The 55,437-nt window shown below is 66.1% G+C and carries 55 protein-coding genes (2 of these 55 only partly in view); 16 read left to right on the top strand and 39 right to left on the bottom strand.

Annotated elements, in window-relative coordinates; translation table 11 throughout:
- Window positions 1-269 carry the end of a DNA mismatch repair protein MutS gene (gene mutS / locus AC1DT6_RS16945; protein ID WP_441630071.1) on the top strand. It extends 2,425 nt beyond the left edge of the window, so the window shows 269 of its 2,694 coding nt (coding positions 2,426-2,694); the start codon falls outside the window, past its left edge; its stop codon occupies window positions 267-269.
- Window positions 270-382: 113 nt separating this feature from the next.
- Window positions 383-1,360, top strand: coding sequence for a hypothetical protein (locus tag AC1DT6_RS16950; protein ID WP_441630085.1), 978 nt, complete (start codon window positions 383-385; stop codon window positions 1,358-1,360).
- A gap of 109 nt (window positions 1,361-1,469) precedes the next feature.
- Here the strand turns inward: AC1DT6_RS16950 and AC1DT6_RS16955 are convergent, their stop codons facing one another.
- The gene (locus tag AC1DT6_RS16955; protein ID WP_276289530.1) at window positions 1,470-2,003 is read right to left on the bottom strand and encodes an FKBP-type peptidyl-prolyl cis-trans isomerase; all 534 of its coding nucleotides are present in this window, start codon (window positions 2,001-2,003) and stop codon (window positions 1,470-1,472) included.
- 11 nt (window positions 2,004-2,014) lie between these two features.
- On the opposite strand from AC1DT6_RS16955, the gene AC1DT6_RS16960 reads away from it, so the two are divergent.
- A complete protein-coding gene (locus tag AC1DT6_RS16960; RefSeq protein ID WP_441630069.1) occupies window positions 2,015-3,223 on the top strand; it encodes a ribosomal protein uL16 3-hydroxylase in 1,209 nt (402 codons plus the stop codon).
- 144 nt (window positions 3,224-3,367) lie between these two features.
- On the opposite strand, the gene AC1DT6_RS16965 is transcribed toward AC1DT6_RS16960, so the two are convergent.
- The 9 genes from AC1DT6_RS16965 to AC1DT6_RS17005 form a co-directional block, all read right to left on the bottom strand.
- On the bottom strand, window positions 3,368-3,727 hold the full coding sequence (locus AC1DT6_RS16965) for a hypothetical protein (protein ID WP_441630068.1): 360 nt from the start codon (window positions 3,725-3,727) through the stop codon (window positions 3,368-3,370).
- A gap of 58 nt (window positions 3,728-3,785) precedes the next feature.
- Window positions 3,786-4,574 carry an MBL fold metallo-hydrolase gene (locus AC1DT6_RS16970; RefSeq protein WP_441630067.1) on the bottom strand — a complete coding sequence of 263 codons (789 nt, stop codon included), beginning with the start codon at window positions 4,572-4,574 and terminating at the stop codon, window positions 3,786-3,788.
- 79 nt (window positions 4,575-4,653) lie between these two features.
- The gene (gene bamC / locus AC1DT6_RS16975; RefSeq protein WP_441630065.1) at window positions 4,654-5,871 is read right to left on the bottom strand and encodes an outer membrane protein assembly factor BamC; all 1,218 of its coding nucleotides are present in this window, start codon (window positions 5,869-5,871) and stop codon (window positions 4,654-4,656) included.
- Window positions 5,872-5,917: 46 nt separating this feature from the next.
- Window positions 5,918-6,802 carry a 4-hydroxy-tetrahydrodipicolinate synthase gene (dapA, locus tag AC1DT6_RS16980; protein WP_045238036.1) on the bottom strand — a complete coding sequence of 295 codons (885 nt, stop codon included), beginning with the start codon at window positions 6,800-6,802 and terminating at the stop codon, window positions 5,918-5,920.
- A 150-nt stretch (window positions 6,803-6,952) separates the two neighbouring features.
- Window positions 6,953-7,534 carry a class I SAM-dependent methyltransferase gene (locus AC1DT6_RS16985; protein ID WP_441630063.1) on the bottom strand — a complete coding sequence of 194 codons (582 nt, stop codon included), beginning with the start codon at window positions 7,532-7,534 and terminating at the stop codon, window positions 6,953-6,955.
- A 14-nt stretch (window positions 7,535-7,548) separates the two neighbouring features.
- Window positions 7,549-8,751 carry a tryptophan--tRNA ligase gene (locus AC1DT6_RS16990; RefSeq protein WP_441630062.1) on the bottom strand — a complete coding sequence of 401 codons (1,203 nt, stop codon included), beginning with the start codon at window positions 8,749-8,751 and terminating at the stop codon, window positions 7,549-7,551.
- A gap of 75 nt (window positions 8,752-8,826) precedes the next feature.
- Window positions 8,827-9,492 carry a site-2 protease family protein gene (locus AC1DT6_RS16995; RefSeq protein WP_441630060.1) on the bottom strand — a complete coding sequence of 222 codons (666 nt, stop codon included), beginning with the start codon at window positions 9,490-9,492 and terminating at the stop codon, window positions 8,827-8,829.
- 77 nt (window positions 9,493-9,569) lie between these two features.
- Window positions 9,570-10,193 (bottom strand): L-threonylcarbamoyladenylate synthase, encoded by a 624-nt coding sequence (locus AC1DT6_RS17000; RefSeq protein ID WP_276289521.1) that lies wholly within the window; start codon window positions 10,191-10,193, stop codon window positions 9,570-9,572.
- A gap of 111 nt (window positions 10,194-10,304) precedes the next feature.
- Window positions 10,305-11,150 carry a 3',5'-nucleoside bisphosphate phosphatase gene (locus tag AC1DT6_RS17005; protein ID WP_441630058.1) on the bottom strand — a complete coding sequence of 282 codons (846 nt, stop codon included), beginning with the start codon at window positions 11,148-11,150 and terminating at the stop codon, window positions 10,305-10,307.
- A 214-nt stretch (window positions 11,151-11,364) separates the two neighbouring features.
- Here AC1DT6_RS17005 and AC1DT6_RS17010 point away from each other — a divergent pair, with 214 nt between their 5' ends.
- Window positions 11,365-12,501 carry an NAD(P)/FAD-dependent oxidoreductase gene (locus tag AC1DT6_RS17010; protein ID WP_441630056.1) on the top strand — a complete coding sequence of 379 codons (1,137 nt, stop codon included), beginning with the start codon at window positions 11,365-11,367 and terminating at the stop codon, window positions 12,499-12,501.
- A gap of 26 nt (window positions 12,502-12,527) precedes the next feature.
- Here AC1DT6_RS17010 and AC1DT6_RS17015 read toward each other — a convergent pair whose 3' ends face one another.
- Window positions 12,528-13,421, bottom strand: a complete 894-nt coding sequence (locus AC1DT6_RS17015; protein ID WP_441630054.1) for an alpha/beta fold hydrolase — start codon at window positions 13,419-13,421, stop codon at window positions 12,528-12,530.
- A gap of 155 nt (window positions 13,422-13,576) precedes the next feature.
- Between AC1DT6_RS17015 and AC1DT6_RS17020 the strand changes: the two genes are divergently transcribed.
- On the top strand, window positions 13,577-15,310 hold the full coding sequence (locus AC1DT6_RS17020; RefSeq protein ID WP_441630052.1) for an acetate--CoA ligase: 1,734 nt from the start codon (window positions 13,577-13,579) through the stop codon (window positions 15,308-15,310).
- Between the two features lie 551 nt (window positions 15,311-15,861).
- Window positions 15,862-16,218 (top strand): hypothetical protein, encoded by a 357-nt coding sequence (locus AC1DT6_RS17025; RefSeq protein ID WP_441630050.1) that lies wholly within the window; start codon window positions 15,862-15,864, stop codon window positions 16,216-16,218.
- On the opposite strand, the gene AC1DT6_RS17030 is transcribed toward AC1DT6_RS17025, so the two are convergent.
- The gene (locus AC1DT6_RS17030; RefSeq protein ID WP_441630048.1) at window positions 16,191-17,123 is read right to left on the bottom strand and encodes a ferritin-like domain-containing protein; all 933 of its coding nucleotides are present in this window, start codon (window positions 17,121-17,123) and stop codon (window positions 16,191-16,193) included. The two genes, AC1DT6_RS17025 and AC1DT6_RS17030, sit on opposite strands and share 28 nt — an antisense overlap.
- A gap of 127 nt (window positions 17,124-17,250) precedes the next feature.
- On the opposite strand from AC1DT6_RS17030, the gene AC1DT6_RS17035 reads away from it, so the two are divergent.
- The 3 genes from AC1DT6_RS17035 (at window position 17,251) to AC1DT6_RS17045 (ending at window position 19,382) form a co-directional block, all read left to right on the top strand.
- Window positions 17,251-17,775, top strand: a complete 525-nt coding sequence (locus AC1DT6_RS17035) for a gamma carbonic anhydrase family protein (protein ID WP_006160208.1) — start codon at window positions 17,251-17,253, stop codon at window positions 17,773-17,775.
- Between the two features lie 39 nt (window positions 17,776-17,814).
- Window positions 17,815-18,843 (top strand): Hsp33 family molecular chaperone HslO, encoded by a 1,029-nt coding sequence (hslO, locus tag AC1DT6_RS17040; RefSeq protein WP_441630045.1) that lies wholly within the window; start codon window positions 17,815-17,817, stop codon window positions 18,841-18,843.
- Window positions 18,844-18,950: 107 nt separating this feature from the next.
- Entirely contained in the window at window positions 18,951-19,382 is a 432-nt protein-coding gene (locus AC1DT6_RS17045; protein ID WP_441630043.1) for a hypothetical protein, read from the top strand.
- A gap of 65 nt (window positions 19,383-19,447) precedes the next feature.
- Here AC1DT6_RS17045 and ftsB read toward each other — a convergent pair whose 3' ends face one another.
- From ftsB to edd, 12 genes are all read right to left on the bottom strand, one after another.
- Window positions 19,448-19,786 carry a cell division protein FtsB gene (gene ftsB, locus AC1DT6_RS17050; RefSeq protein WP_035859184.1) on the bottom strand — a complete coding sequence of 113 codons (339 nt, stop codon included), beginning with the start codon at window positions 19,784-19,786 and terminating at the stop codon, window positions 19,448-19,450.
- Between the two features lie 68 nt (window positions 19,787-19,854).
- A complete protein-coding gene (gene eno, locus AC1DT6_RS17055; protein ID WP_441630041.1) occupies window positions 19,855-21,144 on the bottom strand; it encodes a phosphopyruvate hydratase in 1,290 nt (429 codons plus the stop codon).
- 88 nt (window positions 21,145-21,232) lie between these two features.
- Entirely contained in the window at window positions 21,233-21,523 is a 291-nt protein-coding gene (locus AC1DT6_RS17060; RefSeq protein ID WP_150983857.1) for a DUF1330 domain-containing protein, read from the bottom strand.
- A 90-nt stretch (window positions 21,524-21,613) separates the two neighbouring features.
- Window positions 21,614-22,486 (bottom strand): 3-deoxy-8-phosphooctulonate synthase, encoded by an 873-nt coding sequence (gene kdsA, locus AC1DT6_RS17065; RefSeq protein WP_441630039.1) that lies wholly within the window; start codon window positions 22,484-22,486, stop codon window positions 21,614-21,616.
- Window positions 22,487-22,515: 29 nt separating this feature from the next.
- On the bottom strand, window positions 22,516-24,168 hold the full coding sequence (locus tag AC1DT6_RS17070) for a CTP synthase (RefSeq protein WP_045238051.1): 1,653 nt from the start codon (window positions 24,166-24,168) through the stop codon (window positions 22,516-22,518).
- 150 nt (window positions 24,169-24,318) lie between these two features.
- A complete protein-coding gene (locus AC1DT6_RS17075) occupies window positions 24,319-25,140 on the bottom strand; it encodes an alpha/beta fold hydrolase (RefSeq protein ID WP_441630036.1) in 822 nt (273 codons plus the stop codon).
- A gap of 15 nt (window positions 25,141-25,155) precedes the next feature.
- Window positions 25,156-25,977, bottom strand: coding sequence for a proteasome-type protease (locus tag AC1DT6_RS17080; RefSeq protein ID WP_200876673.1), 822 nt, complete (start codon window positions 25,975-25,977; stop codon window positions 25,156-25,158).
- Between the two features lie 130 nt (window positions 25,978-26,107).
- Window positions 26,108-26,932: a transglutaminase family protein gene (locus AC1DT6_RS17085; protein ID WP_441630034.1), complete on the bottom strand. Its 825-nt coding sequence runs from the start codon at window positions 26,930-26,932 to the stop codon at window positions 26,108-26,110.
- A 39-nt stretch (window positions 26,933-26,971) separates the two neighbouring features.
- Entirely contained in the window at window positions 26,972-27,925 is a 954-nt protein-coding gene (locus tag AC1DT6_RS17090; protein ID WP_441630032.1) for an alpha-E domain-containing protein, read from the bottom strand.
- 94 nt (window positions 27,926-28,019) lie between these two features.
- Entirely contained in the window at window positions 28,020-29,492 is a 1,473-nt protein-coding gene (locus AC1DT6_RS17095; protein WP_441630030.1) for a circularly permuted type 2 ATP-grasp protein, read from the bottom strand.
- A 296-nt stretch (window positions 29,493-29,788) separates the two neighbouring features.
- Window positions 29,789-30,298 (bottom strand): gluconokinase, encoded by a 510-nt coding sequence (locus tag AC1DT6_RS17100; protein WP_035859211.1) that lies wholly within the window; start codon window positions 30,296-30,298, stop codon window positions 29,789-29,791.
- 189 nt (window positions 30,299-30,487) lie between these two features.
- On the bottom strand, window positions 30,488-32,374 hold the full coding sequence (gene edd, locus AC1DT6_RS17105; RefSeq protein ID WP_441630028.1) for a phosphogluconate dehydratase: 1,887 nt from the start codon (window positions 32,372-32,374) through the stop codon (window positions 30,488-30,490).
- A 302-nt stretch (window positions 32,375-32,676) separates the two neighbouring features.
- On the opposite strand from edd, the gene AC1DT6_RS17110 reads away from it, so the two are divergent.
- Window positions 32,677-33,615: a MurR/RpiR family transcriptional regulator gene (locus AC1DT6_RS17110; RefSeq protein ID WP_045238058.1), complete on the top strand. Its 939-nt coding sequence runs from the start codon at window positions 32,677-32,679 to the stop codon at window positions 33,613-33,615.
- Here AC1DT6_RS17110 and AC1DT6_RS17115 read toward each other — a convergent pair.
- The 4 genes from AC1DT6_RS17115 to AC1DT6_RS17130 form a co-directional block, all read right to left on the bottom strand.
- Entirely contained in the window at window positions 33,527-35,977 is a 2,451-nt protein-coding gene (locus tag AC1DT6_RS17115) for a DNA internalization-related competence protein ComEC/Rec2 (RefSeq protein WP_441630026.1), read from the bottom strand. The genes AC1DT6_RS17110 and AC1DT6_RS17115 overlap by 89 nt on opposite strands.
- Before the next feature lie 64 nt (window positions 35,978-36,041).
- Window positions 36,042-36,917: a TatD family hydrolase gene (locus tag AC1DT6_RS17120; protein WP_441630024.1), complete on the bottom strand. Its 876-nt coding sequence runs from the start codon at window positions 36,915-36,917 to the stop codon at window positions 36,042-36,044.
- Between the two features lie 27 nt (window positions 36,918-36,944).
- On the bottom strand, window positions 36,945-37,691 hold the full coding sequence (gene lolD / locus AC1DT6_RS17125) for a lipoprotein-releasing ABC transporter ATP-binding protein LolD (RefSeq protein ID WP_441630022.1): 747 nt from the start codon (window positions 37,689-37,691) through the stop codon (window positions 36,945-36,947).
- Window positions 37,684-38,934 (bottom strand): lipoprotein-releasing ABC transporter permease subunit, encoded by a 1,251-nt coding sequence (locus tag AC1DT6_RS17130; RefSeq protein ID WP_045238062.1) that lies wholly within the window; start codon window positions 38,932-38,934, stop codon window positions 37,684-37,686. The genes lolD and AC1DT6_RS17130 overlap by 8 nt, the downstream gene beginning before the upstream one ends.
- Before the next feature lie 149 nt (window positions 38,935-39,083).
- Here AC1DT6_RS17130 and AC1DT6_RS17135 point away from each other — a divergent pair, with 149 nt between their 5' ends.
- Together AC1DT6_RS17135 and recJ are read left to right on the top strand one after the other, a co-directional pair.
- Entirely contained in the window at window positions 39,084-40,205 is a 1,122-nt protein-coding gene (locus AC1DT6_RS17135; protein WP_441630020.1) for a hypothetical protein, read from the top strand.
- A gap of 24 nt (window positions 40,206-40,229) precedes the next feature.
- Window positions 40,230-41,927, top strand: a complete 1,698-nt coding sequence (gene recJ, locus AC1DT6_RS17140; protein WP_441630018.1) for a single-stranded-DNA-specific exonuclease RecJ — start codon at window positions 40,230-40,232, stop codon at window positions 41,925-41,927.
- 21 nt (window positions 41,928-41,948) lie between these two features.
- Here recJ and AC1DT6_RS17145 read toward each other — a convergent pair whose 3' ends face one another.
- Window positions 41,949-42,677, bottom strand: a complete 729-nt coding sequence (locus tag AC1DT6_RS17145; protein WP_441630016.1) for a peptidoglycan DD-metalloendopeptidase family protein — start codon at window positions 42,675-42,677, stop codon at window positions 41,949-41,951.
- A 199-nt stretch (window positions 42,678-42,876) separates the two neighbouring features.
- On the opposite strand from AC1DT6_RS17145, the gene prfB reads away from it, so the two are divergent.
- The 4 genes from prfB (at window position 42,877) to AC1DT6_RS17165 (ending at window position 47,428) form a co-directional block, all read left to right on the top strand.
- A protein-coding gene (gene prfB / locus AC1DT6_RS17150; protein ID WP_276285680.1) for a peptide chain release factor 2 occupies window positions 42,877-43,981 on the top strand; the annotation gives its coding sequence in 2 pieces (ribosomal slippage) (window positions 42,877-42,957 and window positions 42,959-43,981; 1,104 coding nt in all).
- A gap of 84 nt (window positions 43,982-44,065) precedes the next feature.
- Window positions 44,066-44,824: an SDR family oxidoreductase gene (locus tag AC1DT6_RS17155; RefSeq protein ID WP_477102782.1), complete on the top strand. Its 759-nt coding sequence runs from the start codon at window positions 44,066-44,068 to the stop codon at window positions 44,822-44,824.
- Between the two features lie 39 nt (window positions 44,825-44,863).
- A complete protein-coding gene (lysS, locus tag AC1DT6_RS17160) occupies window positions 44,864-46,402 on the top strand; it encodes a lysine--tRNA ligase (protein WP_441630012.1) in 1,539 nt (512 codons plus the stop codon).
- Window positions 46,403-46,669: 267 nt separating this feature from the next.
- On the top strand, window positions 46,670-47,428 hold the full coding sequence (locus tag AC1DT6_RS17165) for a glycine zipper 2TM domain-containing protein (RefSeq protein ID WP_441630010.1): 759 nt from the start codon (window positions 46,670-46,672) through the stop codon (window positions 47,426-47,428).
- A 71-nt stretch (window positions 47,429-47,499) separates the two neighbouring features.
- Here the strand turns inward: AC1DT6_RS17165 and iscX are convergent, their stop codons facing one another.
- The 10 genes from iscX to AC1DT6_RS17215 all read right to left on the bottom strand — a co-directional run.
- Window positions 47,500-47,694, bottom strand: a complete 195-nt coding sequence (gene iscX / locus AC1DT6_RS17170; protein ID WP_428177879.1) for a Fe-S cluster assembly protein IscX — start codon at window positions 47,692-47,694, stop codon at window positions 47,500-47,502.
- Between the two features lie 50 nt (window positions 47,695-47,744).
- Window positions 47,745-48,083 (bottom strand): ISC system 2Fe-2S type ferredoxin, encoded by a 339-nt coding sequence (gene fdx, locus AC1DT6_RS17175; RefSeq protein WP_441630008.1) that lies wholly within the window; start codon window positions 48,081-48,083, stop codon window positions 47,745-47,747.
- A gap of 42 nt (window positions 48,084-48,125) precedes the next feature.
- The gene (hscA, locus tag AC1DT6_RS17180; RefSeq protein WP_441630006.1) at window positions 48,126-49,991 is read right to left on the bottom strand and encodes a Fe-S protein assembly chaperone HscA; all 1,866 of its coding nucleotides are present in this window, start codon (window positions 49,989-49,991) and stop codon (window positions 48,126-48,128) included.
- Window positions 49,992-50,104: 113 nt separating this feature from the next.
- Complete coding sequence (hscB, locus tag AC1DT6_RS17185) at window positions 50,105-50,623, bottom strand: Fe-S protein assembly co-chaperone HscB (protein WP_276288600.1); 519 nt, start codon at window positions 50,621-50,623, stop codon at window positions 50,105-50,107.
- A gap of 121 nt (window positions 50,624-50,744) precedes the next feature.
- A complete protein-coding gene (locus AC1DT6_RS17190) occupies window positions 50,745-50,966 on the bottom strand; it encodes a DUF3565 domain-containing protein (RefSeq protein ID WP_045238071.1) in 222 nt (73 codons plus the stop codon).
- A 34-nt stretch (window positions 50,967-51,000) separates the two neighbouring features.
- Entirely contained in the window at window positions 51,001-51,321 is a 321-nt protein-coding gene (gene iscA, locus AC1DT6_RS17195; protein ID WP_017229301.1) for an iron-sulfur cluster assembly protein IscA, read from the bottom strand.
- A 31-nt stretch (window positions 51,322-51,352) separates the two neighbouring features.
- Window positions 51,353-51,757: a Fe-S cluster assembly scaffold IscU gene (iscU, locus tag AC1DT6_RS17200; protein ID WP_045238072.1), complete on the bottom strand. Its 405-nt coding sequence runs from the start codon at window positions 51,755-51,757 to the stop codon at window positions 51,353-51,355.
- Between the two features lie 49 nt (window positions 51,758-51,806).
- Window positions 51,807-53,030: an IscS subfamily cysteine desulfurase gene (locus AC1DT6_RS17205; protein WP_441630083.1), complete on the bottom strand. Its 1,224-nt coding sequence runs from the start codon at window positions 53,028-53,030 to the stop codon at window positions 51,807-51,809.
- Window positions 53,031-53,092: 62 nt separating this feature from the next.
- Window positions 53,093-53,647 (bottom strand): Fe-S cluster assembly transcriptional regulator IscR, encoded by a 555-nt coding sequence (gene iscR, locus AC1DT6_RS17210; RefSeq protein WP_035859280.1) that lies wholly within the window; start codon window positions 53,645-53,647, stop codon window positions 53,093-53,095.
- 80 nt (window positions 53,648-53,727) lie between these two features.
- Window positions 53,728-55,437, bottom strand: the 3' portion of a protein-coding gene (locus AC1DT6_RS17215; protein WP_441630002.1) for a site-specific recombinase. It continues 381 nt past the right edge of the window; 1,710 of the gene's 2,091 nt are visible here — the last part of the coding sequence; the start codon falls outside the window, past its right edge; its stop codon occupies window positions 53,728-53,730.

The following is a 55,437-nucleotide window of genomic DNA, read 5'->3' on the forward strand; positions in this document are numbered from 1 at the left end:
ATCTGGCGTGGCTGGAGCAGCAATCGGCGGATGCCACGCCCACGCCCCAGCTCGACCTGTTTGCCGCACCACCGTCGCCGCTGGACGACGATGACGACGACTACACGGAGCGGGACAGCGGGCCGCCGGCCAGCGCCATCTCGCCGCAGCAGGCTGCGCTGCTCGACGCGGTCGCCGAGCTGGACCCGGACAGCCTGACCCCGCGTGACGCGCTCGACGCGCTCTATCGCTTGCAGGCGCTCGCCAGGGGCGCAGTAGCCACCGCATGATGCCAATCCGGCTCGTGCGCGAGCGCATGCAACGATCGGGGACATCCGGGCCAACCGCTGCGTATGCGCGGCCGCCTGGCGGCCCGGCGCGGATTGCCACGCTGGGCATATTGATGGCGCTGCAGGCACTGCCTGGCCAGGCGCTGGCTGACCGCGCCCGCGGCCCGGCTGCCGAGATGGTGCGCGTCGCCTTGATTGCCGATCAGCCGCAGTGGCCGGCTGCCGAGACGGGCACCACCCGCCTGCTTGATTTCGTGGCCGCGCGCCGTCTCGATTTCGTCGTCCATCTGGGCGGGATCAAGGGCGACACCGAATCCTGCGGCGATGCCTTGCTCACCGTTCGCCAGCGCTTGCTCGACCAGTCGCCCCTGCCGCTCGTCTACCTGCCCGGCGAAACCGACTGGGCGGAATGCCAACGCGCCGCGAACGGCCGCTTCGATGCCGTGGAGCGGCTGAACCGGCTGCGTGAGCTGTTCTACCCGGCGGATACCACGCTTGGCCAGCGCGTCCTGCCGCTGACGCGGCAATCCGACCAGGCCACCTTCCGCAGCTATCGGGAAAACGTGCGCTGGAGCGCCGGCAATGTGATGCTGGTGGGCCTGAACCTGCCTGGCGACAATAATCACTACCGCTCGGAAGGCGGTCGCAACGGCGAGTTCGAGGATCGCCGCGAGGCCAACCGCCAGTGGCTGGCGCGCGCTTTTTCGCTGGCGCAGCAGCGCAACCTGCCCGGCATCGTGGTGCTGGCGCATGCCGACCCGCAGTTCGGCAACGGCTGGGAACAGCGCGGCAACCCTTCCTTGTTCGATGGCTTCCTGCGCCGCCGCGCGCGCGACGGCTTCCTGGAGTTCAAGCGGCAGTTGCGGGAGCTGGCCGGCCGCTATCGGGGCCAGGTCCTGCTGGTGCACACCGGCGCCGGCGGCTTCGGCATCGACAGGCCGCTCAAGGATGCCGGCGGCAAGACACTGCGTAACGTCTCTCGCGTGGTCCTGCCCAGCGGCGCTCCCGGCCAGTACGCCGAACTGGCGATCACCCCTGGTTCGCCGTCTCTGTTCGAAGTCACGCTCAAGGATGGCCCCGAAGCGGAGTAAAGACGCATCGGGCGCATCGGGTAAATCCAATGCCGCGAGCCCAACAAAAAAGCCGGCAAGGCCGGCTTATTCGTGGGTACTGCCGCGAGGTCTCGCGCGCGCCTCGCACTCAGTGCAGGGTGCGGCTGCTATCGCCTTCGTCGTCCTCATCCTCGTCCACGACTTCGATGCCCGAGGCACCATGCGCGTGGCCGTGCTGCACTTCGTCGGCCGTAGCTTCGCGCACTTCGGCCACCTGCAGCCAGAAACGCAGTGCCATGCCCGCCAGCGGATGGTTGCCGTCCAGCACCACCTTGTCTTCCGCGACGTCGGTCACCGTGTAGATGATCGAGTCCTCGTCATCGCCGTCTTCCGGCACGCCTTCGAACTGCATGCCGATTTCCAGCGGCTCGGGGAAACGGTCGCGCGGCTCGACCTTCACCATGTCGGCGTCGTAGTCGCCGAAGGCTTCCTCGGGCTCGAGCTGCAACTGGGTTTCGAAGCCGGATTCATGGCCTTCCAGCGCTTCCTCGATCTTGGGGAACGTGCCATCATATCCGCCGTGCAAGTAAACCATCGGCTCATCCGACTCCTCGATCAGATTGCCCTGCGCATCCGACAGCTTGTACACCACGGATACCACCGTGTTCTTAGCGATTTTCAATTCTTGACTCCATGAACGATTCCGCATTATACGCGCAGGCCTTGCCCCCCGGCCCCGTCGATCCCGACGCGCCACTCGCCTTGCTGGGAGGCATGACGCCGGCCGCTTTCATGCGCGATATCTGGCAACGCAAACCCCTGCTGATCCGACAAGCGGTACCGGGAATCGAGCCGCCGGTATCGCGCGAGTCGCTTTTCGAACTAGCCGACCGCGACGACGTCGAGTCGCGCCTGATATCGCACTTCCGGAACCGCTGGAAGCTTGAGCAAGGCCCCTTCGCCGCCGATAACCTGCCCTCGCGCAAAGCCCGCCAATGGACCTTGCTCGTGCAGGGCGTTAACCTCCACGATAGTGCAGCCGCGGCTTTGTTGGGACAATTCCGTTTCGCCCCCGATGCGCGCCTGGACGATCTGATGATCAGCTACGCCACCGATGGCGGCGGCGTGGGCCCGCACTTCGACTCCTACGACGTATTCCTGCTGCAAGTATCGGGCCGGCGCCGCTGGCGCATCTCGTCCCAGGCCAAGCTCGACCTCGTCCCGGACCTGCCCCTGAAGATCCTGTCGGACTTCACCCCGGAAGAGGAATGGGTGCTGGAGCCGGGCGATATGCTTTACCTGCCACCCCAGTATGCCCACGACGGCGTCGCCGAGGGCGAGTGCATGACCTACTCGATCGGCTTCCGGGCCCCCGCCTACCGCGAGCTGGCAGGGCACTTCCTGGCATGGCTGTCGGAAACGGTCGAGGACAACGAGGATCTGGGCGGCCGCTATGCCGATCCGGGTGAGGCGGCCACGGCACATCCAGCCCAACTGCCGGCCCAGATGGTGCGTGCCGTGACCGAACGGCTGAGTGCCCTGCGTTGGTCGGGTGGCATGGTCTCGGAGTTTCTGGGCGCGCATCTCTCCGAACCCAAGCCGAGCGTCGAGTTTGCGGAAATACCCGAAATCACATTGAAGAAATACAACAAACTCGCCCTGGCGCACGGCATCGTGCTTGCGCCGGGATCAATTGCCCTGTATGACCGCACCCATTTCTTTATCAATGGGGAAGCCTACGAACCGCCCGGCGCGCTGGCGCGCTGGCTGCGGCAGCTGGCGGACCACCGCTGCCTGAGCGCCGCGGAAGTGGCCGCCTGCGCGGATTTGCCGGACCTGATGGAGACTTTTCATCACTGGACGCTGGAAGGATGGCTGCAATTTGCACCATCTGCCCTGTAATAATCCGTAACAAGCAAAAACAGCAAAAGAGAGCGCTACACAAGCCGGGAAAACGCGGATATAATCGTCGGCTGGCTAGTACTGTGTACCACTGCATTTGTCGGCACCCGGGAGAGCCTCTATTTTGCAGTTCAAGAGCGATAATTACCGGTAATTATTCATCGCCTGTTTTTCTGTTATTAAAGTTAAAGGACGAACAATGAAGAAGTCTCTCCTGATCGCATCGCTGCTCGCCGCCGTTGCTCTCGCCGCTTGTGGCAAGAAGGAAGAAGCCGCTGCTCCGGCACCGGCTGCCGAAGCATCGGCTGCCGCTGCTGACGCAACGGCTGCTGCTTCCAGCGCAGCAACCTCGGCTGCTGCAGCCACCGGCGCAGCCGCTGAAGCCTCCGGCGCAGCCGCTGAAGCCTCCGGCGCAGCCGCTGACGCTTCGGCCGCAGCTGCCAAGCAGTAATCGGTCTCCACCGATAAAAAAGCCGACCTTCGGGTCGGCTTTTTTTCGTCCATATTTCGTCCAGGGGCGTCGCCATCACAACGACGGACCGGCCATCCGCGCCACCCCGCCTCAGGCCCTGACCGGTTGCCAATCAAGGCCTTCATGCTGGTCCGCCACCAGGATTTCGCCGGCGGATGTGCCCAGCACCGCTGCCAGCGCCTGGGTGGCCAGCTCCCCTGTATTGTTTTGCTGGCTCAGGTGCGCCGCGACCACGCGCTGCAGCCCCGGGTGTGCCACGCTTGCCAGGATGTTGGCAGCGACTTCGTTTGCCAGATGCCCGAAATCGCCACCGATGCGGCGCTTGAGCGAATACGGGTAGGCCGAATTCCGCAACATTTCGCGATCGTGGTTGCACTCCAGCACCAGCGCATGCACGCCCGCCAGCCGGGCGGTGACATAGGGCGTCTCCATGCCCGCATCGGTCAGCACGCCAAGCCGGGCATCGCCATCGCTCAGCACGAACTGCAGCGGCTCGCGCGCATCGTGCGGTACCGTGTACGGAAGGATGTGGATGCCGCCGACGACCAGCGGATGGTCGGCGCAGCAGACGCGTACATCGGCCTTGTCCGCCCCGCGCATATGCGAGGTGGCCAGCCAGGTGCCGTGACTCGTGTGCACCGGCACGTCGTGGCGCGCAGCGAAGGAATACGCCGAGCCGACATGATCGCCATGCTCGTGGGTGACCAGCACGGCATCGAGCTGGTCCGGCGCGACGCCGAGCCGCTCCAGCCGCCGCGCGGTTTCGCGGATGCCAAAGCCGCAATCGAGCAACACCCGGGTCGTGGTGGTGCCCTCTTGCGATTCGATCAACAGGGAATTGCCCTCGCTGCCGCTGCCGAGGAAGGCGAAGCGCATCATGCGCCAGCCTCCCCGGACAACTTGCGGGGCCACCCCGCGGCCGGGCGCCGCGGGTAGTCTTGCGCGACCTGCACTCCGGTCAGCGCAGTTGCTCGTCGAGCAGCGTAAGAATGCGCTTGCCGACTTCGGTACCTTCCGGCTGGCCCGCATCGTTCTGTACCGTCACGGTCGTGCCGGTGCCGTCGCCCTTCAGCGCCACGCGGTACTTCTTGGCCTTCTTGCTGTCCTCGGTGCCGGTCTTGGTGAACAGCTTGGAGAAGAAGCCGCGGTTGTCCACGGTATCGCGCGTGTCGACATAGCGCACATAGTAGAGGCCCTGGGCGCGGTCACGGTCTTCCACCGTGAAATTGACGCGGTCCAGCGCCAGCCCGACCGAGCGCCAGGCGCGGTCGAACGGTTCGGCCAGCTGCAGCGCCTGGGTGCCGTTCACCTGGGTCAGGTTGGCGTTGGCGCTGGATGCCTTGGCGGTACCGGCGGCGGCGGCTGGGGCCGCAGCAGCGGCAGGCGCCGGGGCGGCACCGCTCTTGGCCATGCGATCAGCCTGCTCTTTTTGCACGCCCAGACGCTGCGCGAAGCGCGAGAGGAATTCAGCTTCAAGCTCAGGATCGGACGGACGCGCCGTCCAGATCGTGTTCGACTTGTCGATGCCGGTCAGCTGTTCCTGCGCGCCGCGGTGGCTGATGAAGACCTCCATATTGCCGTTCTGCGCGCGCTCCAGGCGGGTGCGGAACTTGTCGCGCTCGGAAGTCGAGTACAGCCCATCGAAAACCTTGCCGATGGTATTGCGGATGAAATCCTGCGGGATCTTCGCGCGGTTCTCGGCCCAGTCGGTTTCCATGATGCCGGTCTCCGGCGAGTCCTGCACCAGCAGGAAACCGCTCTCCTGCCAGAATTCACGCAGGGACTGCCACAGCTTGTCGGCCGGCATGCCATTGCTGATCACCAGCCAGCGCTGGTTGCCGTCGCGCTCCATGCGGATGCCTTGCGTCGACGGCAGCACGTTTTCGGTACCTGACTGCTGCTGCGCCACCTTGTTCGACTGGTTATACGTCGAGAGCGTCGAGGTGCCGTTCTGGTCCGGCACCGAATAGCGGCGATCGCCTTCGATCTTGGTCAGATCCGGGGGCACGTCCAGCGTGGAAGTGCGCTTGGCGGCGGACTTGTAGTCGATCTTGTCGGGCGCCATGGCATCGTTGATGCTGCTGCAACCGGTCATCGCGCTCGCCACCAGCACGGGCAAGACCAAGGCGGCACGGCTAACTTGCGTTGCGCCGTGGCGGTTAAGCTTGAGTTTCATTGACACGCAATCCTAGTTGATGGGATGACGGCAAAACACGGTGCGATCAGCCGAGCAAGCCGGCATTCGACAGCGCCTTGCGCACCACGTCGTGGTAATCCGGTGACAGCGGCGTGAGCGGGAGGCGGATACCGCCCTGCATTCTGCCCATTTGCTGGAGCGCCCACTTGACGGGAATCGGGTTGGCTTCGACGAACATCGCCTTGTTCAGCTCAACCAGTTCCATATGGATGCGACGCGCGGTAATCGCATCGCCCTTCAGGGCTGCCACGCACAATTCATGCATCTTGCGCGGCGCCACGTTGGCCGTGACGGAAATATTGCCATGGCCACCCAGCAGCATCAGGGCAATCGCGGTGGGGTCGTCGCCACTGTAGATGGCGAAGCCTTCCGGCGCATCCTTGATCAGTTGCGCGGCGCGGTCGATATTGCCCGTCGCTTCCTTCACGCCGATGATGCCCGGCACCTGCGCCAGGCGCAGGATGGTGTCATGCTGCATGTCGGCCACGGTGCGGCCGGGCACGTTGTACAGCACCACAGGCAAGTCCACGGCTTCCGCGATGGTGCGGAAATGGCGGTACATGCCTTCCTGCGTCGGCTTGTTGTAGTAGGGCACGACCTGCAGCGACGCGTCGGCGCCGACCTGCTTGGCGAACGCGGTCAGCTCGATCGCTTCCTTGGTCGAGTTGCCGCCGGTGCCTGCAATGATCGGGATGCGCTTGTCGGCCTGCTCCACGGCGACGCGGATCAGTTCGCAATGCTCATCCACGTTCACCGTGGGCGATTCGCCGGTGGTGCCGACGATCACAATGCCATCGGTGCCCTCGGCGACGTGCCAGTCGACCAGGGCGCGCAGCGCCGGGAAATCCAGGCTGCCATCTTCCTGCATCGGCGTCACGATTGCGACGATGCTGCCGTTAATCTGTGTCATAACGTTTGAGAATTCGAGAAACGAATACCGCGATTGTACCGGATACCTCAGGCCTTCCGACCGCACCTTCGACCGGGCAAATCCCAAGGCAGTTCAACGCGTGAAGTCCAGGTCTCGCCGACCTGGCAGGCAAATAGCCCGGGCCGCACTTCAGCCTGGCAAAGGATAACGGGGCGGCGCATTGCCCCCCGTATTTCCACCATCCTCCCTGACTGCGCAAAGCCGCTGCACGAAGGCAGTTTTAGGCACTTGCAGGATACCATCTTCGAAGCCGACCACGCGCAACGTGCCGCGCACGGCCTCCAGCAATTCACCCGGCCGCAGCAGGAAATCCGGGTTGGAAGGCTTGCCCACGGTTTCGTTGCCGGCGGCAAAGGTTTCGTAGAGCAGCACGCCGCCCGGCGCCAGGGCATCGAGCAGATGGGGCCATAGCGGCCGGTGCAGATAGTTGGTCACCACGATCGCGTCAAAGGGCGCCGCATCGGCCAGCGGCCAGGTGCCCTGCTCCAGGTCGGCCATGCGGGTGGCGACTCCACCCGTGGAAGCGGCCAGCGCCGCCAGCACGGCCGGATCGCGGTCGACGCCGAGCACGGCATGACCCCGGTTGGCGAACCACACGGCATGGCGACCACTGCCGCAGGCCAGGTCGAGCACCCGGCCGCCCGGGCGCACCAGGTGCGCCCAGCGCGTCACCCACGGCGACGGCACGCCCAGTGGCGCGTGTGAAGCCACTCCCGCCGCCGTGCTCACCGGTACCCCAGGCCCATGGCCGAGCGCACGTCCCGCATGGTCTCGCGCGCCAGCTGGCTGGCCTTGTCGCAGCCGTGCGCGACGATATCACGCAGCAGCGCGGGGTCGTCCATGTACTTTTGCGCCCGTTCCAGCATGGGCTGCTGCTCGCGCAGGATGCCCTCGATCACCGGTTGCTTGCATTCGATACAGCCGATGCCGGCGCTGCGGCAACCCTGCTCCACCCACTCGCGCGTGGGCACATCCGAGTAGACCTGGTGCAGTTGCCACACCGGGCAACGCGCCGGCTCGCCGGCATCGGTGCGACGCACACGGGCCGGATCGGTCGGCATGGTACGCACCTTTTTTTCCACCGAAGCCTTGTCCTCGCGCATGCGGATGGTGTTGCCGTAGGACTTCGACATCTTCTGGCCGTCCAGCCCCGGCATCCGCGAAGCCGCGGTCAGCAGCGCCTGCGGCTCGACCAGGATGGTCTTGCGCGAACCGCCCAGATAGCCCAGCAGCAATTCGCGATCCTCGGCGGACAGGCTCTGGGACTGGGCCACCAGCGCGCCGCCTTCTGCCAGAGCCTCTTCCTTGCCTTGTTCATGATAGGCACGGCGCAGCTCGAGAAAGGCCTTGGCGCGCTTGCCGCCCAGCTTCCTGGCGGCTTCCTGCGCCCGCTCCTCGAAGCCCGGCTGGCGGCCATAGAGATAGTTGAAGCGGCGCGCGATCTCGCGCGTGATCTCCACATGCGGCACCTGGTCTTCGCCCACCGGCACGCGGCCGGCGCGATAGATCAGGATATCGGCGGCCTGCAGCAGCGGATAGCCAAGGAAACCGTAGGTGGAGAGATCCTTCTCCTTGAGCTTCTCGATCTGGTCCTTGTAGGTTGGCACCCGCTCCAGCCAGCCCAGCGGCGTGCCCATCGACAGCAGCAGGAACAGCTCGGCATGCTCGGGCACGCGGCTCTGGATAAACAGCGTGGCGCGTTCGGGATCGACCCCGGCGGCGAGCCAGTCGACCAGCATCTCCCACGCCGATTCGCCAATCACTTCGGGCGACTCGTAGTGCGTGGTAAGCGCATGCCAGTCTGCCACAAAGAAAAAGCAGGGGTACTCGGCTTGCAGCTGGACCCAGTTTTTCAGTACGCCATGATAGTGGCCCAGGTGCAGCGCGCCGGTGGGCCGCATGCCGGAAAGAACGCGATCGGGGAACATGTCTGTCTGTTTTTATGGGGAATCGGTACTGGTACTCGTATCCGGTTTTGCCGCCAGCGCGGATGCCCGCCCGGCTTACTGCACCAGTGCCAGGACAGGCTGCAGCATCAGCTGCACCAGCCCGCTCAGGGCCCCCATCACCGGCTGCATCCACACCTTGGTGATCACGCCCGCGGCTACCAGCGCCAGCACCACGAAGATGCCGTAGGGCTCGATGCGCGACACGGCATGGGCAATCCGCCGCGGCAACAGCGCGGTCAGCACGCGGCCGCCGTCCAGCGGAGGCACGGGGAACAGGTTGAAGGCCGCCATCACCAGGTTGACCAGCACGCCGGCCCGCGCCATCTGGCTGAAGAACGGCTCCTGCACCTGCCCCAGCACCAGCCCGATCGCCACCAGCGCCCACAGGAAGGCCTGCAGCACGTTGCTGCCCGGACCCGCCAGGGCCACCCACATGCCGTGCCAGCGCGGGTTGCGCAGGCGGTCAAAGGCAACCGGCACCGGCTTGGCGTAGCCGAACACAAATTGGCCGCTCGTCATGAAATAGAGCAGCAGCGGCACCGCGATGGTACCGATGGGATCGATATGGCGCGCCGGGTTAATGCTGACGCGGCCCATCGCATAGGCAGTGTTATCGCCGAACAGTTTGGCCACATAGCCGTGCGCGGCCTCGTGCAACGTGATGGCGAACAGGACCGGCAGGGCATAGACCGCAATGGTCTGAATCAGGGAGGAATCCATGGGGCGCTATTGTACCGGGGACGCGGGAAAGTGCGCCCGCCGCCAAAGCGGCGCCGCGCGGCGATGGCAAGTCGGGATCAAAGGCCGAAACGCTCGATGTCGCCTCTTCCCTGCCGTACCAGTTCAGGCTCCCCGCCCGTAAGGTCGATCACGGTGGTCGGCTGCGCCGGTGCGGCGCCGCCGCAGATCACCAGCTCCAGGAGCTTTTCCAGCCGGGCACGAATCACCTCCGGCTCATTGAGCGGGGCCTCGTCGCCTGGCAGTTGCAGGGTGGCCGAGATCAGTGGTTCGCCCACTTCGGCCAGCAGCGCCAGCGGGATGGCATGCTCGGGCACGCGCACGCCGATGGTCTTGCGGGCGGGATGCGAGAGCCGGCGCGGCACTTCCTTGGTGGCTTCCAGGATAAACACATAGGGGCCGGGCGTGGCGCCCTTGAGCCAGCGGTACTGCCGGTTGTCCACGCGCGCGAAGTTGCCCAGTTCGGACAAGTCGCTGCACATCAGCGTCAGGTGGTGTTTGTCGTCGATCCCGCGCAGGCGGCGCAGCCGCTCCACCGCAGCCTTGTCGTCCAGCCGGCAGGCCAGCGCGTAGCTGGAGTCGGTTGGCAAGGCAATCAGCCCGCCCTGCCCGATGATCTGCGCGGCCTGCTTGATCAGGCGGGCTTGCGGGTTGAGCGGATGGATTTCAAAATATTGGGACATAGGCGGGCCAGGGGAAAACGGTCGCGGGCCTGGGGCGAATACCGCGCGCACTCCGGGCCAGCTCTGCGATGGGGAGAAGCGAATGGGGCGCATGGTACGGGCCGGCGCGGCTTACCAGTCATGCCAGACCGGCGTGACCGAGGACGGCAGCGGCGGCAGCGAGCCCAGCTCGATCCGGCCTTCGCCCGGCCCATGGAAATCCGAGCCGCGGGAAGCCAGCAGGCCGTAGTGATGCGCGACATCGACGTAGCGGCGGTACTGGTCCGGCGTATGGCTGCCAGTGACCACCTCGACCGCGGCCCCGCCGAGCTGCTTGAACTCGTCGAACAGCGCATCATGCTGCAGTTGCGTGTAGTTGTAGCGCCCCGGGTGGGCCATCACCGGAATGCCGCCTGCCGCCTGGATCCATCCCACGGCATCGGCCAGCCTGGCCCAGCGGTGCCCCACAAAACCCGGACAGCCTTCGCCGAGGTAATCGCTGAACACGTCGCCGATGGTCTTGCACCGCCCCTGCTCCACCAGCCAGCGCGCAAAATGCGTGCGGGAGATCAGGTCGGGATTGCCGACATGCTGCAGCGCGCCCGCGTAGGCGCCCTCGATGCCGATCGCGGCCAGCGCCTCGCCGATATCCTGCGCCCGCGCCGCGCGACCGGAGCGCGTCGCCGCCAGGCCTTCAACCAGCGCCGGACAAGCCGGATCGATCTGCAAGCCGACGATATGGACGGTCTGGCCGGCCCATGTCACGGAAATCTCCACCCCCGGCACATAATGCATGCCAAGCGCCTCGGCAGCGGCGCGCGCCTCGGCCTGTCCGCCGACCTCGTCATGGTCCGTCAGCGCCCAGAACGCCACGCCGCCGGCGCGCGCGCGCGCGGCCACGTCCCTGGGCGACAACATGCCGTCGGATACGGTGGAATGGCAATGCAGGTCTGCGTTGATTGCGTGTGGATTTTGCATGTGTCTATTCTACTCCCGCGCATATTCCGCGTTAATCGTGTGTTACTCCCGCGCCAGCGGCCACGTGGGCTAGCCCACACAACCCACGCCCGCGGGCAGGCCGATAGCCCTGCCGCCAACACTGGCGTAGGCATGGAGCGCCGCCCCGCGCGGTATAGTTGTGGCCTGACGATCCTCCCCCCCTGGCGGCGCCGCGCGCGCTGCCTGCCAAGCCATGCCGATCCACGCCACTGACTCCGCCACGCCCGAAACCCGCAATGCTGCCGATGGCGCCGCCCCATCCGAAGTGATCCGTACCGACGTCCTGATTGTCGGCGCGGGCCCGGTCGGCCTGTTCGCCGCGTTCCAGGCGGGCGTGCTGGGATTGAAGTGCGAGCTCATCGACGTGCTGGACCGCGCCGGCGGCCAGTGCACCGAGCTGTATCCGGAAAAGCCGATCTACGACATCCCTGCCGTGCCCGGCTGCCTGGCGCAAGACCTGGTCGATCGCCTGCTCGAACAATGCGCGCCGTTCGCGTTTCCCATGCATTTCAACGAACGCGCCAACGGCCTTGCCGAAATTCCGCCCGCACCGCACGCCACGGCCACCGCTCGCCCGCCCGGCCACGAACACCCGCACCGCCTGCTGGTCACCACCGACAACGGCAAGCGCTTCGACGTGGCGGCCGTGCTGATCTGCGCCGGCGCTGGCGCCTTTGCCCCGCAGCGCGTGGCGCTGCCCGAAGCCGCCGCGCTGGAGGACCGCTACCTGCACTACGCCGTGCGCGATACCGCGCGCTTTGCCGGCAAGCGCGTCGTGGTGGCCGGCGGCGGCGATTCCGCGCTGGACTGGGCGCTGGCGCTGCGCAAGATCGCAGCGCGCGTCACGCTGGTGCACCGCCGGGAGGGCTTTCGCGCGGCCGACGGCACGGTGGCCGAAATGCGGGCCGCGGTGGCCGCCGGCGAAATGGACTTCGTGGTAGGCATGCTGGGCGCGCTCAAAACCGAGGGCGACACCCTGGCCGGCGTCGATATCCGCGCCCGCGACGACACCGTCAGCCTGCCGGCCGACGAACTGGTGGCGCTCTATGGCCTGGTCTCCGAACCCGGCCCGATCGCCCAATGGGACCTCGACATGCGCGCCGGCCGTATCGTGGTGGATACCACCACCTACGAGACTTCCCGGCGCGGCATCTTCGCCGCCGGCGATATCGCGTTTTATCCCAACAAGCAGAAACTCATCCTGTCGGGCTTCCACGAGGCCGCGCTGGCCTTGCGCCGCGCCTATCACTATGCCTTCCCCGAAAAGGCGCTGGTGCACGTGCACACCAGCAACAACGCCACGCTCAAGGAAAAGCTGACGCACGCCTGAGCGTAGCGGCATGGCGCCAGCGGACATTACGCGCAGAACGATTCGACCAGCCCGGCGACCACCCGCGGCTGGTCGTGATGCAGCATATGGCCGGCGTCATCGACAATGGCCTCGCGGAAATCCCGGAACGCCTTGAAGCGCAGCTTGAACTCCTCCAGCGGCTGCCCCTTTGCAATATGGCTGAGCGTTTGGGAGTCGCGCGCTTCCACATGCAGTACCGGCGCGGTGGCCTTTGCCCAGATCGCCATCACTTCGTCCAGCCGGTACAGCACGGGATTGACCATCTTGTGGGCGGCGTCGCCAAGGATTTCCCAGCGGCCTTCGGCGTTCCTGGCCGACCAGTGCTTGGCCAGGAACGCCGCGCGATCGTCCGGCAGGCGCGGATTCGTCTTCTGCAACCGCGCCGCCACTGCCTCCACGCTGTCATAGGTCTTCAGCGGCTGGCGCTGCCGCAGTTCGTCCAGCCAGCGCGCATAGCGACCGGGCGCCTGCTCGGCGCGGGTGCCCGTCATGCCAAACCCCTCCAGGTCGACCACGCGGCGCACCCGCTCGGGACGGATGCCGGCATAGAAGCAGGCGACGTTGGCACCCATGCTATGCCCCACCAGGTTCACCGGCTGGTCCGGCTGGTAATGATCGAGCACGGCCTCGAGATCGGCAATGTAGTCGGGAAACCAGTAGGACTCGGTGCCGGGATAGCGTGTGGGCCAATCGGTCTGGCCGAAGCCGCGCCAGTCGGGCGCAATGACACGCCAGTCGCGCTCCAGCGCATCCACCATGAACTGGAACGAGGCGGCCACATCCATCCAGCCATGCAGCAGGAACAAGGTGGGCGCACCGGGCTGGCCCCAGTGCCGTACGTGCATGTTGAGGCCGCGCAACGTGATAAATTCCGAGCGCGAGGTTTCTCTTATTGTCATGGTGTCTCCCCGGGTGCCTTTTCGTGGCGGACGCTTTCACCCGCGACAACGGGGAAGCCAAAAAAATAGAACGATCGTTCGTTTGTGTGGATTATAGCGGCAAGCCGGCCCGGCACGCATCCGCGCAATATCGAGCGCAAACCAGGAGACCCAGCATGGCCGCACCCGCCCTGCCCGCCAGCCGCCGCGACGACTATCGCGCGCTCTACGATGAATTCCGTTGGCAGGTGCCCGAGCACTTCAACCTCGCCGACGTGTGCTGTAGCCGCTGGGCGCGCGCTCCCGCCACCGCGGACCGGGTGGCGGTCCACACCGAACACGAGGACGGGCGCCGCGCCAGCTACAGCTACGCCTACATCCAGGCCGAGGCGGACCGCCTCTCGCGGGCGCTGCGCACGCTGGGCGTGGCGCGGGGAGACCGCGTCGGCATCGTGATGCCCCAGCGCATCGAGACGGTGGTTGCACAGATGGCAATCTATCAGCTCGGCGCCATCGCCACGCCCTTGTCGATGCTGTTCGGACCGGAAGCGCTGGCCTACCGGCTCCGGCACAGCGATGCCTGCGTGGCCATTGCCGATGAAACAGCGATCGACAATGTGCTGGCGGCGCGCGCGGAGTGCCCGGCGCTGGCCTCGGTGATCGGTGTTGGCGGCGCGGTGGGCCGCGCGGAGCATGACTGGGACGCGCTGCTGGCCGCCGAGCTACCGGAATTTACCGCCGTTCAGACCAAGGCCGACGAGGCCGCCGTGCTGATCTACACCAGCGGAACCACCGGGCCGCCGAAAGGCGCGCTGATCCCGCACCGCGCACTGATCGGCAATCTCACTGGCTTCGTCTGTTCGCAAAACTGGTTCCCGCAGGCGGACGACGTATTCTGGAGCCCGGCCGACTGGGCCTGGACCGGCGGCCTGTGGGATGCACTGATGCCCGCGCTGTATTTCGGCAAGCCCATCGTCGGCTATCAGGGGCGGTTCTCGGCGCAGGTTGCCTTCGCACTGATGGAGCGCTATCGGGTCACCAATACCTTCCTCTTTCCCACCGCGCTCAAGCAGATGATGAAAACCTGCCCCGCGCCGCGCGAGCGTTACCAGTTGCACCTGCGCGCGCTGATGAGCGCAGGCGAAGCCGTAGGGGAAACCGTGTTCGCCTGGTGCCGCGACGCGCTCGGTGTGGTCGTCAATGAAATGTTCGGCCAGACCGAGATCAACTACATCGTGGGCAACTGCACCGCCCAGAACGACGACGGCCAGCCCGGCTGGCCCGCGCGCCCGGGCTCGATGGGGCGGCCCTACCCCGGCCACCGCCTCGCCGTGGTCGACGACGAGGGCAAGCCTTGTCCGCCGGGCGAAGACGGCGAGATTGCCGTGTGCAGCACCGACCGCCACGGCCATCCCGACCCCGTGTTCTTCCTCGGCTACTGGCGCAACGCGGAGGCCACCGCGGACAAGTACCTGGAGCGAGACGGCTTGCGCTGGTGCCGCACAGGCGACCTTGCGCGCGTCGACGAGGACGGCTACTTCTGGTACCAGGGCCGCGCCGACGATGTCTTCAAGTCCTCCGGCTATCGCATCGGGCCGAGCGAGATCGAAAACTGCCTGCTCAAGCACCCCGCCGTGTCGAATTGCGCCGTGGTGCCTTCCCCCGACCCGGAGCGCGGCGCGGTGGTCAAGGCGTTCATCGTACTGGTGCCGTTAGTCGCCCGCTCAGCGCAGGCCGACGCTGAACTGGTCGCCGAATTGCAGCAGCATGTGCGCGGCCAGCTTGCGCCGTATGAATATCCCAAGGCGATCGAGTTCCTCGACCAGTTGCCGATGACCACCACCGGCAAGATCCAGCGGCGCGTACTGCGCGAGATCGAAGCCCGGCGCGGCGCGCCAACGCGCCCGTAGCACTGGCAGGCGGGTGCCGCCGCAAGGCTCGCACCCGTCCCCGTCCCTACCCGTCAAATCCCCCCCCCAGGCCCTGCCCCTCAGCGCCCGGCCTGCTTAACCTGCAGCGCCGCGGACCACCGATCGCCGGCATGCTTTTCGCCGCCCTCCCGGCAGTCAAGTTTTTGCCGAATCTGACGTTAGCAAGGACATGCGGAGCGCATTGCAATGGCGCATCCCGATCGGCAGATCGGGCCACACGTTCCAGTCGCAGGAGGGGTCATCCATGACAGCTTATTTTTTCCGAGAAATTTATAGGATCACTCCTATAAAAGCCCATCGGACCCATTTCTTTTCGTCCCTTTAATTAGGGTTGTTCCTATATCCCGGGGGCAACTACATGGCGGATAGCAGCCCATTTTGCAACCTGACCTAGCAGAGTAATGCAAAAAAGGAATTAGGAAAATTCGGATTATCTTGATTGTTTTTCCCAATCCCGGGAAATAAAGTTCCCAATGAGCACACAGAAATTTCCCAATGTGCTTCAACTTAATGACGAACTGGAGATCACAATGAGCACGCTTGCAAGCACCGGCCGCGCCGCCTCCCACCGCTTCGCGCATCGGCTGCCGTTGGCCCTGGCGAGTGCTTTGCTTTCGGCATCCGCGTGGGGCGCGGATGGTGTGATCCACTTCCGGGGGGCCATCGTTGCGCCCCCCTGCAATACGCAACTCGGCACGAGCGGGACCGCATCGGTAAATTGCCCGGCAAACGGCGCCCATTCCGCGGAGTCTGCCTCCCTGCCGCTGCTGCCTGGCCGGGTAGTCCAGCTGACGACCGCGCGCGCCTTTACCGTGCCCGTGCAATTCACGGCAGGCCCCGGTAGCGGCATCAAGCAGGGCTATGTCGTGGTGACGGAATACAACTGACTGGCCTGTCCTTCCAGCCACGCCAGCTCATCTTCGTCGAAACCCGCCGCGCGGCGCGCTGCCAGGTTGAAGGGCGGCCGCAGGCGCGGTGCCTGGTACCGTGCGGCCAGTTCGGCGTAGGTGGTGACGGGGTCCATGCCACGGGAGGCACATAGCCATCGGTACCAGCGGTTGCCGATGGCTACGTGGCCCACCTCGTCGCGCAGGATGATGTCGATGATTGCGGCGGCCTCGTGATCGCCCGCGGCTGCGAGCTTGGCCCGCACCGGCGGCGAGGCATCCAGGCCGCGCGCCTCCAGCGTGCGCGGCACCAGCGCCATGCGCGCCAGCACATCGCCGGCGGTCTTGTCCGCCATCTCCCAAAGACTGTTGTGCGCCGGAAAATCGCCGTAATGCGCACCCAGCGTGGCCAGGTGCCGCGCCAGCAGGCTGAAATGCAGCGCCTCTTCGTCGGCCACTCGCAGCCAGTCCAGGTAAAAGGCTACCGGCATCAGATCGAATCGCCAGATGGCATCCAGCGCCAGGTTGATGGCGTTGAACTCGATATGCGCAAGCGCGTGGATCAGCGCCGCGCGCCCGGCGGGCATATGGATGGACCGCCGCCGCTCGACCCGCTGCGGCGCCACCAGTTCGGGCAGCGGCGGCCGGCCGGGCAGCGGCAGTTCGGCCGAGATCGCCTCGCCGATGCCCAGGGCCTCCGGCGCCATGGCTTCGCCCGCAAGCCGCATCCGGCGTGTGGCCGCGGCCTTCTCGTGCGCATCGCTCAAACAGAGGATGGCAAGCGCCTGGCGGCGCAAGGACGGCACCGCCACGCCGGACAAAGAGCCAGGTGCGGCAAGCGGCATGCCGCCGCGATCGGGGTCAGGGGCGCCAGGAGAGGCGGCATCGGGAAGGTTTGCTGGCATAAGCGTAAAATCCGGTTTGCCGCCATTGTAGGGCCCGGCGGGTGGCGCTCCATGCCAGGCCGCCCGCGACCCTTTAAAGCCTGGCGGCAAACCCCATATACCCATACGAACTTGTGCAGGAGACCTCATGGCGCTTTACCAGCTCGGCGACGTTGCCCCCACCATCGATCCGGATGCCTATGTGGCGCCGGAGGCTACCATCATCGGCAACGTGACGCTCAAGGCGCGCGCCAGCGTCTGGCCAGGCGTGGTGATCCGGGGCGACAACGAACCGATCGTGGTGGGCGAGTCCAGCAATGTGCAGGAAGGCACCGTGCTCCACACCGACCCCGGCTGCCCGCTGACCATCGGCGACAAGGTATCGATCGGCCACCAGGCCATGCTGCATGGCTGCACGGTGGGCGAAGGCTCGCTGATCGGCATCCAGGCGGTGATCCTGAACCGTGCAGTGATCGGCAAGGAGTGCCTGGTCGGCGCCGGGGCCGTGGTCACCGAAGGCAAGGTATTCCCGGATCGTTCGCTGATCCTGGGCGCGCCGGCCAAGGTGGTGCGCGAACTCACCGAGCAGGATGTGGCCAACCTGTACCGCAATGCCGAGACCTACGCCACGCGCCAGGCCATGTACAAGACGCAACTCAAACGCATCGACTAAGGCGCCGCGACGCCCGCACCGATTTACCGACGGATCATCGTGACTGACACCACCACCCCCGACACCCTGCAGAAATTCCTGTTCGACGCGGCCCCCGTTCGCGGCGAACTGGTGCGCATGCAGACCACCTGGCAGGAAGTACTGCGCCGCAATCATTACCCGGCGCCGGTGCGCCGCCTGCTGGGTGAAATGATGTCCGCCGCCGCCCTGCTTTCGGCCAACCTGAAGTTCAACGGCGCGCTGGTGATGCAAGTGCACGGCGACGGCCCGGTGCGCATGCTGGTGGTGGAATGCCTGTCCGACCTGTCGATGCGGGCGACCGCCAAGCTAGCCGAAGGCGTAGCGCTGGCCGACGATGCCACGCTGGCGGACCTCGTCAACATCAACGGCCGCGGCCGCTTCGCCATCACGCTGGACCCGCAGGACAAGCTACCCGGACAGCAGCCGTACCAGAGCATCGTGCCGCTGGCCGATGCACACGGCCCGATGGCGTCGATGACTGCCGTGCTCGAACACTATATGCAAGCGTCCGAGCAGCTCGACACCCGGCTGTGGCTGGCCGCCGACGACAAAGTTGCCGCCGGCATGCTGCTGCAGAAGCTGCCGTCCTACGGTGGCACGCTGGAAGGCCATGCCGGGCGCGCGCCCGCCGAAGTCGGCGAAACCGGCGTGCCGCTGGCGGACACCGGCCGCGCGCAGGACCTGGACACCTGGGACCGCGCCTGCCAGCTCGGCGCCACGCTGAAGGACGAAGAACTCCTGGCCGAAACGCCCGATACTCTGCTGCGCCGCCTCTTCTGGGAAGACCTGCAAGCCACCGGTCTGCGCGTATTCGAGCCGCTCACGCCGCACTTCCAGTGCTCGTGCTCGCGTGCCAAGGTGGCTGGCATGCTGCAAAACCTGGGCCGCGTGGAAATCGAGGACATCCTGGTCGAACGCGGCGAAGTGGAGATCCAGTGCGATTTCTGCGGCCAGCAATATCACTTCGATCCGGTTGACTGCGCGCAACTATTTGCGCCGGCCCCCGTCGCTACCGGCGCCGGTGACGGTGCGGCGCAGCAACACTAAACTGCAACGCGGTAAGGCGGAGCGGCTCGGAAGGAACCCCACGAGGAACCTTTACGCCCTCCGCCGCGGTCCAAGCATCAGCGACCTACCAGAGTCAGGGAGTCACCATGTCCGCTTTGCCTTCAACCCCGTCCGCCGTCGCCGCAGCGTGCAAAGCGTCACGCCTGGTCCGCGCGCAGGGCACGATCGGCGTCTTGCTGCTCGGCGCAGTGCTGGCCTGCGGCGGCTGCGCGGAGTTGCCGCGCGACATCAACGGCTCGCCGCCGACCGCGCGCCTGGTGCCCAACGGTGTTCCGCCGGCGCCCCTCACCCCTGAAGAAAGGCAGAAGCTCGACGCCCTGAACCAACAGGTGCTGCGCGAGCAGGAAGCCGCCATCGCGCGCCAGCAAGAGGCCGAGGCCATGGCGCAGGCTGCAGCCTATGCCTATCCAAGCTGGAACCTGTATTACGGAGGGTGGGGCGGTGGCCACTGGGGCGGCGGAGTCGGCTTCAGCAGCCCCGGCTACCGGGGCTGGGGCGGCTATCCGTATTGGTGGTGAGTTTGCCGGGCGCCGCTTGAGGTGCGGCAGGTCAATAGACTCTGCCCAGGAACTGGCGCCAGTCGTCAGTGGCGGTTGAACGCCGGGGAATTCGGCGGAGGCGGCAGCGGCGGCGTGGCGCTGACCTTGGGCGCGGGCGCCACGAACTGCACGAACACCTCGCCATCCTTGACCATGCCCAACTCATAGCGGGCACGTTCCTCGATGGCGCCTGTGCCATCCTCCAGGTCCTTCACTTCCCCTTCCAGCTTGGCATTGCGCAACTTGAGCAACTGGTTGCGCGCCGATTGTTCCTGCACCTGCTTGTCCATGTCCCACACACGCAGCCAACCGCCCTTGCCCAGCCATAAGGGATACTGGATGGCGAGCAACAGCACGAACAACAGCAACGAGATCAGGCGCATGGGTTCTGGCGCTTAAGCGGAAAAGGAAGTTGCGTCAGCGCCGGCCGCGGCCGGCGCATGACACGCGCTTAGCGCAGATTGTAGAACGCGCTCTTGCCCGGGTAGCTGGCGATATCGCCGAGATCTTCCTCGATGCGCAGCAGCTGGTTGTACTTCGAGATACGGTCCGAGCGCGACAGCGAGCCGGTCTTGATCTGGCCGGCGTTGGTGCCCACCGCGATATCGGCGATGGTGCTGTCCTCGGTTTCGCCCGAGCGGTGCGAGATCACGGCGGTGTAGCCAGCGCGCTTGGCCATCTCGATGGCGGCGAAGGTCTCGGTCAGTGTGCCGATCTGGTTGATCTTGATCAGGATCGAGTTGCCGATGCCCTTCTCAATGCCTTCCTTCAGGATCTTGGTATTGGTCACGAACAGGTCGTCGCCCACCAGCTGCACGCGCTTGCCCAGCTTGTCGGTCAGCACCTTCCAGCCGTCCCAGTCGCCTTCGGCCATGCCGTCCTCGATCGACACGATCGGGAACTTGTCGCACAGGTTGGCCAGGTAGTCGGCGAACTGGGTCGAGGTCAGCTTCAGGCCCTCGCCTTCCAGGTGGTACTGGCCTTCGCCTTCGTGATAGAACTCGGTAGCCGCGCAGTCCAGCGCCAGCAGGACATCTTCGCCTGCACGGTAGCCGGCCTTCTCGATGGCCAGCACAACGGTGTTCAGGCACTCTTCGTTGGAAGCGAAGTTGGGGGCAAAGCCGCCCTCGTCGCCAACCGCCGTGGACATGCCCTTGTCGGACAGGATCTTCTTGAGCGCGTGGAACACTTCGGCGCCGCAACGCAGGGCTTCGCGGAAGCTCGTCTGCGACACCGGCATGATCATGAATTCCTGGATGTCCAGGCTGTTGTTGGCATGCGCGCCACCGTTGACGATGTTCATCATCGGCACCGGCATTTGCATCGCGCCCGAACCGCCGAAGTAGCGGTACAGCGGCAGGCCGGCTTCTTCAGCGGCGGCCTTGGCCACGGCCATCGATACGGCCAGCGTGGCATTGGCGCCCAGGCGAGCCTTGTTGTCGGTGCCGTCGAGGTCGATCAGGGTACGGTCCAGGAAAGCCTGCTCGGAGGCATCCAGGCCCATGATGGCTTCGGAGATTTCGGTGTTGATATGCTCGACAGCCTTCAGCACGCCCTTGCCGAGATAGCGCGACTTGTCGCCGTCACGCAGCTCGATGGCTTCGCGCGAACCGGTGGATGCGCCCGACGGCACTGCCGCGCGGCCCATCACGCCGGATTCGAGCAGGACGTCGCACTCGACCGTCGGGTTACCGCGCGAGTCGAGAACTTCGCGACCGATGATATCTACGATTGCACTCATGGATTCCTCTTGGACTGTTGATGCTTGATGACTTCGTACTACACGGGCGCCATGCCCTGGACTACCGCTGACGGGCGCTGATTAATGCCTAAACGCCTTCTACCACGATCATGTTCATGCGCGCGGCATGCTCGCGCGACTTGCGCGCGGCGCGATATTCCTCGCTGTCGTGGAACGACTTTGCCGCGTCATAGCTGGGAAACTTCAGCACGACCACGCGCGTCGGGGCCCAGTCGCCCTCCAGCTTCTCGGTCTTGCCGCCACGCACCAGCACCTCGGCGCCATGCACCTTCATGGCATGGCTGGAGAGCACCTTGTACTCTTCATACTGCTGGGGATCGGTGACATCGACGTGGGCAATGATATAGCCGCTGGCCATGGCGTATCTCCGTGTGATTTTATGGTGTTGATTCTACTTGGCTGATCATGGCCGCCTGATGACGGCCATGTCGGCAACGGCGCTGCGCGCTCAGGCGCAGGCCGCGGGCCAGCCGAAATTGTCTTCGAGGAAGCCCGAGCGCTTGACCAGCGTATCGAGTTCCTTGAGCACGGACAGCAGTTCCTTCATGCGCGACAGCGGCACGGCATTGGGGCCGTCCGACATGGCCTTGCTCGGGTCCGGATGCGTTTCCATGAACAGGCCCGCCACGCCCACCGCCACGGCAGCGCGCGCCAGCACCGGCACGAATTCGCGCTGGCCGCCGGAGCTGGTGCCCTGGCCGCCCGGCAGCTGCACCGAGTGCGTGGCATCGAACACCACCGGCGCGCCGGTCTCGCGCATGATCGCGAGCGAGCGCATATCGGAGACCAGGTTGTTGTAGCCGAAGGAAACGCCGCGCTCGCAAGCCATGAAGCTGTCTTCCGGCAGCCCTGCCTCGCGCGCGGCGTCGCGCGCCTTGTCGATGACGTTCTTCATGTCATGCGGCGCGAGGAACTGTCCCTTCTTGATATTGACGGGACGGCCGCTCTGCGCGCACGCGCGGATGAAGTCGGTCTGACGGCACAGGAAGGCCGGCGTCTGCAGTACATCGACCACCGCCGCCACCGGCTTGACCTCGTCGATCTCGTGGATATCGGTCAGCACCGGCACACCGATCTCGCGCTTGACCGTGGCGAGGATCTCCAGCCCTTTCTCCATGCCCAGCCCGCGGAAGGTCCTGCCCGACGAGCGGTTGGCCTTGTCGAACGAGGACTTGTAGATAAACGGGATGCCGAGCTCGCCGGTGATCGCCTTGAGCTCGCCGGCGGTATCCAGCGCCATCTGCTCGGACTCGATCACGCACGGACCGGCGATCAGGAAGAAGGGCCGGTCCAGGCCAACGTCAAATCCACAGAGTTTCATCACTAGTCTCCTGCTTGCGGTGCCGGGGCTCAGCCCGCCTTGCTCTGCTGGCTGGCCAGCGCCGCTTCCACGTAGGCCTTGAACAGCGGATGGCCATCGCGCGGGGTGGAGGTGAATTCCGGGTGGAACTGCACGCCCACGAACCACGGGTGCATGCTTTCCGGCAGTTCCATCATCTCGGGCAGGTCTTCGGTCGGGGTGCGAGCCGAAATCACCATGCCCGCCTTTTCCAGCGTCGGCACATAGTGATTGTTGACCTCGTAGCGATGGCGATGGCGCTCGTTGACTTCTTCGCCGTAGATCCTGGCTGCCTTGGTGCCCGGCTTGACCGGTACGCGCTGCGCGCCCAGGCGCATGGTGCCTCCCAGGTCGGACTCGGCGGAGCGCTCCTCCACCTTGCCTTCACGGTCGACCCATTCGGTGATCAGTGCCACCACCGGATGTTCGGTTTCCAGGTTGAACTCGGTCGAATTGGCATCGGCCATCGCCGCCACATGGCGGGCGAATTCGATCACGGCCAGCTGCATGCCCAGGCAGATGCCCAGGTACGGCACCTTGTTCTCACGGGCGTACTGGATCGCGCGGATCTTGCCTTCCGTGCCGCGCTTGCCGAAACCGCCCGGCACCAGGATGGCGTCCAGCGGCTTGAGCACTTCGAGGTGGCCCGATTCCAGCTCTTCCGAATCGATGTACTCGATGTTCACGCGGGTGGCGGTATGCATGCCGGCGTGGCGCAGCGCTTCGATCAGCGACTTGTACGACTCGGTCAGGTCGACGTACTTGCCAACCATGCCGATGGTGATCTCATGCTGCGGATTTTCCTGGGCATTGACCAGGCGTTGCCACATGGAGAGATCTGCCGGCTTCGGGTCGATACGCAGTTCCTCGCAGATCAGGCGGTCGAGGCCCTGCTCGTTGAGCATCTGCGGGATCTTGTAGATGCTGTCCGCGTCCCAGACCGAGATCACGGCTTCCTGCGGGATATTGGAGAACAGCGAAATCTTGGCGCGCTCTTCGTCCGGGATCGGGCGGTCCGCGCGGCACAGCAGCGCGGTCGGCGAGATGCCGATTTCACGCAGCTTCTGCACCGAGTGCTGGGTCGGCTTGGTCTTCAGCTCGCCGGCGCTGGCGATGAACGGCACCAGCGTCAGGTGCACGAAGGCAGCGTGGTTGCGGCCCATGCGCAGGCTCATCTGGCGCGCGGCTTCCAGGAACGGCAGCGATTCGATATCGCCCACCGTGCCGCCGATTTCCACCAGCGCGACGTCCGCCTTGCCACCGTGCGACGCAGCCGCGCCGCGCTCGATGAAGGCCTGGATTTCGTTGGTGATATGCGGGATTACCTGCACCGTCTTGCCGAGGTACTCGCCGCGGCGTTCCTTGCGGATCACCGACTCGTAGATCTGGCCCGTGGTGAAGTTGTTCGACTTGCGCATCTTGGCCGAGACGAAGCGCTCGTAGTGGCCGAGATCGAGGTCGGTTTCAGCACCGTCTTCCGTGACGAACACCTCGCCATGCTGGAAGGGGCTCATCGTGCCGGGATCGACGTTGATGTAGGGATCTAGCTTGAGGAGGGTGACTTTGAGGCCGCGCGACTCAAGAATGGCCGCGAGCGAAGCAGCAGCGATGCCCTTGCCGAGCGAAGAGACGACACCACCGGTGACGAAGACGAATTTGGTCATAAACCGAGCTTGCCGGGGAAATCGGGATTATACATGAGAGCCTGGCTGCTGCAGCGCCGCATTTGCGACAAGTCGCCTTGCCCGGCAACCGCTGAGACGCATTCGCCGCTTCGCACCCCGGCCCTCGCTGCTGCCCCTGCCTGACCCCGGCTACGGACGCGCGGCCGCGGGCGAATTGCCCCGCATTTCGCCGACGAGATCGCGGATCAATCCGGCCGTCTGGCCGGGCCGCTCCATCGGATAAAGATGCCCGCCCTCGATAAAGCGCAGGCGCTCTCCCACCAGCTTGCGCGTGGCGCCGAGCCCGCACTGCCGCACTTCGCGCGACTGCGTGCCGGCGACAAAGCCGACCGGCACCGGCGCGCCGCGCGCAACGCGCGAGCCCAGGCTGGTGGGCAGGGTGCGGTAGATATGGTACTCGATCTCACGCTCGAAACGCAGGCGGCGCTCGGCGTCGTTGCCGGTCGGCTCGGTGCCATGCATGGCGTAGTCGCGCAGCACCTCCTCATCCCAGGCCGCGAATACCGGCTTGGAACGGAAATGTTCCCAGACCGCCTCGGCACCCGGCCAGTGGGTGCGGCGCCGCCGCGTCACCGCCGCGGGGCCGGGCCGTTCGTCCAGGCCGAAGCGCTGGCCGGCCTTTAGCAAGGCGGCACGCCAGCCGGCGATCACGGGCGAATCGAGCATCACCACGCCGCGCACCCATTGCGGGCGCCGCAGCGCGGCCATCAGCGACAGGAAGCCACCGAGCGAATGCCCCACCAGCCACACCGGCTCGCGGTACTTCTGCTCCACGGAAGCCAGCAACTCATCGACGAGGTGCGGCCACTCTCGCGTGACCGGGAACTTCGGGTCATGGCCGTATCGGTCCACGGCGCGGATCTCGAAATCGTCTTCCAGCGTTGCGAACAGCTTGCGGTAGGTGCTGACGGGAAAGCCGTTGGCATGCGAAAAATGCAGGATGTCACGCATCTGGGATATCCGCCCTCAGTCCTGGGTGCCGGCGCGTTCGCGCGTGGCGCGCACCGGCTGCCCCCAGCGGTCGCCTTCGCCCTGGCGCGCCAGCGGAAACTCCGCCGGGGCGCAGGCATCCCATTCCGGATCGTTGATCTCGCCGAAGACCTGGCGCAGGCGATGCCCCCAGGTATCGCGGATCATGCGGAAGTAGGCGTTCTTCTCGTCGATATTGACGAAGCGGGTCACGCGCAGCGAATCGGCCTCGTAGACCAGCAGGTCCAGGGGCAGGCCCACCGAGATATTGGATTTCAGGGTGGAGTCCATCGAGATCAGTGCGCATTTGGCGGCTTGGCCAAGCGGCAGCGTGGGTTCCACCACGCGATCGATGATGGGCTTGCCGTACTTGGCCTCGCCGATCTGGAAATAGCAGTTCTCGGGCGTGGCTTCGACAAAATTCCCCGCCGCGTACACATGGAACAGGCGCACCCGCTCGCCACGGATCTGCCCGCCGAAGATCAGACTCACATTGAACTCGATGCCAGCCTCGCGCAGGGCGTGGGCATCGTGCTTGTGCACCTGGCGCACCGCGTCGCCAACGATGGCGGCCGCCTCGAACATATCGCGCGCGGTCCACAGGGAGCGCTTCTCGTCGCGGCCTTCTGCGAGTATCTGGCGCACCGCCTGGCTGATCGCCAGGTTGCCCGCCGTCAGCAGCACCATCACGCGGTCGCCCGGCTCCTCGAACACAGTCATCTTGCGCGCGGTCGAAATCGCGTCGACCCCGGCATTGGTGCGGGAATCGGAGAGGAACACCAGACCGGCATCCAGCCGCATGGCTACACAGTACGTCATGATCTCGTCTTGTTATGGTGCACGGCCCCGCCCGGCGCACTGCCCGGAGCCAGGCCGCATTCTAGCGCCGCCCCTGCGCGGCTGGAACACCGTATCACGCCCATTCCTGGTGCGCTTCGCACCACCTCGCTCACTGCAGCGGTGCAATGGCAATCTCGACCGCCAGCTGCTCGCCGCTGCCGCCCTCGCGAATGCCTCTCACCGGCGCGGCCATGCGGTAATCACGCCCGACCGCAAGCCGGACATGACGCGTGTCGCTCAGGCAAGCGTGCGTCACGTCGATACTGCACCACAGCTCCCTGTCCACGTCCACACAGACATCGGCCCAGGCATGGCTGGCCAACTCGGAGGCCGCCGGGTCGTAGAAATAGCCGCTGACGTAGCGCGCCGGAATACCGAGGGCGCGGCAACATGCCACCATCACTTGCGCCTGATCCTGGCAAACCCCGCTGCCCAGCCCGAAGGCCTCGCTGGCTGACGTGCCCACATCCGTGCTGTCTGCCTTGTACCGCACCCGCTCGGCTATGCCACCGGCCAGAGCCAGCAGGGCCGGCACCTCGTGCCCCGCCGCCAGGTAGGGCGAGGCAAAACGTAACATTTCCGGATGCGCGGCGGTCAGCGGCGTGCTGCCCAGGTAGTAAAGCGGCGAGACACGCGCCTCGCCCGCCGGCGGCGCATCGCAGAAAAGCGGCACTTCTCCGCCGGCGGGCGGCGTCACTTCCACCACGCCGCCTGCCTCGATCACCAGCGTATGCGCAGGGCCCGCCACGGTAAAGCTGTGAACGATATTGCCAAAGCCGTCGCGGGCCTCGGACAGGTTGCCCGGCACCGATAGCTGCCAGCCTTGCACGGCCTGCAACGGGCCCGAACGCGGCGCGAGCCGCAGTTCGTGCACGCTGCGCCGGACCGGCTCGGCGTAACGGTAAACCGTCTTGTGATGAATCTTGTATTTCACGATATGGCGAGGCCGGCACAACCTCCCACGTGAAGTGGCTCAGGCAGCCAGCAGCGGCACGAGAAAATCCCGGCTGATGCCGTTGCCGAGGTCGCCGATGCGCTCCAGGAAACTGGTCAGGTAAGCATGCAGCCCGACGGCGAAGATGTCGTCGATGCGCGCGTATTTCAAATCGGCGTGGAGTTTACCAGCCTGCCGCTCGGTCTCCGAAGAATGCTGGTTCCCGACCAGCGACAGGATCGCCACCACCTCGTCCATGCTCGATACCAGCGAACGCGGCATGTCCGGGCGCAGGATCAGCAGCTCGGCCACGCGCTCGGGCGTGATCACCGTGCGGTAGATCTTGCGGTAGACCTCGAAGCCGGACACCGAGCGCAGTACCGCCGCCCAATGATAGAAATCGTTGGCGTCGCGATTGGGATCGCTGTCGTCCAGCGTGCCGGCCTGGAATTTCACATCGAGGATCCGCGCGGTATTGTCGGCGCGCTCCAGGAACGTACCCAGCCGCATGAAATGGAAAGCATCGTCCTTGAGCATGGTGCCGAACTGCACGCCACGGGCCAGGTGGGAGCGGAACTTGACCCACTCGAAGAATTGCGCGGGATCGTCGGACAGAATGCCGTCAGCGATCATGCGCTGCACGTCGAGCCAGGTGGTGTTGATGGTCTCCCACACCTCGGTGGTCAGCGAGCCGCGCACCGCGCGCGCATTCTCGCGCGCCGCGCGTAGGCAGCTCATGATCGACGAGACATTGGTCATGTCCCGCACCATGAAGTCGATCACATCGTCGCGCGTCAGCAGGCCGTACTTCTCGTCAAACACCGTGGTCAGCTCGGAGATATCGAGCATGGCCCACCAGCCCTGCTCCGCCACCTCGGCGGATTGCGGCAACAGCGACGTCTGGTAATTCACGTCGAGCATGCGCGCGGTATTCTCCGCGCGCTCGGTGTAGCGCGCCATCCAGAACAGATGGTCGGCAGTGCGGCTAAGCATGTCAGTCCCCTCGTACTGCACTGTTCGCCCGCGCGCCGCCGGCATCGAGGCGGCCGGCGCGGGAATCTCAAACAATCCTTGCGAGCGCCGCGCTTCAGCGCTCCAGCACCCAGGTGTCCTTGGTGCCCCCGCCCTGCGAGGAATTGACCACCAGCGAGCCTTCCCGCAGCGCCACGCGCGTCAATCCGCCGGGCACCATGCGCACGTCCTTGCCCGACAGCACGAATGGGCGCAGGTCGATGTGGCGCGGCGCGATGCCGGACTCGACGTAGGTCGGGCAGGTTGACAGCGCCAGCGTGGGTTGCGCGATGTACTGCTCCGGACGCGCGCGCACGACCTCGCGGAAGGTATCGATCTCGGCGCGGGTGGCGGCCGGGCCCACCAGCATGCCGTAGCCGCCGGCGCCGTGGGTTTCCTTCACCACCAGTTCGTCCATGTGATCGAGCACGTACTGCAGGTCGTCGGGACGGCGGCACATATAGGTCGGGACATTGTTCAGGATGGCTTCCTCGCCGAGGTAGAAGCGGATCATGTCCGGCACATAGGGATAGATCGATTTGTCGTCGGCCACGCCAGTGCCGATGGCATTGCAGATGGTGACGTTGCCGGCGCGATAGACCGACAGCAGTCCCGCCGCGCCCAGCGTGGAATCGGGCCGGAACACCAGCGGGTCGAGGAAGTCGTCGTCGACCCGGCGGTAGATCACGTCGATGCGCTGCGGGCCCTGCGTGGTACGCATGTAGAGATGATCGTCCTGCACGAACAGGTCGCTGCCCTCGACCAGCTCCACGCCCATCTGCTGGGCCAGGAAGGCGTGCTCGAAATAGGCGGAGTTGTACATGCCGGGCGTCAGTACCACCACGGTGGGATCGGCGATGTTCTGCGGCGAGACCCCGCGCAACATGTCGAGCAACAGGTCCGGATAGTGGGCCACCGGCGCCACGCGGTTGCGCGCGAACAGGTCGGGAAACAACCGCATCATCATCTTGCGGTTCTCCAGCATGTAGGAGACGCCGGAGGGCACGCGCAGGTTGTCTTCCAGCACGTAGAACTCGCCCTCGCCCGCGCGTACCACGTCGATGCCCGCAACGTGGGCATAGATATCGCGCGGCACGTCGATGCCGAGCATCTCGGGCCGGTACTGCGCGTTGTTGTAGATCTGGTCTGGGGGAATCACGCCGGCGCGGATGATGTCCTGGCCGTGATAGATATCGTGAATGAAGCGATTCAGCGCGGAGACCCGCTGGCGCAGCCCGCGCTCCAGCGTGGCCCACTCGCTGGCGGGAAAGATCCGGGGAATCACGTCGAACGGGATGGTGCGCTCGGTGCCGCTGTTGGACTCGTCCTTTTCGCCATACACGGCGAAAGTGATGCCCACACGCCGGAAGATCAGGTCCGCCTCCGCGCGCTTGTTGCCCATGGTGCCTTCGGACTGTCGCGCCAGCCAGTCCGCGAACTGCTTGTAATGCCCCCGCACGGCACCTGCCGGCAGGGACTCTCCCGCGTGGATCGCTGCCGCCACGCCATCTTGCCAATCGAGCATCTCGTCGAAAAACCGCGCCGCCATGATGGCCGTTCCCCCATGATTTGGGCGCCGCCCAAACTGCCGGCGATCCCGTTTTGATTGGCTTCTTGTTCCCGGCACAGCACCTTGAGGTCACCACCCGCAGCCCGGCGGCGCAGCCGCGGACCGTCGTCATGCTTCGAAGTGCTGTACCTATAGGATACCTATGACCACGAAAGCCGCAAGCGGCGGGCATTCGCGCCATCAAACATGGATTAAGCAAGATGTCTGCCAGCCCCTCCTCAATTCGCACCAAGACGGCGCCCGGGAACGGTCCGGGCGGGGGCAACCGCGCCGCGCTAACGCGCCACGGCCGTACCCTTGCATGCCGGCACTTCGGCCAGGATGTACTGCACCAGGGCTTCAGGGGTCTGGCGGATATCGAGTACCAGCGCGTCGCGCGGCTCCTCCAGCGTTTCGAACTGGCTCTGCAGCAGCGCCGGATTGAAGAAGTGCTCGCTGCGCTCGGCCAGGCGACCGCCGATGACCGCGGCGTCGCCCTTCATATAGACAAAGGTCACGCCGCCGTCGGGCGGCGTCAGCCGGTCGCGATAGGTCTGGCGCAACGCGGAACAGGTGAACACATGGGTGCGGCCTTCGGCGCGGGCCGCATCGATCGCCGCGCGCATGGCGGCCAGCCAGGGCCAGCGGTCTTCATCAGTCAGCGGGATGCCGTTGTGCATCTTCGCCTTGTTGGCGGCGCTGTGGAAATCATCGGCGTCGTGAAAGCCGCAATGCAGGGTCTCGGCCAGCATCTGGCCGACGGTGCTCTTTCCGCTGCCGGAAACGCCCATCAGGATGTAGATCATGTCTGCTCCAGCGATCGTGTTCGGATGGTTTGCCCATCCTTGTCGGTAGTCCCCGCGCCGGCCGCCGGCAGTGTCCGGAAGCATACGGCCCTGAAGCCATGATAGGACCCGCATGGGCCGGCTCGGGGTCGTCCCCGCCAGCCGTTGGCTGCCGGGGACACAAATGACACAAATATCGGGGCGCGCCGCCTATTGTGCGACGGCCGCGCCGGTTTGGACAGCGCCGTGCGCGTCGGCTTCGGACAGGTCCAGCGCGCTGCCGCCCTCTTCTGCTATCCGCGCATTGCGGCGGAACAGGCCAAACAGGCCGCGGCCGACGCTGAAGCTGGCGAAAGCGTCGTCCGGCAGTACCGCCGAGGCGCGCGCCGCGAAGTCGGCGTCGCCGTCGGCGCCACCGAGCCATTCCAGGGTGCCAGCGACGGCATCCACGCGGAGGCGGTCGCCATCGCGCACTCGCGACAAGGGCCCCCCAGCAAGTGCCTCCGGACCCACATGAATGACAGCCGGCACCTTACCCGAAGCACCCGACATGCGCCCATCGGTCACCAGCGCCACCTTGTGGCCGGCATCCTGCAGCGCGCCCAGCACCGGCGTAAGGCGGTGCAGCTCGGGCATGCCGTTGGCGTTCGGCCCCTGGAAGCGCACCACCGCGACCACATCGCCAGCCAGCTCGCCGGCATCGAACGCGGCCTGCAAGCCTTCCTGGGAATCGAAGACGCGCGCCGGCGCCTCCACCACCCGATGCTCCGGCGCCACCGCCGACACCTTGATCATGCCGCGGCCAAGATTGCCCTGCAGCAAGCGCAGGCCGCCCTCGGCGGAGAACGGCTCGGCCGCGGTGGCCAGAACCGTCGCGTCACCGCTGGTAGCCGCACCGTCACGCCACTGCAGCACGCCGTCGATCATCACGGGTTCCTGCGTGTAGCGTGCCAGGCCGTGCCCGGCCACGGTTTCCACGTCCTCATGCAGCAGCCCCGCGTCGAGCAACTGGCGAATCACGTAGGCCACGCCGCCGGCGGCGTGGAAATGGTTCACGTCGGCGGCGCCGTTGGGATAGACCCGCGCCAGCAGCGGCGTGATGCGCGAGAGGCGGTCGAAGTCGTCCCAGTCGATGATGATGCCGGCCGCGCGCGCCATCGCCACGAGGTGGATGGTGTGGTTGGTCGAACCGCCGGTGGCCAGCAGGCCCACCACGGCATTGATCACGGCGCGTTCGTCAACGATGCGCGCCAGCGGGAGGTAGTCCGCACCCCGCGCCGTCAGGGCCAGCGCGCGTTGCGCGGCGGCGGCGGTGAGCGCATCGCGCAGACCGCTGTCAGGATGCACAAAGGCCGCGCCGGGCATATGCAGCCCCATGATCTCCATCAGGAACTGGTTGCTGTTGGCGGTGCCGTAGAAGGTGCAGGTGCCGGCCCCGTGATAGGCCTCGCACTCGGCTTCCAGCAAGGCTTCGCGGCCGACCTGGCCGGTGGCGTAGAGCTGGCGCACGCGCGCTTTTTCCTTGTTGGACAGGCCCGTCGACATCGGCCCGGCCGGCACGAACACCACCGGCAGGTGGCCGAACTGCAGCGCGCCCATCAGCAGGCCCGGCACGATCTTGTCGCACACGCCAAGCATCACGGCGGCATCGAAGGTGTTGTGCGACAGCGAGACCGCGGTCGCCATCGCGATGGCGTCGCGCGAGAACAGCGACAACTCCATGCCGGCATTGCCCTGCGTGATGCCGTCGCACATCGCCGGCACCCCGCCCGCCACCTGCGCCACCGCGCCAACGGCGCGCGCGGCCTCGCGGATCACGCCGGGGTAGCGCTCGTACGGCTGGTGGGCCGACAGCATGTCGTTATAGGCGGTGACGATGCCGAGATTGGCGGCATGCTCGACCCGCAGCTTGAGCTTGTCATGCACTGGCAACGCGGCCAGGCCATGCGCGAGGTTGGCACAGGACAGCCCGCGCAAGGGACCCAGCTCCTGCTGGGCGCGTTCGCAACGCGCCAGGTAGGCGGCACGGCTGCGCTGGCTGCGCGCGATCACGCGCGCGGTGACGGACTGTACTTCGGCGTGGAGGGCTTTTGACATGCGTGGGATTCCTGGTCGTGATGCCTGATCGTATCCGGGAGGACTGGGGAACGCGTTTGTTTGTAGATTTTCTACATTATATCGAAAGGCAATTTGAAAACACCATGCGCACGCATCACAAAGCGCCGCATTCACGGCAAAAATCGACAGAATAGGTGAAACCCCTAGTCACAAGCCCACCGGAAGCCGAGGCGATTTCGATGTTGATTATGTAGAATATCTACATGCAGTGCGAACTACCGAACCCCGGATACCGGGGCCAAAGGCACAAGAATGCCCCGGCACAGACAGCCCTCCTTACCATGCGCGACCGAATCCTTGCCGTCTACGACACGCTTCGCCCCTCCGAACGCCGCCTTGCCGACTACGTTGCCCGGCACGGCGCCAGCGTGATCCGTTTGTCGATGCCAGAACTGGCCGAGCGAGCGGGTGTATCCCAGCCCACCATCGCGCGCTTTTGCGCCGCGCTCGGTTATGACGGCTTCCGCGAGTTCAAACTCCAGTTCGCCCAGAACGTGGGCGGCGGCACGCCCTTCGTGCACCAGGACGTCAAGGCCGAAGACCGTCCCGCCGACATCGCCGGCAAGGTGTTCGACCGCACCATCGCCACGCTGATGACAGTGCGCAATGCGCTGTCCGCGGACCAGATCGAGCACGGCATCCAGCTGCTCGCGGCGGCGCGGCGCATCGAGTTCTATGGCTGCGGCAACTCTGGCATCGTCGCGCTGGATATCCAGCACAAGTTCTTCCGCCTCGGCATTCCCACCGTTGCGTACTCGGATTCGCATGTATTCAGCATGTCCGCGGCGTTGCTCGGCCCAGGCGATGTGGCGGTGCTGGTTTCCAACAGCGGGCGCACCTGGGACATGCTGGCCGCCGCCACGCTGGCCCGCGCCAGCGGCGCCAGCGTGCTGGCGCTGACCCACAGCGGTTCGCCGCTGGCCGCGCTGGCGGACGTATGCGTGTTCTCGGACGTGGAAGAAGACAGCGAGGTCTACACGCCAATGACCTCCCGCATCTGCCACCTGGTGCTGGGCGACGTGCTTGCGGCCGGCGTCGCACTGGAACGCGCCGACACCGTCTCCGCCGGCCTGCAGCGCGCCAAGGCCCATCTGCGCGAGCGCCGCATCGCCCAGGCCGAGCCCGCGCATCTCAGCGAGGCGCCGGCGGCGCCGCGCGCCAGTAGCGCCGCTCGTGCTGGCGGTAAGCCCGCACCTCGTAAGACTCGCCGCGCGTCATGATCTGGACCGCGCCGGTTTCGTCGCTGCGATAGCGCGCGATGCCGTGCGAGCCGTAGCGATCCCAGATCTCGGGGCGCGGATGCCGGTGGCGATTGCGATAGCCCATCTGGAACAGCGCCAGCTCGGGCGCCACCACGCCCAGGAACGACCCGCTGGACGAGGTGTTGCTGCCATGGTGCGGCGCCTGCAGGAAATCGGCGCGCAGGTCTTGCGTCGGCAGCCGCGCCAGCAGCGCCGCCTCGTCGCGCCGGGAGATATCGCCAGTCAGCAGAAGGCTGCGCGCGCTGGCCTCCACCTTGAGCACGCAACTGCGCGCATTGCTGTCGATGGCAGCGTTCTGCGCCACGCCCGGCAAGGGATGCAGCATGACAAAGCGAACCCCGTCCCACTCCCACCGCTGCCCCGCCGCGCAGGGCCGGGCCTTTGGCGAGGCAGCACCCGCAGGCGGCGCCAGCAGCCGATGGCCTGATGGCGCACCTGACAGCAGGCTGTCCACCGCCAACGCCGCCATCACGTCGCGCGCCCCGCCTGCGTGATCGGCATCTTCATGACTGATCACCAGTGCGTCGAGCCTGCGCACGCCCGCGCCGCGCAGATACGGCACGATGGCGCGCGCGCCCGCGCTGCTGCCCGGCTCGCCGCGTCCGGCGCCCCACCCGTAGGCCGGACCGGCATCGTAGAGCAGCACATGCGAGTGCGTTTCCACCAGCACCGCGGTGCCTTGCCCGATATCGATCGCGGTGGCACGAAACTCGCCTTGCGCCACCGGCTGACGCCCCGCCACCACCATCGGCAGCAGCAGCACGACGCCATGCAGGCGCGCACGCACGCCGCAACGCACGGGCGCCAGCAACAGCAGCGTGCCGAGCACCGCCAGCCCCAGCGCGAACGGACCCGCGCGCGCGGCCTGCCACACCGCCCACGGCGGCGCCGCCAGCCACTCCAGGCCTATCACCAGCCAGTGCAGCAGCAGGTGCGCAGGGACGAGCAGCCAGCCCGCCAGCGGTGCCGGCAGCGCCGCCGCCAGCAGGGCCAGCGGCGTCACCAGCAGGCTGACCAGCGGAATCGCCACTGCATTGGCCAGTGGCGAGATCACCGAGACCTGCTGGAACAGCAACAGAGTCAACGGCACCAGCCCGACGGTGACGGCCCATTGCGTGCGTGTGGCCTGCGCCAGCGTGGACCGCAGACGCTGCCACCACGAGGACGCAGCATCCCCGGCGGGCTGCGCCGCGGCCAGGAAGATCACGCCCACAGCGCCGAAGGACAGCCAGAAGCCGGGCGACAGCACGGCCCAGGGATCGAGCCCGATCGCCGCGAACGCGGCCCAGGCCAGCACCAGGGAAGCAGGCGGCGCGCGGCCGCTCCATAGCGCCAGCGCCGCCACGACCAGCATCGACACGGTACGCTGCGCCGGCACCTGCATGCCCGCCAGCAGGCCGTACGCGAGTGCGGCCATCACCGCCGCCACCAGTGCGGCGCGCCGCGCGGGCCAGTACAGCGGTAAAGGCCGCCGCAGCCAACTGCCAAGGCCAAACGAATGCCGCCACAACCAGTATGCGAAGCTGGAAAAGAGACCGGAAATCATGGTGATATGCAGGCCGGAGATGCTGATCAGGTGGCCGACGCCTGTACGGGTGAACAAGGTCCAGTCGCGCTGCTGGATACCCCGCTGGTCGCCCACCACCAGCGCCGCAAGGACCGGAGCAAAGCGCGCATCCGGAGGCAGGCTGCCCAGCACGTGGTCGCGTACCTGCATCCGCCATCGCGCGATCCTCCACGCCAGTTGTTCACCAACGGCCTCCTGCGCCTCGCGCCGGACGTCGCGCACGTAGCCCGTAGCGCCGATTCCGGCTGCCATCAGCCAGTATTCGTAGTCGAAACCATGAGGGTTGGCCAGGCCGTGCGGCCGGCGCAGACGCAGCGAAAAGACGTACCGCTCGCCGGGGCGCAACGCGGGTGGCGCATCGTCCCAGCTCAGCAGTATCTGCGAGGGAATGCCGGTCGTCATGCCATGGGCCTGCGTCTCATCGAGCGCGAACACAAAGCGCTGGCCGCGCGGCGCCTGCGCCGGCAGGCCTGCAACGACGCCGCTCAGCAGCAGGTCCACGCCTTCCAGTTCGGGCGCCAGGCGTTCTCCCAGCCTGAGTTCTGCGCGCCAAGCCGACCAGCCGAAACCCGCCAGCACCGACAGCACGATCAAGACCGCGCGAGCCCGGCCGGAGCGGCGCATGCGTAGCGCGAGCAGGGCCACGACAACCCCGGCCGCCACCAGCCCCCACGCCGTGGCGCCGCGCGGCAGCGAGCCCTGTTGTTGCAGCCACCAGCAGCCCGCCACGAAGGCGAGCAGGATCAAACGCATGCCAGCTCCCGGACGGGAAGTCAGATGTGTTTGCTTATACAGCCGTCGCCAGCCGCGAAACTTGTCAGGATGAGACGGAAAGGTTGCCGGTTGTTTCGGCCGGGGCAGGCAATGCCGATGGGAACATGGTTGCCGCAAAGGCGGCCAGGCGTGGCAGCGCAGCCACCGAGTTTTGCCACATCGCCGGTGCCAGCGTCGCGGCATCGAGACCACGCAACTCGCCCAGCACCCTGGCCACGCCCACCACTTCGGCAGGCGTATTGCGCGCCTTGTGCTGCTCGCCGAACTGGTCGTCGGACAGCCATGCGGGGGCGATGTCAGGCGCATCGGTTTCGAGCACGATGGCGTCGAGCGGCAACTCCAGCGCCAGGCGCCGGATTTGCTTCGCGCGGCTGAAAGTCAGGTTGCCGCCAAAGCCCAGCTTGAGGCCTTGATCGACAAAGCCGCGCGCCTGCTGCACGCTGCCATTGAAGGCGTGGGCGATGCCCTGGCGCACGCCGGCGCGCCGCAGCTGCGCCGCCACCTGGTCCTGCGACTTGCGCACATGCAGCAGCACCGGCAAGTCGAACTCGCGGGCAATCTTGAGCTGCTCGGTGTAGATCCACGTCTGGTGCGCGGCATCGAGGCCGGGCACGAAGAAATCCAGCCCGATCTCGCCGATGCCGACGAAGCGCGGATCGGCCAGCGAGGCTTGCACCTCCCGGCGCAAGGCATCGAGATCGGACTGCGCGGCACCCGGCGTGCACAGCGGATGGATACCCAGGGCGTAGACGCAGCCAGGGTGCCGCTGCGCCAGCGCGCGCACCGCGGCAAAATTGGACAGGGCCACCGCCGGCAGCACGATGCCGGTGACGCCAGCCGCGGCGGCGGCGGCGGCTACGGCATCACGGTCGGCGTCGAATTCGCCGGCGTCGAGGTGGCAATGGGTATCGATCCACATGGCGGTGTGCCGGCGCGGCGATGCGCTTCAGCGTTCGGCGTGGAGGTGCCCGTCGCGCAGGCGCAGCACGCGGTCGCAGCGGCTGGCCAGGTCGAGGTCGTGGGTCACGATCACGAAGCTGGTGCCCAGCGTGCGCGACAGCTCCAGCATCAGGTCGTAGACGCCACCCGCCGTGTGGTCGTCCAGGTTGCCTGTGGGCTCGTCGGCCAGCACGCACGCCGGGCTGCCGACCAGCGCGCGGGCAATCGCCACCCGCTGCCGTTCGCCGCCGGACAGCTCGCCGGGCCGGTGCTGCGCCCGGTCGCCCAGCCCCACCCGCTCCAGCACCGCCATCGCCGCCGCCCGCGCCTCGGGCTGACGCAGCCCGCGGATGCGCATCGGCATGGCCACGTTGTCCAGCGCCGTGAACTCAGGCAGCAGGTGGTGGAACTGGTAGATGAATCCCAGCTCGCGATTGCGCACGATATTGCGCTCGCTCTCGCGCAGCGCCGTAAAGGGCCGGCCCTGCAAGGCAACCCGGCCACTGTCAGGGTTGTCGAGTCCGCCCAGCACATGCAGCAAGGTACTTTTGCCGGAGCCGGACGCGCCGACGATGGCAACCTTCTCCCCCGCCTCGACCCGCACGTCCACGCCCTTGAGCACGGTCACGTCCAGGCCGCCCTGGCGGAAACGCTTGGTCAGGCCCTCGCCCAGCAGGACGGGCGTGCCGTTGGCTTGGCCCGGCGCATCGGCGGCGCTGCCGGCCGGTTCGGCGCGCAACAGGGTTTCACTCATAGCGCAACGCCTCCGCCGGATTGACGCGGGCAGCGCGCCAGCTTGGGTAGAGCGTGGCCAGGATGGACAGTACAAAGGAAACGATACCGATGGTGGCAATGTCGTTCACGCGGGGATCCGAGGGCAATTCACTAATGAAATAGATGTCGCGCGGCAGGAACTGCACATGCAGCAGCCGCTCGATAAAGGGAACGATCACGTCGATGTTGAAGGCGATCAGCGCGCCGCCGGCCACGCCCGCCAGCGTGCCGATAAAGCCGATGGCCACGCCCTGCACGATGAAGATCTTGGTGATCGAACCGGGCTGGGCGCCCATGGTGCGCAGGATGGCGATGTCGGCCTGCTTGTCCGTCACGGTCATGACCAGCGTGGACACCAGGTTGAACGCGGCCACGGCGATGATCAACGTGAGGATGATGAACATCATGCGCTTCTCGGTCTGCACCGCGGCGAACCAGTTGCGGTTCTGCTTGGACCAGTCGCGCAGGTAGAGCTCACCCGAGAGCGTGCCGGCCAGCGCGTCGGCCACTTGCGGCGCGCGCTGCATGTCCGTCAGTTTCAGGCGCACGCCGGTGGGCCCGGCGAGGCGGAACATGGCTTCGGCGTCGCGGATATTGATCAGCGCCAGCGCGCTGTCGAACTCGAAATGGCCCGACGAGAACACCCCGACCACCGTGAACTGCTTGAGCCGCGGCAGCACCCCGGCCGGCGTGATGGTGCCCTGCGGCACGACCACCGTGACCTTGTCGCCCACCTGCACACCCATGGCATTGGCCAGTTCGTTGCCCAGCGCGATGCCGAATTCGCCGGGCAGCAGGCGATCCATGCCGCCGCCCCGGAACTGCTTGCCGATATCGGACACCTTGGGTTCTTCGGAAGGCTCGACCCCGCGCAGCAGCACGCCGCGCACCGCATCATCCCGGGTCAGCATGGCCTGCGCCGCCACATAGGGCGCGGCACCGATCACTTCCTTGTTGCGCAGCGCCTCGGCGGCGGTCTTTTGCCAGTCGGGCAGCGCCCCGGGCCCGACCACCTCGATGTGCGACAGCACCGATAGCATGCGGTCGCGCACTTCTTTCTGGAAGCCATTCATCACCGACAGCACCACGATCAGCGCCGCCACGCCCAGCGCGATGCCGGCCATGGAAATCATCGAGATAAAGGAAATAAAGGTGTTGCGGCTGGCGCGCTTGCTTGCGCGGGTGTATCGCCAACCGATCTGCCACTCGTAAGGAAAGTTCAAGAGGGTTCCTGTTGTTAGGGAGTAACGCCGGCGCCACACCGCCAACGCCGCATTTGGCTTACTGGCTGCGGGCTCGCGCCACTGTCCCAGCCGGGCCGGGGGACGATATTTCCGCCGGCCGCCAGCCGCAAGTTTACAATCTCGGCACCATGATGACGCACCTGACCCTGATTGTGCCCTTTTCCGTCCCGCCCGGCGCCGCGATCGACGCGGACGGCGGGGGCAACGACGCCATGCTGGAAGCCCTGCTGCGGCAGTTGGAGTTGCCGGCGCTGGGAAAGTTGCTTACCCGCGCCAGCCCCGGCCCGCGCGAGCGCCACGACGATCCCTTCCAGCGCTCGCTGCCGCATGAGCGCTGGCTGGCCGGACGTGCCGGGCTCGACACTGTCCGCGTGCCCAGCGCCCCGTTCATGCGACTGGCGGATATAGGCGCAGCCAGCGCGGGCGCCGCGAACGACGGCCAGGCGTGGGCTTGCCTGCAACCGGTACACATCCACGCCGCGCGCGACCACCTGGTGCTGATGGACCCGGCCCAGTTGCACGTCCGGGCCGAGGAGTCGGCCGCCCTGCACGCCGCGGTGTCTGACCTGCTGCGGGAGTCCGGCATTTTGCTGGAAACGCCGCATCCGGCCCGCTGGTACATCCCGGAAGCCGTGTTCGGGCCACTTGTGGCGGCCAGCCCGCTGCGCGCCACCGGCCGCAATATCGATGTATGGATGCAGTCCGGAGTGCGCGCCCGCGACTGGCGCCGGATCCAGAACGAAATCCAGATGACCTGGTACGACCATCCGGTGAACCAGGCCAGGGAAGCCGCCGGAGAGCTCTCCATCAATTCTGTCTGGCTCCACGGCGGCGGCATCCTGCAACAAGTGCCGCGCCTGGCCGACACGGTTTTGACAGGCGACGCTTTCCTGCACGGCCTGGCGCTGGCCGGCGGCACTGTGTGCCAGCCCGCGCCGGCGCGCTTCAAGGCCATCGAAGGCATCGAGGGCAGCGCCATGGTGCTGCTTGAGGACGCCATCGAAGCCCATATCGCCGAAGACTGGGGCCTGTGGATCGAGCGCATGCACGCACTCGATGCCGAATGGTTCTCCCCGGCGCTGGCCGCACTCGAAGGCGGCCAGTTGCAAGCGGTGACGCTGATGCTGGCCGGCGACAACCACTACGCCGAATTCACCGTGCGCCGCGCCGACCTGCGCAAATTCTGGCGCGGCCTGGGCCAGCGCGGCGACTGGCGCGCGCTGCTGTCCGACCTCGCCTATGCCGCCTGATCACCGTTTTCCCGCAAGCCGTACATGACCCGAATCGCCGTTCGCTCCTTCTCCACCGAACATGCCGGCAAGCTGGCCGGACTCGGCCTGCATCCCACGCTGGCGCGCATCCTGTCGGCGCGCGGCGTGCGCGAACCCGCCGAACTCGCCACTGAACTGCCGGGCCTGGTGCCGCCGGCCGCCCTGAAGGGCATCGACCAGGCCGCGACTTACCTGGCGGACGCCATCGCCGCCGGCCGGCGCCTGCTGATCGTGGCCGACTACGACTGCGACGGCGCCACCGCCTGCGCGGTCGGCGTGCGCGGCCTGCGCATGCTGGGCGCGCGCATCGACTACATCGTGCCCAACCGCTTCGAGTACGGCTACGGCCTGACCCCGGAAATCGTGGCGCTGGCCGCTAAGCAGCAGCCGGATGTGATCGTCACCGTGGACAACGGCATCGCCAGTGTCGACGGCGTCGCAGCGGCCAATGCGCTCGGCATCGATGTGGTGGTGACCGATCACCACCTGCCCGGCGACCAGTTGCCCGACGCCGCAGTGATCGTCAACCCCAACCAGCCAGGCTGCGAATTCCCGAGCAAGAACCTGGCGGGCGTGGGCGTGATGTTCTACGTGCTGCTGGCGCTGCGCGCGGAACTGCGCCGCCGTGGCGTATTCGACACACAGACCCAGCCGCGCCTCGACACCCTGCTCGACCTGGTCGCGCTGGGCACCGTGGCGGACGTGGTCAAGCTCGACAGCAACAACCGCATCCTGGTCGCGCAAGGCCTCAAGCGCATGCGCGCCGGCCGCATGCACGCCGGCGTGGCCGCCCTGTTCCGCGCCGCCGGGCGCGAGGCGACGCGCGCCAACACCTTCGACCTGGGCTTTGGCGTGGGCCCGCGCCTGAACGCCGCCGGGCGCCTGGCCGACATGTCGCTCGGCATCGAATGCCTGCTGACCGACGACGCCAACCGCGCCTGGGAAATCGCCCAGGAACTTGACGGCATGAACCGCGAGCGGCGCGATATCGAGGCCGGCATGCAGCAGGAAGCGCTGCAGATCCTGGAAGGCCCGCTGGGCGCGCTGGACCCGGCCGCGCGCTTCACTATCAGCGTGTTCAACGACACCTGGCACCAGGGCGTGATCGGCATCGTGGCCTCGCGCCTCAAGGAAAAATACCACCGCCCCACCATCACCTTCGCGCCGGGCGACGAGGATACGATCAAAGGCTCGGGCCGTTCGATCCCGGGCTTTCACCTGCGCGATGCCCTGGATCTGATATCCAAACGCCACCCCGGCCTGCTGAAGAAATTCGGCGGCCACGCCATGGCGGCCGGCCTGACCCTGGGCGCGGGCGATTTCGCGCAGTTCATGGAGGCGTTCGAGACCGTGGGGCGCGAATGGTTGAGCGACGAGCAGCTTGCCCGTGTGATCGAAACCGATGGCGATATCGAGGATGCCTGCTTCAGCCCGGAGTTCGTTTCGCTGCTGGAGCAGCAGGTATGGGGCCAGGGCTTCCCGGCGCCCACGTTCTGCGGCGAGTTCGATGTCTTGCGCCAGAGCGTGCTCAAGGGCAAGCACCTCAAGCTGCAGCTCGGGCGCGGCAGCCAGCGCTTCGACGCCATCTGGTTCAACCATGCTGAGTCGCTGGGCGCCAGCGCGCTGGTGGCCTACCGGCTCGACAACAACACCTTCAATGGCGTCACCCGCGTGCAGATGGTGATCGAGCACGCGCAGTAGCGTGCGCGCCCCGCCCCGACGTCAGCCGCGCGCGGGCAGCAATCCTGCCGGATCGACCGGCTTGCCGTTGCTGCGCACCTCGAAGTGCAGTTCGCTGTCGGCCGTGCCCATGCGGCCCACTTCCTGCCCCCCGGACACCTGCGCGCCCTCGCTGACCGAGGGCTTGTCCAGGTTGCCGTAGACCGTCAGCCAGTTGTCGTCGTGCTTGATGATGACCAGCATGCCGTAGCCGCGCAGGTTGCCGACGTGGATCGCCTTGCCCCCGGCCGCGGCGCGCACCGTGCTGCCAGGCGCCGTGTTGATGCGCAGGCCCTTGCTGGCGGGCGGCCCGTAGCCCGCGGTAACGCGGCCGTCAGCCGGCCATTGCAGGCGGATGCTGGTAGCCGGCGCCCGCGACGGCGCGCTGTTGTCCACGCGCGGGGTATCCCCCACCGCCACCGGGCCGCCGCTGGCCCCGCCACCCGTGCTGGCGCTGGCGCCGGCCGGTGGGCGAATCCGCAGCAACTGCCCTACCTCGATGCGATCGGCGCTGGGCAACTGGTTCCAGCGCGTCAGCTCGCGCACCGTGCGCTTGTGTCGCCGGGCGACGGTATACAAGGTGTCGCCGCTCTGCACCCGGTAATAGCCGTCGGGCGCGGGTTCGCTGGCCAGGGTGCCACAGCCGGCCGCGAGGCAAGCCGCCGCCGCGGCGGCCAGCAGGCCAAGCGCGCGGCGGCGCGCGTTTGTCTTGTCGTGGTTGCTTTGCTTCATCACGTACTTATCGTTCCTCCCTGTCCATATCTTGAAGCCGGTTGCGCCCGCCAGCACCCTCGCGTCTGCCATGAGGCACCCGCAACTGTAGACCGTTCGCGACGCGAACCGTTCGAAATCATGCAACAGACTGCATCCGGGCGGGGGAAGACAGCCCCCGATCCGCTATAATTCAAGGTTTTGAAAGCGCAGGAACATCATGGAAGCAGAACGCCTCAACGCCATCTCCGGTGCCATCTCCGATCTCCGTTCGCGAACGGAAGATCTACGGGGGTATCTTTGACTACGATGTCAAAGTAGGAAGACTCGACGAAGTCAACGGCGAACTCGAGGATCCCGAGGTCTGGAACAACCCCAAGCGGGCCCAGGATCTCGGCAAGGAAAAGAAAATGCTGGAGGGCGTGGTCGGCGTGCTCGGCAAGCTCACCGATGACCTCAGCGGCGCCGAGGAGCTGTTCGAGCTCGCGCGCGAGGAAGGCGACGACGACACGATGGAAGCCATCGAGACCGACGTCGCGGGCTTCGAAGCCATCGTCGCGGACATGGAATTCCGCCGCATGTTTGCCGGCGAGATGGATCAGGCCAACGCCTTTATCGACATCCAGGCCGGCGCCGGCGGCACCGAAGCCTGCGACTGGGCCTCGATGCTGCTGCGCCAGTACCTGAAGTACTGCGAGCGCAAGGGTTTCAAGGCCGAGGTGCTGGAAGAATCCGAAGGCGACGTGGCGGGCATCAAGAGCGCCACGATCAAGGTCGAGGGCGAGTACGCGTTCGGCTACCTGCGCACGGAAACCGGCGTGCACCGCCTGGTGCGCAAGTCGCCGTTCGACTCGTCGGGCGGCCGCCACACGTCGTTCTCGTCAGTGTTCGTCTACCCCGAGGTGGACGACTCCTTCGAGGTCGAGGTCAATCCGGCGGACCTGCGCGTCGACACCTACCGTGCCTCCGGCGCGGGCGGCCAGCACATCAACAAGACCGATTCGGCAGTGCGGATCACGCACATCCCGACCGGCATCGTGGTGCAGTGCCAGAACGACCGTTCGCAGCACAGGAACCGCGCCGAAGCCATGTCGATGCTGAAATCGCGCCTGTACGAGCACGAAATGCGCAAGCGTCAGGCCGAGGCCGACAAGCTGGAGTCGTCCAAGACCGACGTGGGCTGGGGTCACCAGATCCGCTCCTACGTGCTGGACCAGAGCCGCATCAAGGACCTGCGCACCAACGTGGAAATGTCCAACACGCAGAAGGTGCTGGACGGCGACCTGGACCCGTTCATCGAAGCCAGCCTGAAGCAAGGGCTGTAACACGCAGCAGCGGCGCCACGCCGCCGCGCCGGGGCACGGCGCGGCGGCCGGTGCGGCCACACACCCGCCGGGACAAACTCGACCATGACCGCAGCATCGCATCTGATCATCATCACGGGCACCTCGCGCGGGCTCGGCGCCGCTCTGGCACAGGTACTGCTCAAACCGGGCAACCGCCTGCTGTGCGTGGCGCGCGGCCGCAATCCCGAACTGGAACGGATCGCATCCGCCAGCGGCGTCAAGGTAGCCTGGCACCTGCAGGACCTGTCGCAGCCCGGCCCGGCGGCGACCTGGCTCGGCAGCGTGCTCGACGCGGTCGAGGAAACGCCTGCCAGCGTCACGCTGATCCTCAACGCGGGCATGATCGAGCCGATCGGCCCGATCACCAGACTGCGTGAACCGACGCTGGTGCCGCACCTGCTGACCAATCTTGCCGCGCCAATGACCATGACCGCGGCGTTCCTGGCGCATACCGAGCGCTTCGGCTGCCCGCGCAAGATCCTGGCGATCTCGTCCGGCGCGGCGCGCCGGCCGATTGAAGGCTGGAGCGCCTATTGCGCCGGCAAGGCAGGCCTGGACATGTTCGTGCGCTCGATCAACGCGGAGTACGCGCAGGCCCCGGCCGAACGTGCCGTGCGCGCCGTGGCGCTGGCGCCGGGCGTGGTCGACACCGGCATGCAGGCCACCATCCGCGATGCCGATTTCGCGCAGGTACAGCGCTTCCGCGACCTCAAGGAAAACGACCAGCTGGCCTCGGCCGATGACACCGCGCAGCGCATCGCCGCGTACCTGGAGCGGCCGGACTTCGGCAGCACCGAGCTCGACGACATCCGCAATACCTGAACCTCGCGCGGCCTGCGCCGCGCGACTCACCAAGACATCATGACCGAATCCAACCGCGCTCCCGCCGAGGCCAACGCCCCGGCCGCAGCCGACGAAAACAAGATCATCGCGGAACGGCGCGAGAAGCTGCAGGCCCTGCGTCAGCAAGGCGTGGCCTTCCCCAACGATTTCCGCCCGACCCACCAGGCCGCCGCGCTGCACGAGCAGCACGGGGAGACCGACCAGCCCGCGCTGGAAGCCAGCCCGGTGGAAGTCGCCATCGCCGGCCGCATGATGCTCAAGCGGGTGATGGGCAAGGCCAGCTTCGCCACCGTGCAGGACGGCAGCGGCCAGATCCAGTTCTACATCACGCGCGACAAGGTCGGCGAAGACGTCTACGCGGCCTTCAAGCACTGGGACCTGGGCGACATCATCAGCGCGCGCGGCGTGCTGTTCCGCACCAACAAGGGCGAGCTGTCGGTACAGGTGCAGGAACTGCGCCTGCTGTCCAAGGCCCTGCGCCCGCTGCCGGACAAGTTCCACGGCCTGGCCGATCAGGAAACCAGGTACCGCCAGCGCTATGTCGACCTGATCGTGTCGCCGGAAACGCGCGCCACCTTCCGCGCCCGCACCAACGCGATCAGCTCGCTGCGCCGTCACATGGCCGACGCTGGCTTCATGGAAGTGGAAACGCCCATGCTGCACCCGATCCCGGGCGGCGCCACGGCCAAGCCGTTCATCACCCACCACAACGCGCTGGACATGCAGATGTTCATGCGCATCGCGCCCGAGCTGTACCTGAAGCGCCTGGTGGTAGGCGGCTTCGAACGCGTGTTCGAGATCAACCGCAACTTCCGCAACGAAGGGGTGAGCCCGCGCCACAACCCCGAGTTCACGATGATGGAGTTCTACGCGGCCTACACGGATTACCGCTGGCTGATGGACTTCACCGAGAACCTGATCCGCCAGGCCGCCATCGACGCACGCGGCAGCGCCGTGCTGAACTACCAGGGCCGCGAGCTGGATCTGTCCAAGCCCTTCCATCGCCTCACCATCACCCAGGCGATCCAGAAATACGCACCGCAGTACACCGACGCGCAACTGGCCGATACCGAATTCCTGCGCACGGAGCTGAAGAAGTTCGGCATCAACACCAGCGCGCCGCAATTCCTCAACGCCGGCCTGGGCACGCTGCAACTGGTGCTGTTCGAGGAAACCGCCGAGAGCCAGCTGTGGGAGCCGACCTTCATCGTCGACTACCCGGTGGAAGTCTCGCCGCTGGCGCGCGCCTCGGACACCCAGCCGGGCATCACCGAGCGCTTCGAGCTGTTCATCACCGGCCGCGAAATCGCCAACGGCTTCTCCGAGCTGAACGATGCCGAGGACCAGGCCGAGCGTTTCCGCAAGCAAGTGGACCAGAAGGATGCGGGCGACGAGGAAGCGATGTACTTCGACGCCGACTACATCCGCGCGCTCGAATATGGCATGCCCCCGACGGGCGGCTGCGGTATCGGCATCGACCGCCTGGTGATGCTGCTGACGGATAGCCCGAATATCCGCGACGTGATCCTGTTCCCGCATCTGCGCCGCGAGGACTGAAGCACGGTGGCGGCCAAGGCTGGCCGCCAGCAACGAAATAGCCCCATCCAAGCGATGGGGCTTTTTCATTTTCGCGCCGGCTTGTTACAAACAGCCAACCCCGAGGCCGCCGGAATCATAAGGCAAGCCACTGATTTAAAACGGGTTTTCTGTCTACATAAACTTACAAAATCAAACGGAAAACGGCGCCCCGTTCGGCCACACTGGTCGTATCGAAACGTTGGCCGGCAGCACCCCTGACTGGCGGCGCTTCGCGAGGAAAACAACATGCCGAACCCGACCTTGCAGCCATCGAACGAATCCGCCCTGCCCTCTTCGCTGCCGGCGCAGCGCCGCCTGCATCCGCTGGTGGGCGCCGCCGCGGTGGCAATCGTGATCGCCAGCCTGACCGCCGTCGCCGCGATGACCGGCGTGCTGCCCGTTAGCAAGGCGACGCAGGATGCGTCGCAATCGCTGGCCGCGCCGATCGCCGCCAACAATACGCAGGCCGTCCAGCAAATGGCGCCAGGCAGTACCACCCGCCCGCCCGAAGCATCGGCCCCCGCGTTGACGCAGGCACCGACCGCCCCGCCCGCCCAGGCGCCCGCGGCACGGAGGAGCACCCAGCGCAACGGCAACGCGGAAGCAGGATATGGCCCCGAGCCGAGCCGCGCTGACAACGGCGCCCCCGCCCAACGCCAGCCAGCGCAAGGCAGCGCGTACACCGGCCATATCGTGGCCATCACGCCGATCGAGACCGCCAAGCCGGCCAGTGGCCTGGGCGCCGTCGGCGGCGCGGTGGTCGGCGGGCTGCTGGGCAACCAGATTGGCAAGGGCAACGGCCGCATCCTGGGTACGGTGGCCGGCGCGGTAGGCGGCGGCTTTGCCGGCAACCAGATCGAAAAGACCGTGCGCAAAGACACTTCCTACCAGGTGCGCGTGCAGATGGACAATGGCAGCTACCGCACCTTCACCTATCATGCCGATCCTGGCGTGCAGGTAGGCCAGCGCGTGCGCTTGCAGGATGGTGTCCTGGTAACGGCCTGACCGGCCGGACTCCCGGAACAAAATTGTCAAAAAAAGGGCCGGATCACCGGCCCTTTTACTTTGACGTTCCCTTACTCCGCCTCTTCGATCCAGGCAGCCTGGATCGCTTCCAGTATCTTTTCACCCGAACGCTCGGGCACGTCGGCGAAGCCGTCGAGCTCCAGGACCCAGCGGTGCAGGTCGGTGAATCGAATCGTGGCAGGGTCCACGTCCGGGTACTTGTCGTACAGGGCGGCGGCGATGTCGTAGGTATCGGTCCACTTCATGGGGATTCTCTCTTTCAGATCGGCAGCGGGACGAGCTGGCGCACAGGCGCTCAGTGTCCTTCCTTGGCGTAATTGATGGTGTACTTGGGAATCTGCACGGTAAGGTCCTCGTCGGCAACGATAGCCTGGCACGAGAGCCGCGAGTTCGGCTCAAGCCCCCACGCCTTGTCCAGCAGGTCCTCTTCCTTCTCTTCCGGCTCGTTGAGCGAATTGAAGCCTTCGCGCACCACCACATGGCAGGTGGTGCAGGCGCACGACTTCTCGCAGGCATGCTCGATCTCGATGCCATGGCTGAGCAAGGCATCGCAGACGCTGGTTCCGGTCTTGACTTCGAACACGGCGCCCTCGGGACAGAGTTCGACGTGGGGCAATACGATGATCTGTGGCATGAAATGTCCTGGATTTAGATACGGTGCGAGAGTCCTCGGGGATCAGCCCAGGTCCTCCACCTTGCGGCCAGCCAGCGCGCTCTTGATCGAGCGGTCCATCCGGCGGGCGGCGAATTCGTCGGTGCCATGGGACAGCGCTTCCACCGCTGCCTTGATGGCGTGGTGATCCTCGCCCTTGGCGATGTCGCCCGCTGCCGCGATCAGCCGCTCCACGCCGGCACGTTCTTCGTCCGAGAGCAGGTCGCCGTCGAGCTCCAGCGCGCGGTGCGTGGCTTCGATCAGGCGCGCTGCGTCCACGCGCTCTTCAGCCAGCGCGCGGCTCTTCATATCGTGCTCGGCTTCGCGGAAGCTGTCCTGCAGCATGCGGGCGATCTCGTCGTCGGCGAGCCCGTAGGACGGCTTGACGGTGATGGTCGCTTCCACGCCCGACTGCGTCTCGCGCGCGAACACCGACAACAGCCCATCGGCGTCGACCTGGTAAGTCACGCGGATACGTGCCGCGCCGGCCACCATTGGCGGAATGCCGCGCAACTCGAAGCGCGCCAGCGAACGGCAGTCGCTTGCCAGTTCGCGCTCGCCCTGCAGCACATGGATGGCGATCGCGGTCTGGCCATCCTTGAACGTGGTGAACTCCTGCGCGCGCGCCACCGGGATGGTGCTGTTGCGCGGAATGATCTTCTCGACCAGTCCGCCCATGGTTTCCACGCCCAGCGACAGCGGGATCACGTCGAGCAGCAGCCAGTCCTCGCCCGGCGCACCGTTGCCGGCCAGCAGGTTGGCCTGCATCGCCGCGCCCAGCGCCACGACCCGGTCGGGATCGAGGTTCGTCAGCGGACGCTGGCCGAAGAAATCGCCCACCGCCTTGCGCACCGAGGGCATGCGGGTCGCACCGCCGACCAGCACCACGCCCTTGACTTCGTCGGCCGCCACGCCCGCATCGCGCAGGGCCTTGCGCACCGGCGCCAGGGTCTTCTGCACCAGCGGCGCGGTCATCTCTACGAAGGCCGTTGCCGACAGCGTCAGGTGCACGATCTCGCCGCTGTCCAGCACTGCGTCGATCACCGTGGAATCGGCCTCCGACAGCGCTTCCTTGGCGGCGCGCGCGCGCACCATCAACAAGCGCATATCCTCGGCCGAGAGCGGTTGCAGGGCAGCTTGCTCGACAATCCAGCACATCAGGCGCTGATCGAAATCGTCCCCGCCAAGGGCGGAGTCGCCGCCTGTGGCCAGCACCTCGAACACACCCTTGCTGAGCTTGAGAATGGAAATATCGAAGGTGCCGCCACCGAGGTCGTACACCGCGTAGATGCCTTCGGACGCGTTATCCAGCCCGTAGGCGATCGCCGCCGCCGTCGGCTCGTTTAGCAGGCGCAGCACTTCCAGACCCGCTAGTTGGGCGGCATCCTTGGTGGCCTGGCGCTGCGCGTCGTCGAAATAGGCGGGCACGGTAATCACCGCGCCGACCAGTTCGTCTCCCAGCGAGTCTTCGGCGCGCTGGCGCAGAGTGGCCAGGATCTCCGCCGAAATCTCAACCGGGCTCTTCACGCCGGCCACGGTCTTGATCTGCACCATGCCAGGCGCGTCAACGAAATCGTAGGGGCTATGTTCGATATGCGCGACGTCGCGCAGACCGCGCCCCATGAAGCGCTTGACCGAGACGATGGTGTTCTTGGGGTCGTGCACCGCCTCTTCCTGCGCGCGGTAGCCGATCTGCGTGCCCTTGTTGGGCAGGTAGCGCACCACCGAAGGCAGCAGCGCGCGGCCGCTTTCATCGGTCAGGACTTCGGGAATGCTGTTGCGAACCGCCGCCACCAGCGAATTGGTCGTGCCGAGGTCGATGCCGACCGCTAGCCGCTTCTGGTGGGGTGCCGGCGACATGCCGGGTTCGGAGATCTGGAGCAGTGCCATGATGAATCGTCTTTATTCGTGCGGTGGCAAGGCGGCCTGTCACACAGGCCGGTCTTGCGCCGGGGCGCCATTGTGGCATGGCGGCGGCGAACGTGCCCGGAGGCGCTGAATCCCTAGCCTTCCAGGCGGTCGATCGCCTCGCTGGTGTCGTGTTCGATCTTCTCGATGAACATCAATTGCCTGGCCGCGCCGCCGGCTGCCGCGTTATCGCCGGCATCCAGCAGTGCGCCCAGCGCCGCGTGGCGCTCGCGCTTCTCGCTGCGCAACTCGCGCAGCAGCGCGTCGAGCCGGGCGACGTCCTTTTCCTCGACCGCTTCCTGCAGCGCCTCGCGCCATTCCATTTGCTGCATCAGGAAAGCCGGCGCCATGGCCGTATTGTTCTCGGCCTGGATATCCACACCGCGCAGCGTCAGCAGGTAGATCGCGCGCTTGAGCGGCTGGCGCAGCGTGCGGTACGCCTCGTTGGCATGCGCGGCCCACTGCATGGCCACGCGGCGCTCGGCGTCGCCGGCATTGGCGAAGCGGTCCGGGTGCGCCTGCGACTGCACGGTCAGGTAGGCGGCGTCCAGCGCTGCCTCGTCGACTGCGTACCCCACCGGCAAGCCAAACAGGGCGAAATAATCGTCTTTCAACACCTTCCCCAACAAAAAGAGCGGCTGCGCCGCCCCTTTGAACTTCCTTCAGCGTAAAAGCGGTGCGCCGGCCGCGCCGGCGATGCCGCAATAAGTTGCGCAAGCACCGGTCGGCAACGCGCTACGCGCTTCGCGCCGCCCAATCTGCCGGCGGCTCCGCCCGATCGCACTTCAGGCAGTTCACCACCTCGCCGATCCGTGCCGCCCGGCCCTGCGCCGTCAGCGTCCACGGACGCATCTGCCAGGGCGGGTCATGGCGCATATGCTGGCCATGACCGCAATCCAGCTCTGCCACCCAATGGCTTTCGTCATCCTGGTGGAAGCCGACTATGCCGCGTTTCATCCCATTCTGCGCAAAGACGTCAGCCGTCGCGCGCTCAGACCCGGAACGACTCTCCGCAACCGCATTCGTCCTTGACGTTGGGGTTGTTGAAACGGAACCCCTCGTTCAGGCCTTCGCGCGCGAAGTCCAGTTCCGTGCCGTCGATATACGGCAGGCTCTTCGGATCGACGATCACCTTGATGCCGTGCGACTCGAATACGCTGTCTTCCGGCAACAGGTCGTCGACGTATTCCAGCTTGTAGGCAAGGCCCGAGCAGCCGGTCGTCTTGACGCCGAGGCGCAGGCCAACGCCCTTGCCGCGGCGGTCCAGGTAGCGCGCCACATGCTTGGCGGCTTTCTCGGTAAGCGTGATCATCGGTGCTTTATCCCTTGATGGATCGCGGAACTCAGGCGGCCTTCTGTTCGGTGGCGCCGTCGTGCTTCTTCTTGTAATCCTCGACCGCCGCCTTGATGGCGTCTTCGGCCAGGATCGAGCAATGGATCTTCACCGGCGGCAGCGCCAGTTCCTCGGCGATGTGCGTATTCTTGATTTCCAATGCCTGATCCACGGTCTTGCCCTTGACCCACTCGGTCACGAGCGACGAGGATGCGATGGCCGAACCGCAGCCATAGGTCTTGAACTTGGCGTCTTCGATCACGCCAGCTTCGTTGACCTTGATCTGCAGCTTCATGACGTCTCCGCAAGCCGGCGCGCCGACCATGCCGGTCCCCACGGCGTCATCGTTCTTGTCGAACGAGCCCACGTTGCGGGGGTTTTCATAGTGGTCGAGAACCTTCGTGCTGTATGACATTTTGGCTACCTCTTGGCGTAATTATGGGGTCTTGCGGGGGCCTTGGCGCTTAGTGCGCGGCCCACTGGATGGAATTCAGGTCCACACCGTCCTTGAACATTTCCCACAGCGGCGACAGGTCGCGCAGCTTGGCGATCTTGCTCTTGAGCAGTTCGACGGTGTAATCGATTTCTTCTTCGGTGGTGAAACGGCCTACCGTAAAGCGAATCGAGCTGTGTGCCAGTTCGTCGTTGCGGCCAAGGGCGCGCAGCACGTACGAAGGCTCCAGCGACGCCGAGGTGCAGGCCGAGCCCGACGACACCGCCACGTCCTTGATCGCCATGATCAACGATTCGCCTTCGACGAAGTTGAAGCTGACATTCAGGTTGTGCGGCACGCGCTGTTCCAGGTCGCCATTCAGGTAGACCTCTTCCATGCCCGACAGGCCGCGCCACAGGCGGTCGCGCAGCATGCGGATGCGCTCGTTTTCCGTGGCCATTTCCTCGCGGGCGATGCGGAAGGCTTCGCCCATGCCGACGATCTGGTGCGTGGCCAGCGTGCCCGAGCGCATGCCGCGCTCGTGGCCGCCGCCGTGCATCTGCGCTTCCAGGCGCACGCGCGGCTTGCGGCGTACGTACAGCGCGCCAACACCCTTGGGGCCATAGGTCTTGTGCGCCGAGAACGACATCAGGTCGCACTTCAGCGTGTTCAGGTCAATCGCCACCTTGCCGGTGGCCTGGGCCGCGTCGCAATGGAAAATAATGCCCTTGGCGCGGCAGATCTCGCCGATCTGCGCCACATCCTGGATCACGCCGATCTCGTTGTTCACCAGCATCACCGACACCAGGATCGTGTCAGGGCGGATCGCCGCCTTGAGCACTTCGATGTCGACCAGGCCGTTTTCCTGCACGTCGAGATACGTCACCTCGAAGCCCTGGCGCTCCAGCTCGCGGGTGGTATCCAGCACGGCCTTGTGCTCGGTCTTCACCGTGATGAGGTGCTTGCCCTTGCCCGAGTAGAAATTGGCCGCGCCCTTGATGGCGAGGTTATTGGACTCGGTTGCGCCCGACGTCCAGACGATCTCGCGCGGATCGGCACCAACCAGTGCGGCCACCTGCTCACGCGCCTCCTCCACCGCGCGTTCGGCATCCCAGCCGTAGGCGTGGCTGCGCGAAGCCGGATTGCCGAACTGTTCGCGCAGGTACGGAATCATCTTGTCCGCCACGCGCGGGTCTACCGGCGTGGTGGCCGAGTAATCCATGTAGATGGGGAAATGTGGGGTGCTCATCGTTATGACTGCCTTTTAGGGACCGCTATGCTTGATGTTTCTCTGTGCTCTCTGGCCGGCTGCCCGTCTTACGACTGAGCCAGGCTGAAAACCGAATTCACCACCCGCGGACGCGCGGGCTTTTCCTGTTTGTCCGCCTTGCCCAGCGGCACGGCCACGGCTTGCGCCACCGACTCTTCGCGCATGTCGTGCAACACCGCGGGGGATTTGGCGCGCTGCTGGTCGACCAGGTTCTTCAGGGAGACGGAATCGAGATACTCGACCATTTTCTGGTTCAGCGTGGCCCACAGCTCGTGGGTCATGCAGCGACCGGTTCCCTCATCTCCGTTACAATTACCTTTTCCGCCGCACTGGGTCGCGTCGAGCGGCTCGTCGACAGCGATGATGATGTCGGCCACCGTGACGTCCTCCGCCTTGCGGGCAAGGCTGTAGCCGCCACCCGGGCCGCGCACGCTCTCCACGATCTCGTGGCGACGCAGCTTACCGAACAGCTGCTCGAGGTAAGAGAGGGAAATTTTCTGGCGCTGGCTGATGCCCGCTAGCGTAACGGGGCCCTGATCCTGGCGCATGGCCAGGTCGATCATGGCGGTTACCGCGAAGCGGCCTTTGGTCGTCAGTCTCATGATGCTGGGGAGTACTTGATCATTTTGGTCAAGTATAAAAGAAGTCGACTAATTCAGTCAAGTACCCCTGCCGCATTGCATCAAACCCGCCCCTCCCCCACCGGCGCCGCCGTCTCTGGCGCGCGCGGAGGCACGATCAGGGACCAGGGGTTTTTCAGGATGCGCTGCCGCACGGCCGCGCTTAGCGCCCGGCGGTCTACCCGACGCAGGCTGCGTGAGCGCAACGCCATATTGAAGGCCAGGGCGAAACTCACTGCCACATTGAGCAAACCCATCAGCGCAATGCCCGCCACCGCCAGCCAGAACGAAGGCATTTTCAGCACGCCGAGACCCAGCACGCCAATCGAGGTGCCTACCGCCCCGGTCGACAACGTGACGTGGCGCACCTCCATATGCGGACCGAAGAAGCTGAGGATCTCCGGCCCCAGACCGAGCAGCAGGCCAAGCGAGACATTGGCCGCGACCCCCGACATATTGCGCTTCCAGAAATCCGCCATGCGCGCCGCACCCTGCACGCCCAGCACATAGCGCAGGCGGCGGTTATACGCCATCACGTCGTGCACCTTGTGCAGCGCGAACCAGTTGTCGGCCCAGCCTGCCACCAGACTGGACAGCCACAGCAGCACGCCGGTGAAGATGGCATAGACAGGCGTGGGACCGAGAATGGAGAAGGACTCAATGGTGGCGATCGCCTTCGCCGGTGTGATCAGGTTGGCACCCAGGAAGCGATTGGCCAGCCACTGGATGGCCAGCGCGACCGGAAACACTGCCGCGAGGTTGCCGAAAATCGCCGCGGCGTTCGAGCGAATCATCGCGATGGTGTCATCGACAAAGATCTCCCGGCCCTCTGGCCTGCCGACCGCGTCGAGCCGGTGCGCCAGCGCCGGGCCGGTCATCGCCGGCTGCTTGGTGGCCAGCGTGAAATGCGCGAAGTGAATCACCAGGAAGCTGCCCGCATAGTTGAGCGAGGCAAGCAGGCCCTCGATGAACTTGTCCAGGTGCAGTCCGTAGATCAGAAACTTGAGATAGACCGTGCCCACGGTGATCAGGCCGCCGCCGGCCGCGGCCCGCATCAGATCGCGGTACTCGCGGCGGTCGCGCGTGATGTAATGCTCGCCGGTTTCGGCAGAGCGCTCCACCACCTTGCGCGCCAGTTGCGAGAACGAAGTGCCGGCCAGATGGACGATGCTGCGGCGCGCCTGGGTGGAACGAATCAACGCCGCAATCAGATGGGCATGCCGGTCGCGCCGCTGCGGCTCGACCCAGGTTGCCAGCAACAGCTCGATGCGCGCAAGCCGCACTTTCATGCGCTCGATCTGGAACACGACCTCCACAGACACGCCATTCTCTTCGAGATCGTCGTACACACGCTGGGCCGCCTGGTGGCAGCCGTCAAGTAGTGCACGGAAATAGTTGAGGCGGTGCGCGAACGCCTCGCCACCGTGCTGCGCAGCCCCTTCCTCGCACAAGGCCTCGGCGGCGCTGCCCAGGCGGAAGAACGGCGTGTCCTGCACCTTGCCACTGAGGCGCGAGCGGATCGCCTGGCTCAGCCCCGTGGCGCGAACCTGGCTCACCAGTACCTGGATGCTGGTGGCCAGCGTGCGATCAAAACGATCCCATTCCGGCACCGCGGCGGCATCGCCCGCTGCCTCCGGGTCGTCCGCGCGCAACACGGCAGTCAGCCCCTCGAGCAACTCGGCGTCCAGCGCCTCGACCCAGTCGGCATCGTTGCCGTCGATAAACAGCAGCGCAAACAGGCTCGCCAGATCGCCGCGATTGGGCGGCGGTGG

This window comes from Cupriavidus sp. 01L45 (assembly GCF_056399885.1).

What these genes read in the sequence shown, in the direction of transcription:
- AC1DT6_RS17020 (WP_441630052.1), top strand. Translation starts at nt 13,577, where the DNA reads ATGGCCGCACCCGCCCTGCCCGCCAGCCGCCGCGACGACTATCGCGCG.
- AC1DT6_RS16970 (WP_441630067.1), bottom strand. Translation starts at nt 4,574, where the DNA reads ATGATGCGCTTCGCCTTCCTCGGCAGCGGCAGCGAGGGCAATTCCCTG.
- AC1DT6_RS17025 (WP_441630050.1), top strand. Translation starts at nt 15,862, where the DNA reads ATGAGCACGCTTGCAAGCACCGGCCGCGCCGCCTCCCACCGCTTCGCG.
- AC1DT6_RS17120 (WP_441630024.1), bottom strand. Translation starts at nt 36,917, where the DNA reads ATGTGGATCGATACCCATTGCCACCTCGACGCCGGCGAATTCGACGCC.
- eno (WP_441630041.1), bottom strand. Translation starts at nt 21,144, where the DNA reads ATGAGTGCAATCGTAGATATCATCGGTCGCGAAGTTCTCGACTCGCGC.
- iscR (WP_035859280.1), bottom strand. Translation starts at nt 53,647, where the DNA reads ATGAGACTGACGACCAAAGGCCGCTTCGCGGTAACCGCCATGATCGAC.
- iscA (WP_017229301.1), bottom strand. Translation starts at nt 51,321, where the DNA reads ATGATCACGCTTACCGAGAAAGCCGCCAAGCATGTGGCGCGCTACCTG.
- iscU (WP_045238072.1), bottom strand. Translation starts at nt 51,757, where the DNA reads ATGTCATACAGCACGAAGGTTCTCGACCACTATGAAAACCCCCGCAAC.
- AC1DT6_RS17165 (WP_441630010.1), top strand. Translation starts at nt 46,670, where the DNA reads ATGCCGAACCCGACCTTGCAGCCATCGAACGAATCCGCCCTGCCCTCT.
- AC1DT6_RS17080 (WP_200876673.1), bottom strand. Translation starts at nt 25,977, where the DNA reads ATGACGTACTGTGTAGCCATGCGGCTGGATGCCGGTCTGGTGTTCCTC.
- dapA (WP_045238036.1), bottom strand. Translation starts at nt 6,802, where the DNA reads ATGACACAGATTAACGGCAGCATCGTCGCAATCGTGACGCCGATGCAG.
- kdsA (WP_441630039.1), bottom strand. Translation starts at nt 22,486, where the DNA reads ATGAAACTCTGTGGATTTGACGTTGGCCTGGACCGGCCCTTCTTCCTG.
- AC1DT6_RS17030 (WP_441630048.1), bottom strand. Translation starts at nt 17,123, where the DNA reads ATGCCAGCAAACCTTCCCGATGCCGCCTCTCCTGGCGCCCCTGACCCC.
- AC1DT6_RS16965 (WP_441630068.1), bottom strand. Translation starts at nt 3,727, where the DNA reads ATGGACGAAAAAAAGCCGACCCGAAGGTCGGCTTTTTTATCGGTGGAG.
- AC1DT6_RS16950 (WP_441630085.1), top strand. Translation starts at nt 383, where the DNA reads ATGGCGCTGCAGGCACTGCCTGGCCAGGCGCTGGCTGACCGCGCCCGC.
- AC1DT6_RS17090 (WP_441630032.1), bottom strand. Translation starts at nt 27,925, where the DNA reads ATGCTTAGCCGCACTGCCGACCATCTGTTCTGGATGGCGCGCTACACC.
- AC1DT6_RS17070 (WP_045238051.1), bottom strand. Translation starts at nt 24,168, where the DNA reads ATGACCAAATTCGTCTTCGTCACCGGTGGTGTCGTCTCTTCGCTCGGC.
- AC1DT6_RS17135 (WP_441630020.1), top strand. Translation starts at nt 39,084, where the DNA reads ATGATGACGCACCTGACCCTGATTGTGCCCTTTTCCGTCCCGCCCGGC.
- AC1DT6_RS17005 (WP_441630058.1), bottom strand. Translation starts at nt 11,150, where the DNA reads ATGCAAAATCCACACGCAATCAACGCAGACCTGCATTGCCATTCCACC.
- hscA (WP_441630006.1), bottom strand. Translation starts at nt 49,991, where the DNA reads ATGGCACTGCTCCAGATCTCCGAACCCGGCATGTCGCCGGCACCCCAC.
- recJ (WP_441630018.1), top strand. Translation starts at nt 40,230, where the DNA reads ATGACCCGAATCGCCGTTCGCTCCTTCTCCACCGAACATGCCGGCAAG.
- AC1DT6_RS17075 (WP_441630036.1), bottom strand. Translation starts at nt 25,140, where the DNA reads ATGCGTGACATCCTGCATTTTTCGCATGCCAACGGCTTTCCCGTCAGC.
- AC1DT6_RS17045 (WP_441630043.1), top strand. Translation starts at nt 18,951, where the DNA reads ATGTCCGCTTTGCCTTCAACCCCGTCCGCCGTCGCCGCAGCGTGCAAA.
- AC1DT6_RS17060 (WP_150983857.1), bottom strand. Translation starts at nt 21,523, where the DNA reads ATGGCCAGCGGCTATATCATTGCCCACGTCGATGTCACCGATCCCCAG.
- AC1DT6_RS16960 (WP_441630069.1), top strand. Translation starts at nt 2,015, where the DNA reads ATGAACGATTCCGCATTATACGCGCAGGCCTTGCCCCCCGGCCCCGTC.
- AC1DT6_RS17100 (WP_035859211.1), bottom strand. Translation starts at nt 30,298, where the DNA reads ATGATCTACATCCTGATGGGCGTTTCCGGCAGCGGAAAGAGCACCGTC.
- AC1DT6_RS17115 (WP_441630026.1), bottom strand. Translation starts at nt 35,977, where the DNA reads ATGCGTTTGATCCTGCTCGCCTTCGTGGCGGGCTGCTGGTGGCTGCAA.
- AC1DT6_RS17145 (WP_441630016.1), bottom strand. Translation starts at nt 42,677, where the DNA reads ATGAAGCAAAGCAACCACGACAAGACAAACGCGCGCCGCCGCGCGCTT.
- AC1DT6_RS17155 (WP_477102782.1), top strand. Translation starts at nt 44,066, where the DNA reads ATGACCGCAGCATCGCATCTGATCATCATCACGGGCACCTCGCGCGGG.
- fdx (WP_441630008.1), bottom strand. Translation starts at nt 48,083, where the DNA reads ATGCCACAGATCATCGTATTGCCCCACGTCGAACTCTGTCCCGAGGGC.
- iscX (WP_428177879.1), bottom strand. Translation starts at nt 47,694, where the DNA reads ATGAAGTGGACCGATACCTACGACATCGCCGCCGCCCTGTACGACAAG.
- AC1DT6_RS17035 (WP_006160208.1), top strand. Translation starts at nt 17,251, where the DNA reads ATGGCGCTTTACCAGCTCGGCGACGTTGCCCCCACCATCGATCCGGAT.
- AC1DT6_RS17190 (WP_045238071.1), bottom strand. Translation starts at nt 50,966, where the DNA reads ATGAAACGCGGCATAGTCGGCTTCCACCAGGATGACGAAAGCCATTGG.
- ftsB (WP_035859184.1), bottom strand. Translation starts at nt 19,786, where the DNA reads ATGCGCCTGATCTCGTTGCTGTTGTTCGTGCTGTTGCTCGCCATCCAG.
- AC1DT6_RS17000 (WP_276289521.1), bottom strand. Translation starts at nt 10,193, where the DNA reads ATGTCCCAATATTTTGAAATCCATCCGCTCAACCCGCAAGCCCGCCTG.
- lolD (WP_441630022.1), bottom strand. Translation starts at nt 37,691, where the DNA reads ATGAGTGAAACCCTGTTGCGCGCCGAACCGGCCGGCAGCGCCGCCGAT.
- AC1DT6_RS16995 (WP_441630060.1), bottom strand. Translation starts at nt 9,492, where the DNA reads ATGGATTCCTCCCTGATTCAGACCATTGCGGTCTATGCCCTGCCGGTC.
- lysS (WP_441630012.1), top strand. Translation starts at nt 44,864, where the DNA reads ATGACCGAATCCAACCGCGCTCCCGCCGAGGCCAACGCCCCGGCCGCA.
- AC1DT6_RS17110 (WP_045238058.1), top strand. Translation starts at nt 32,677, where the DNA reads ATGCGCGACCGAATCCTTGCCGTCTACGACACGCTTCGCCCCTCCGAA.
- AC1DT6_RS16990 (WP_441630062.1), bottom strand. Translation starts at nt 8,751, where the DNA reads ATGTTCCCCGATCGCGTTCTTTCCGGCATGCGGCCCACCGGCGCGCTG.
- AC1DT6_RS17095 (WP_441630030.1), bottom strand. Translation starts at nt 29,492, where the DNA reads ATGGCGGCGCGGTTTTTCGACGAGATGCTCGATTGGCAAGATGGCGTG.
- AC1DT6_RS17015 (WP_441630054.1), bottom strand. Translation starts at nt 13,421, where the DNA reads ATGACAATAAGAGAAACCTCGCGCTCGGAATTTATCACGTTGCGCGGC.
- AC1DT6_RS17010 (WP_441630056.1), top strand. Translation starts at nt 11,365, where the DNA reads ATGCCGATCCACGCCACTGACTCCGCCACGCCCGAAACCCGCAATGCT.
- bamC (WP_441630065.1), bottom strand. Translation starts at nt 5,871, where the DNA reads ATGAAACTCAAGCTTAACCGCCACGGCGCAACGCAAGTTAGCCGTGCC.
- edd (WP_441630028.1), bottom strand. Translation starts at nt 32,374, where the DNA reads ATGTCAAAAGCCCTCCACGCCGAAGTACAGTCCGTCACCGCGCGCGTG.